Source organism: Caulobacter sp. SRI_008, from assembly GCF_057586355.1.
Map to the genome: position 1 here is coordinate 1 of NZ_JBYCZS010000030.1, position 53,107 is coordinate 53,107.

The 53,107-nt window shown below is 68.9% G+C and carries 57 protein-coding genes and 2 pseudogenes (1 of these 59 cut by a window edge); 18 read left to right on the plus strand and 41 right to left on the minus strand.

Features of this window, described 5'->3' with window-relative positions; translation table 11 throughout:
* Window positions 1-187: 187 nt before the first annotated feature.
* The 4 genes from mnmC2 to AC2YHT_RS22040 form a co-directional block, all read right to left on the minus strand.
* Complete coding sequence (mnmC2, locus tag AC2YHT_RS22025) at window positions 188-1,966, minus strand: tRNA (5-methylaminomethyl-2-thiouridine)(34)-methyltransferase MnmC2 (RefSeq protein WP_487292011.1); 1,779 nt, start codon at window positions 1,964-1,966, stop codon at window positions 188-190.
* 76 nt (window positions 1,967-2,042) lie between these two features.
* Window positions 2,043-2,348 carry a hypothetical protein gene (locus tag AC2YHT_RS22030; protein ID WP_487292012.1) on the minus strand — a complete coding sequence of 102 codons (306 nt, stop codon included), beginning with the start codon at window positions 2,346-2,348 and terminating at the stop codon, window positions 2,043-2,045.
* 143 nt (window positions 2,349-2,491) lie between these two features.
* Window positions 2,492-3,361 carry a flagellar motor stator protein MotA gene (gene motA, locus AC2YHT_RS22035; protein ID WP_487292013.1) on the minus strand — a complete coding sequence of 290 codons (870 nt, stop codon included), beginning with the start codon at window positions 3,359-3,361 and terminating at the stop codon, window positions 2,492-2,494.
* 236 nt (window positions 3,362-3,597) lie between these two features.
* The gene (locus AC2YHT_RS22040) at window positions 3,598-5,400 is read right to left on the minus strand and encodes a methyl-accepting chemotaxis protein (protein WP_487292014.1); all 1,803 of its coding nucleotides are present in this window, start codon (window positions 5,398-5,400) and stop codon (window positions 3,598-3,600) included.
* A gap of 133 nt (window positions 5,401-5,533) precedes the next feature.
* Here AC2YHT_RS22040 and AC2YHT_RS22045 point away from each other — a divergent pair, with 133 nt between their 5' ends.
* Genes AC2YHT_RS22045 through vapC form a run of 3 tightly spaced genes read left to right on the plus strand, consistent with a single transcriptional unit; the run spans window position 5,534 to window position 7,539 of the window.
* Window positions 5,534-6,850: an MFS transporter gene (locus tag AC2YHT_RS22045; RefSeq protein ID WP_487292015.1), complete on the plus strand. Its 1,317-nt coding sequence runs from the start codon at window positions 5,534-5,536 to the stop codon at window positions 6,848-6,850.
* Between the two features lie 54 nt (window positions 6,851-6,904).
* Window positions 6,905-7,126: a type II toxin-antitoxin system VapB family antitoxin gene (vapB, locus tag AC2YHT_RS22050; protein WP_110121377.1), complete on the plus strand. Its 222-nt coding sequence runs from the start codon at window positions 6,905-6,907 to the stop codon at window positions 7,124-7,126.
* Window positions 7,126-7,539, plus strand: coding sequence for a type II toxin-antitoxin system tRNA(fMet)-specific endonuclease VapC (vapC, locus tag AC2YHT_RS22055; protein ID WP_487292016.1), 414 nt, complete (start codon window positions 7,126-7,128; stop codon window positions 7,537-7,539). Before vapB ends, vapC begins: the two co-directional genes overlap by 1 nt.
* A gap of 14 nt (window positions 7,540-7,553) precedes the next feature.
* On the opposite strand, the gene AC2YHT_RS22060 is transcribed toward vapC, so the two are convergent.
* Entirely contained in the window at window positions 7,554-8,036 is a 483-nt protein-coding gene (locus AC2YHT_RS22060; RefSeq protein WP_487292017.1) for an ASCH/PUA domain-containing protein, read from the minus strand.
* Window positions 8,037-8,256: 220 nt separating this feature from the next.
* Here AC2YHT_RS22060 and AC2YHT_RS22065 point away from each other — a divergent pair, with 220 nt between their 5' ends.
* The gene (locus AC2YHT_RS22065; RefSeq protein ID WP_487292018.1) at window positions 8,257-9,174 is read left to right on the plus strand and encodes a hypothetical protein; all 918 of its coding nucleotides are present in this window, start codon (window positions 8,257-8,259) and stop codon (window positions 9,172-9,174) included.
* A 77-nt stretch (window positions 9,175-9,251) separates the two neighbouring features.
* Here the strand turns inward: AC2YHT_RS22065 and rpoH are convergent, their stop codons facing one another.
* The 5 genes from rpoH to AC2YHT_RS22090 form a co-directional block, all read right to left on the minus strand.
* Window positions 9,252-10,139 (minus strand): RNA polymerase sigma factor RpoH, encoded by an 888-nt coding sequence (gene rpoH / locus AC2YHT_RS22070; RefSeq protein ID WP_487292019.1) that lies wholly within the window; start codon window positions 10,137-10,139, stop codon window positions 9,252-9,254.
* Window positions 10,140-10,593: 454 nt separating this feature from the next.
* Window positions 10,594-10,959: a hypothetical protein gene (locus tag AC2YHT_RS22075; protein WP_487292020.1), complete on the minus strand. Its 366-nt coding sequence runs from the start codon at window positions 10,957-10,959 to the stop codon at window positions 10,594-10,596.
* Window positions 10,956-11,477 carry a hypothetical protein gene (locus tag AC2YHT_RS22080; RefSeq protein WP_487292021.1) on the minus strand — a complete coding sequence of 174 codons (522 nt, stop codon included), beginning with the start codon at window positions 11,475-11,477 and terminating at the stop codon, window positions 10,956-10,958. The genes AC2YHT_RS22075 and AC2YHT_RS22080 overlap by 4 nt, the downstream gene beginning before the upstream one ends.
* Window positions 11,477-11,848, minus strand: coding sequence for a hypothetical protein (locus AC2YHT_RS22085; protein ID WP_487292022.1), 372 nt, complete (start codon window positions 11,846-11,848; stop codon window positions 11,477-11,479). The genes AC2YHT_RS22080 and AC2YHT_RS22085 overlap by 1 nt, the downstream gene beginning before the upstream one ends.
* Window positions 11,849-12,480: 632 nt before the next feature.
* Window positions 12,481-14,616, minus strand: a complete 2,136-nt coding sequence (locus tag AC2YHT_RS22090; RefSeq protein ID WP_487292023.1) for a histidine kinase dimerization/phosphoacceptor domain -containing protein — start codon at window positions 14,614-14,616, stop codon at window positions 12,481-12,483.
* A 209-nt stretch (window positions 14,617-14,825) separates the two neighbouring features.
* Here AC2YHT_RS22090 and AC2YHT_RS22095 point away from each other — a divergent pair, with 209 nt between their 5' ends.
* Window positions 14,826-15,182 carry a phage holin family protein gene (locus tag AC2YHT_RS22095; protein WP_487292024.1) on the plus strand — a complete coding sequence of 119 codons (357 nt, stop codon included), beginning with the start codon at window positions 14,826-14,828 and terminating at the stop codon, window positions 15,180-15,182.
* Between the two features lie 12 nt (window positions 15,183-15,194).
* Here the strand turns inward: AC2YHT_RS22095 and AC2YHT_RS22100 are convergent, their stop codons facing one another.
* Entirely contained in the window at window positions 15,195-15,983 is a 789-nt protein-coding gene (locus tag AC2YHT_RS22100) for a M23 family metallopeptidase (protein WP_487292025.1), read from the minus strand.
* 323 nt (window positions 15,984-16,306) lie between these two features.
* On the opposite strand from AC2YHT_RS22100, the gene AC2YHT_RS22105 reads away from it, so the two are divergent.
* The gene (locus AC2YHT_RS22105) at window positions 16,307-16,651 is read left to right on the plus strand and encodes a UrcA family protein (protein WP_487292026.1); all 345 of its coding nucleotides are present in this window, start codon (window positions 16,307-16,309) and stop codon (window positions 16,649-16,651) included.
* A gap of 167 nt (window positions 16,652-16,818) precedes the next feature.
* Here AC2YHT_RS22105 and AC2YHT_RS22110 read toward each other — a convergent pair whose 3' ends face one another.
* From AC2YHT_RS22110 to AC2YHT_RS22160, 11 genes and pseudogenes are all read right to left on the minus strand, one after another.
* Window positions 16,819-18,237, minus strand: coding sequence for an NAD(P)(+) transhydrogenase (Re/Si-specific) subunit beta (locus tag AC2YHT_RS22110; protein WP_487292027.1), 1,419 nt, complete (start codon window positions 18,235-18,237; stop codon window positions 16,819-16,821).
* A 31-nt stretch (window positions 18,238-18,268) separates the two neighbouring features.
* Window positions 18,269-18,592, minus strand: coding sequence for a proton-translocating transhydrogenase family protein (locus AC2YHT_RS22115; RefSeq protein WP_487292028.1), 324 nt, complete (start codon window positions 18,590-18,592; stop codon window positions 18,269-18,271).
* Window positions 18,593-18,615: 23 nt separating this feature from the next.
* A complete protein-coding gene (locus tag AC2YHT_RS22120) occupies window positions 18,616-19,758 on the minus strand; it encodes a Re/Si-specific NAD(P)(+) transhydrogenase subunit alpha (protein ID WP_487292029.1) in 1,143 nt (380 codons plus the stop codon).
* 210 nt (window positions 19,759-19,968) lie between these two features.
* Window positions 19,969-20,208, minus strand: coding sequence for an aa3-type cytochrome c oxidase subunit IV (locus AC2YHT_RS22125; protein WP_487292030.1), 240 nt, complete (start codon window positions 20,206-20,208; stop codon window positions 19,969-19,971).
* Between the two features lie 101 nt (window positions 20,209-20,309).
* Window positions 20,310-21,230 carry an alpha/beta fold hydrolase gene (locus AC2YHT_RS22130; RefSeq protein WP_487292031.1) on the minus strand — a complete coding sequence of 307 codons (921 nt, stop codon included), beginning with the start codon at window positions 21,228-21,230 and terminating at the stop codon, window positions 20,310-20,312.
* 3 nt (window positions 21,231-21,233) lie between these two features.
* Window positions 21,234-21,707, minus strand: coding sequence for a PaaI family thioesterase (locus tag AC2YHT_RS22135; RefSeq protein ID WP_110121365.1), 474 nt, complete (start codon window positions 21,705-21,707; stop codon window positions 21,234-21,236).
* 176 nt (window positions 21,708-21,883) lie between these two features.
* On the minus strand, window positions 21,884-22,735 hold the full coding sequence (locus tag AC2YHT_RS22140) for a pirin family protein (RefSeq protein ID WP_487292032.1): 852 nt from the start codon (window positions 22,733-22,735) through the stop codon (window positions 21,884-21,886).
* Between the two features lie 158 nt (window positions 22,736-22,893).
* A complete protein-coding gene (locus AC2YHT_RS22145) occupies window positions 22,894-24,255 on the minus strand; it encodes an ABC1 kinase family protein (protein WP_487292033.1) in 1,362 nt (453 codons plus the stop codon).
* 165 nt (window positions 24,256-24,420) lie between these two features.
* Window positions 24,421-26,211: a M3 family oligoendopeptidase gene (locus AC2YHT_RS22150; protein WP_487292034.1), complete on the minus strand. Its 1,791-nt coding sequence runs from the start codon at window positions 26,209-26,211 to the stop codon at window positions 24,421-24,423.
* Window positions 26,212-26,254: 43 nt separating this feature from the next.
* Window positions 26,255-26,433: pseudogene (locus AC2YHT_RS22155) on the minus strand (hypothetical protein); the annotation flags it as partial.
* Window positions 26,430-26,795, minus strand: coding sequence for an MmcQ/YjbR family DNA-binding protein (locus tag AC2YHT_RS22160; protein ID WP_487292035.1), 366 nt, complete (start codon window positions 26,793-26,795; stop codon window positions 26,430-26,432). The pseudogene AC2YHT_RS22155 and the gene AC2YHT_RS22160, both read right to left, overlap by 4 nt.
* Before the next feature lie 204 nt (window positions 26,796-26,999).
* Between AC2YHT_RS22160 and AC2YHT_RS22165 the strand changes: the two genes are divergently transcribed.
* Window positions 27,000-28,460, plus strand: coding sequence for a sigma-54-dependent transcriptional regulator (locus AC2YHT_RS22165; RefSeq protein ID WP_487292036.1), 1,461 nt, complete (start codon window positions 27,000-27,002; stop codon window positions 28,458-28,460).
* Between the two features lie 28 nt (window positions 28,461-28,488).
* On the opposite strand, the gene AC2YHT_RS22170 is transcribed toward AC2YHT_RS22165, so the two are convergent.
* From AC2YHT_RS22170 to AC2YHT_RS22200, 7 genes are all read right to left on the minus strand, one after another.
* The gene (locus AC2YHT_RS22170) at window positions 28,489-28,767 is read right to left on the minus strand and encodes a hypothetical protein (RefSeq protein WP_487292037.1); all 279 of its coding nucleotides are present in this window, start codon (window positions 28,765-28,767) and stop codon (window positions 28,489-28,491) included.
* 7 nt (window positions 28,768-28,774) lie between these two features.
* Entirely contained in the window at window positions 28,775-29,116 is a 342-nt protein-coding gene (locus tag AC2YHT_RS22175; RefSeq protein WP_487292038.1) for a hypothetical protein, read from the minus strand.
* Window positions 29,117-29,166: 50 nt separating this feature from the next.
* Window positions 29,167-29,436: a nucleoid-associated protein GapR gene (gene gapR / locus AC2YHT_RS22180; protein WP_058348015.1), complete on the minus strand. Its 270-nt coding sequence runs from the start codon at window positions 29,434-29,436 to the stop codon at window positions 29,167-29,169.
* Between the two features lie 75 nt (window positions 29,437-29,511).
* Entirely contained in the window at window positions 29,512-30,129 is a 618-nt protein-coding gene (locus AC2YHT_RS22185) for an HAD family hydrolase (RefSeq protein WP_487292039.1), read from the minus strand.
* A complete protein-coding gene (ykgO, locus tag AC2YHT_RS22190) occupies window positions 30,129-30,254 on the minus strand; it encodes a type B 50S ribosomal protein L36 (protein ID WP_110119424.1) in 126 nt (41 codons plus the stop codon). The genes AC2YHT_RS22185 and ykgO overlap by 1 nt, the downstream gene beginning before the upstream one ends.
* Window positions 30,255-30,405: 151 nt before the next feature.
* Complete coding sequence (locus AC2YHT_RS22195; protein ID WP_487292040.1) at window positions 30,406-30,807, minus strand: DUF805 domain-containing protein; 402 nt, start codon at window positions 30,805-30,807, stop codon at window positions 30,406-30,408.
* A 24-nt stretch (window positions 30,808-30,831) separates the two neighbouring features.
* On the minus strand, window positions 30,832-31,248 hold the full coding sequence (locus tag AC2YHT_RS22200) for a hypothetical protein (protein WP_487292041.1): 417 nt from the start codon (window positions 31,246-31,248) through the stop codon (window positions 30,832-30,834).
* 112 nt (window positions 31,249-31,360) lie between these two features.
* On the opposite strand from AC2YHT_RS22200, the gene AC2YHT_RS22205 reads away from it, so the two are divergent.
* Window positions 31,361-32,659: a lytic murein transglycosylase gene (locus tag AC2YHT_RS22205; protein ID WP_487292042.1), complete on the plus strand. Its 1,299-nt coding sequence runs from the start codon at window positions 31,361-31,363 to the stop codon at window positions 32,657-32,659.
* A 169-nt stretch (window positions 32,660-32,828) separates the two neighbouring features.
* On the opposite strand, the gene AC2YHT_RS22210 is transcribed toward AC2YHT_RS22205, so the two are convergent.
* Complete coding sequence (locus tag AC2YHT_RS22210) at window positions 32,829-33,284, minus strand: chemotaxis protein CheW (RefSeq protein ID WP_199228406.1); 456 nt, start codon at window positions 33,282-33,284, stop codon at window positions 32,829-32,831.
* 164 nt (window positions 33,285-33,448) lie between these two features.
* The gene (locus AC2YHT_RS22215; protein ID WP_110119418.1) at window positions 33,449-34,171 is read right to left on the minus strand and encodes a GGDEF domain-containing protein; all 723 of its coding nucleotides are present in this window, start codon (window positions 34,169-34,171) and stop codon (window positions 33,449-33,451) included.
* A gap of 261 nt (window positions 34,172-34,432) precedes the next feature.
* Here AC2YHT_RS22215 and purE point away from each other — a divergent pair, with 261 nt between their 5' ends.
* The 3 genes from purE (at window position 34,433) to AC2YHT_RS22230 (ending at window position 36,897) form a co-directional block, all read left to right on the plus strand.
* Entirely contained in the window at window positions 34,433-34,924 is a 492-nt protein-coding gene (gene purE / locus AC2YHT_RS22220; protein ID WP_487292043.1) for a 5-(carboxyamino)imidazole ribonucleotide mutase, read from the plus strand.
* 4 nt (window positions 34,925-34,928) lie between these two features.
* Window positions 34,929-36,023, plus strand: coding sequence for a 5-(carboxyamino)imidazole ribonucleotide synthase (locus tag AC2YHT_RS22225; RefSeq protein ID WP_487292044.1), 1,095 nt, complete (start codon window positions 34,929-34,931; stop codon window positions 36,021-36,023).
* Between the two features lie 175 nt (window positions 36,024-36,198).
* Window positions 36,199-36,897, plus strand: coding sequence for an aspartate/glutamate racemase family protein (locus tag AC2YHT_RS22230; protein WP_487292045.1), 699 nt, complete (start codon window positions 36,199-36,201; stop codon window positions 36,895-36,897).
* A 166-nt stretch (window positions 36,898-37,063) separates the two neighbouring features.
* On the opposite strand, the gene AC2YHT_RS22235 is transcribed toward AC2YHT_RS22230, so the two are convergent.
* Window positions 37,064-37,723 carry a COQ9 family protein gene (locus AC2YHT_RS22235; protein ID WP_487292046.1) on the minus strand — a complete coding sequence of 220 codons (660 nt, stop codon included), beginning with the start codon at window positions 37,721-37,723 and terminating at the stop codon, window positions 37,064-37,066.
* Between the two features lie 182 nt (window positions 37,724-37,905).
* Between AC2YHT_RS22235 and rpsU the strand changes: the two genes are divergently transcribed.
* From rpsU to AC2YHT_RS22250, 3 genes and pseudogenes are all read left to right on the plus strand, one after another.
* A complete protein-coding gene (rpsU, locus tag AC2YHT_RS22240; protein ID WP_487292076.1) occupies window positions 37,906-38,139 on the plus strand; it encodes a 30S ribosomal protein S21 in 234 nt (77 codons plus the stop codon).
* Between the two features lie 174 nt (window positions 38,140-38,313).
* Window positions 38,314-39,111, plus strand: coding sequence for a DUF72 domain-containing protein (locus AC2YHT_RS22245; protein ID WP_487292047.1), 798 nt, complete (start codon window positions 38,314-38,316; stop codon window positions 39,109-39,111).
* Window positions 39,112-39,117: 6 nt separating this feature from the next.
* Window positions 39,118-39,258: pseudogene (locus AC2YHT_RS22250) on the plus strand (hypothetical protein); the annotation flags it as partial.
* Window positions 39,259-39,331: 73 nt separating this feature from the next.
* On the opposite strand, the gene AC2YHT_RS22255 reads toward AC2YHT_RS22250, so the two are convergent.
* The gene (locus AC2YHT_RS22255; protein WP_487292048.1) at window positions 39,332-40,069 is read right to left on the minus strand and encodes a tetratricopeptide repeat protein; all 738 of its coding nucleotides are present in this window, start codon (window positions 40,067-40,069) and stop codon (window positions 39,332-39,334) included.
* Between the two features lie 295 nt (window positions 40,070-40,364).
* Between AC2YHT_RS22255 and AC2YHT_RS22260 the strand changes: the two genes are divergently transcribed.
* Window positions 40,365-43,262, plus strand: a complete 2,898-nt coding sequence (locus AC2YHT_RS22260; protein ID WP_487292049.1) for a TonB-dependent receptor — start codon at window positions 40,365-40,367, stop codon at window positions 43,260-43,262.
* Between the two features lie 326 nt (window positions 43,263-43,588).
* On the opposite strand, the gene pth is transcribed toward AC2YHT_RS22260, so the two are convergent.
* The 7 genes from pth to lgt form a co-directional block, all read right to left on the minus strand.
* A complete protein-coding gene (gene pth, locus AC2YHT_RS22265; RefSeq protein ID WP_487292050.1) occupies window positions 43,589-44,200 on the minus strand; it encodes an aminoacyl-tRNA hydrolase in 612 nt (203 codons plus the stop codon).
* 90 nt (window positions 44,201-44,290) lie between these two features.
* Window positions 44,291-44,890: a 50S ribosomal protein L25/general stress protein Ctc gene (locus tag AC2YHT_RS22270; RefSeq protein ID WP_487292051.1), complete on the minus strand. Its 600-nt coding sequence runs from the start codon at window positions 44,888-44,890 to the stop codon at window positions 44,291-44,293.
* Between the two features lie 162 nt (window positions 44,891-45,052).
* Window positions 45,053-46,189 (minus strand): hypothetical protein, encoded by a 1,137-nt coding sequence (locus AC2YHT_RS22275; protein WP_487292052.1) that lies wholly within the window; start codon window positions 46,187-46,189, stop codon window positions 45,053-45,055.
* Between the two features lie 330 nt (window positions 46,190-46,519).
* Window positions 46,520-47,458 carry a ribose-phosphate pyrophosphokinase gene (locus tag AC2YHT_RS22280; protein ID WP_487292053.1) on the minus strand — a complete coding sequence of 313 codons (939 nt, stop codon included), beginning with the start codon at window positions 47,456-47,458 and terminating at the stop codon, window positions 46,520-46,522.
* A gap of 293 nt (window positions 47,459-47,751) precedes the next feature.
* Entirely contained in the window at window positions 47,752-48,537 is a 786-nt protein-coding gene (pgeF, locus tag AC2YHT_RS22285) for a peptidoglycan editing factor PgeF (protein WP_487292054.1), read from the minus strand.
* Complete coding sequence (locus tag AC2YHT_RS22290; protein WP_487292077.1) at window positions 48,534-49,709, minus strand: class I SAM-dependent methyltransferase; 1,176 nt, start codon at window positions 49,707-49,709, stop codon at window positions 48,534-48,536. The genes pgeF and AC2YHT_RS22290 overlap by 4 nt, the downstream gene beginning before the upstream one ends.
* Window positions 49,709-50,593, minus strand: coding sequence for a prolipoprotein diacylglyceryl transferase (gene lgt, locus AC2YHT_RS22295; RefSeq protein ID WP_487292055.1), 885 nt, complete (start codon window positions 50,591-50,593; stop codon window positions 49,709-49,711). Before lgt ends, AC2YHT_RS22290 begins: the two co-directional genes overlap by 1 nt.
* Before the next feature lie 116 nt (window positions 50,594-50,709).
* Between lgt and AC2YHT_RS22300 the strand changes: the two genes are divergently transcribed.
* The 3 genes from AC2YHT_RS22300 to proC all read left to right on the plus strand — a co-directional run bounded on the left by AC2YHT_RS22300 (window position 50,710) and on the right by proC (window position 52,669).
* Window positions 50,710-51,015 (plus strand): accessory factor UbiK family protein, encoded by a 306-nt coding sequence (locus tag AC2YHT_RS22300; protein ID WP_487292056.1) that lies wholly within the window; start codon window positions 50,710-50,712, stop codon window positions 51,013-51,015.
* Window positions 51,016-51,146: 131 nt separating this feature from the next.
* Window positions 51,147-51,650: a type III secretion system chaperone family protein gene (locus AC2YHT_RS22305; protein ID WP_110120074.1), complete on the plus strand. Its 504-nt coding sequence runs from the start codon at window positions 51,147-51,149 to the stop codon at window positions 51,648-51,650.
* A gap of 236 nt (window positions 51,651-51,886) precedes the next feature.
* Window positions 51,887-52,669 (plus strand): pyrroline-5-carboxylate reductase, encoded by a 783-nt coding sequence (gene proC / locus AC2YHT_RS22310; protein WP_487292057.1) that lies wholly within the window; start codon window positions 51,887-51,889, stop codon window positions 52,667-52,669.
* A gap of 227 nt (window positions 52,670-52,896) precedes the next feature.
* On the opposite strand, the gene AC2YHT_RS22315 is transcribed toward proC, so the two are convergent.
* Window positions 52,897-53,107: the 3' portion of an alpha/beta hydrolase gene (locus AC2YHT_RS22315; protein WP_487292058.1), read on the minus strand. The gene runs 782 nt beyond the window's last position; 211 of the gene's 993 nt are visible here — the last part of the coding sequence; the start codon falls outside the window, past its right edge; its stop codon occupies window positions 52,897-52,899.

Consider the following 53,107-nt stretch of genomic DNA (forward strand, 5'->3'; position numbering starts at 1 on the left):
ACTCCGGGGCCTTTTGCTTTTGATCCTTCTCCCCTTGCGGGAGAAGGTGGCGGCGAAGCCGACGGATGAGGGGTCTCTCAGAACTTCAAGGCCCCACCCGGTCGACCCGCCGTTCGCGGCGGATAGGGCTTTCGACCCCTCACCCGACCCGCTTCGCGGGCCACCCTCTCCCGCAAGGGGAGAGGGATCAGCGATTGGGCTCCACCAACCCCGCCAGCGCCCGCGGCAGCGGCGACGGCGCGCCCAGCATCAGCGCCACCACATGCTCGGCCAGCAGCGGGGCGGTGGTGAAGCCTCGTCCGCCCAGGCCGCCCAGTACGAAGAGGCCCTTCGGCGCGCCGGGAACCGCGCCCGCCAGGGGCAGATGGTCGGCCGTCGTGGCGCGCACGGCGGCGCGGCCGTCGAGCGGGTTATCCGCGAGGCGGGCGGCGAGGTCCGGCCGCCCCTTGGCCAGGGCCGCGCGGTTGCGGGCGTGATCGGCCTCGCGTAGCTCGGTCGCCGTCTCGCCCCGGTCATGGGTGGCGCCGAACAGCACGCCGCCCTCGCGGGTGGGAACGGCGTAGCCGCCGAAGGCGGCGGGGGTGATCGCCGTGTCGATGTGGCCGGTCCAGCTGGTCTGGCCGCGCACCGGGCGGATGGACGCCTCGGGCCACAGCCGGACCAGGTCGGCGCCGCCGGCCAGCACGACGGCGTCCGTGGTCGCCAGGACCGCGCCGGCCTCGTCGAGCAGCCGCCAGCCGTCGTCGCTGGGCTCGATCCGCGCGACCTCGGCGGCGATCGCCTCGCCTCGCCAGGCGGCGAGGACGGCGGCGGGTTCGACCACGCGGGCCAGGGCCATGGAAAGCGCGCCGCTCGCCGGCTCGCCCAGAGAGGCGCTCGCCGTCCCGGCGTCCAAGACGGTCATTTCGCCGGCGGCGAACAGCTCCTGGCCGGTGATGGCGGCGAAGCGGTCGGGATCCTTGGGGCCGGTCGTCAGCCGCAGCACGCCGCGCGCCAGCACCGCGTCGGGGATGGCTTCGTAAAGAGCGGCGGCGCGGGCCAGGGCCTGGGCGGGGAAGGCCGCGCGCGGGCCGCCGCCGGCGTCCAGCGCCGGGGTGACCAGGGCGGCCGGGTTGCCCGAGGCCGGGTCGCGGCCGGCGTCGATCACCGTCACGGTCAGGCCTTCGACCCGGGCGGCGCGGGCCAGGCTGGCCGCCGCGACGCCGCCGCCGACGATCGTCAGGCTCTTGGGTCGACGCGGCGCGGGGCGCTCGCCGGGGAAGGTCGCTTCCAGCCGTTCCTTCTTGCGGCCGAAGCCGGGGCGCTTTTCCCAGGCGAAGCCGGCGGCGGCCAGGCCACGGCGTACGGCCCCGGCGACGGTGAAGGTCGCGGCCCGTGCGCCGGGCGCTGTGCGGGCGGCGATGGCGGCGAGAATCTCCTCGCTCCACATGGCCGGATTGAGGGCCGGCGAGAAGCCGTCGAGGAACCAGGCGTCGGCCGCGCCGCTCCAGGCCTCCAGCGCCTCCGCCACGTCCATGACGGCCAGGTCCAGCACCGCGTCGAAACCGGGCAGGTCGATGCGGTGGAAGCCGCGCGCGGCGCTGGGCCAGTGGTCGAGCAGCACCTGGGCGGCCTCGCCCAGTTCCGGCCAGACGGCCAGGGCGCGGGCGGCCTCGTCGCGGGTGATCGGATGGGCCTCGATCGAGAAGATGTTGAGACGCCCGCCCGGCGGCTTCTCCCGCCGCCACAGATCCAGCAGGGCGGCGATGTTCAGTCCCGTGCCGAAGCCCAGCTCGCCGACCACGAAGCGGTCGCGCCCCGCCCAGGCGCCCGGCAGGCCGCAGCCTTCCAGGAACACCGCCCGCGTCTCGGCTAGGCCGTCGGCGCTGGAGAAGTAGACGTCGCCATAGAGCCGCGACTGCGGCAGGCCGTCCTCGCGCCAGATCAGCGGGGAGTCCAAGGCGGTGTCTGAAGAGTCGGAAGTCATGGCGCCATCATAGAAGAAGGGCCGCCCTCGCGGACGGCCCTTCGGATAGTCGAAGCTCGAAAAGGCCTGAAAAGGCTCAGTGGCCTTCGGTCTTCTTCTCTTCGGCAGGAGCTGCGGCGGCGGCCGGGGCCGTACCTTCGGCGGCCGAGACGGCGTCCGGTTCGGCGGCGGCGTCGGCGGCGGCCTTGTTGGCGTCGGCGGCGGCCTGGTCCTCGGCCGAGCCGGCGTCGGCGGCGGTCACTTCGCTGGCGCCGGCGGCGGCGGCCGCGGCGGCCTTCTCGTCGGCGGCGGGAGCCTCGTCCTTCTTGCCGCAGGCGGCCAGCGACAGGGCGGTCATGGCCGCGCCGGCGATGAGGATCTTGCGGAGGACTTGGGTGGTCATCGGGGCATCCCTTGCGACGTCTAAATGGAAACGCCCGGCGTGGGAGCCGGGCGCCATGGTGGCAAGGAACCGCTTTTCACGCCCCGTTGCAAGCAAAGATCACGGGCGCGTGATCTGGCCGTACGCGGACGGTCGGAGCGGGCTCAGCCCTCTGCCGGGATCTGCGACAGGGCCTCTTCCAGCTCGACGAAGCTGGGCTGGCAGACGCTGGGCACGTTGCCGCGGCCGATCTCGACGCTGATCTGGGCGGCGTTGCCGTGCAGGTGGGCGACGAGCACCGCCTGGATGATCTTGTAGAAGGCGCCGTCCTCGTTGACGACGGCCTGCAGGCGGGCGGCCATCGGGCCGACCAGGCCGTAGGCCATGAACACGCCGAGGAAGGTGCCGACCAGGGCGCCGCCGATCATGCCGCCGAGCACGGCGGGCGGTTCGGTGATCGAGCCCATGGTCTTGATGACGCCCAGCACGGCGGCGACGATGCCCAGGGCGGGCAGGGCGTCGGCCATGGATTGCAGGGCGTGGGCCGGCTCGAGCGCCTCGTGGTGGTGCTTCTCGAGCTGCTTTTCCATCGCGTCCTCGACCTGGTGGGGATCCTCCAGGTTCATGGTCATCATCCGCAGGGTGTCGCAGATGAAGTCGACGGCGAAGTGGTCTTTCGAGATCTTCGGGTAGCGCGAGAAGATCGAACTGTCGTGCGGCTTTTCGATGTGGCTTTCCAGGGCGATGACGCCCTTGGACTTCATCGTCTTGGTCAGCAGGAACAGCAGGGCCAGCAGGTCGCGATAGTCACCGGCCTTCCACTTGGGACCGGCGAAGATCTTGCCGAAGCCGCCGGCGGTGGCCTTGATGACGGTCATCGAGTTGGAGATCAGGAACGCGGCGACGCCCGCGCCCAGGATGGCCATCAGTTCGTGAGGGGCCGCCTCGATGATGACGTCCATCTTGCCGCCACCCATCAGGTAGCTGCCGAACACGAGGCCGAAGAGCAGCACGATGCCGATGATCTGGAACATGACGTCAGGAGGCCCCGAAGAATTCAGCCCGCATCATGGCTGTTAATGATTAATCCAAGGTATCGGCGGTTTGCAGGTCCGTGCGGCGGCTGAGCGCAGGCCGACGAATTGGGCGGCGGTCGCCGCCGGGGCGAAAACCTCGTCCTTCGACAAGCTCAGGATGAGGTTTTTCCACCGCCTTGACCCGCAAATGGTCCTCACCCTGAGCCTGTCGAAGGGCGGGGACCACGCAGGGCCTATGCCGCTCTCGAAGGCTTGCGAGCCGCAGCGGTGCCACCAACCCGGAAGCGGCCGATCAGGTGGGAAAGAGTGGCGGCCTCGGTCTTGAGGCTGTGGCTGGCGGCGGTGGACTGCTCGACCATGGCGGCGTTCTGCTGGACGGTCTGGTCCATCAGGTTGATGGCGCCGTTGACCTCCGACAGGCCGGCCGACTGCTCGGCGGCCGAGGCGGCGATCTCGCCCACCAGCCCGTCGATCTCGCCCACCTTGTCGGCGATGGCCTGAAGGGCCTGGCCGGTCTCGCCGACCATCGACACGCCCTGCTCGACTTCGCGGGCGGCGGTGGCGATCAGCACCTTGATCTCACGGGCCGCTTCGGCCGAGCGCTGGGCCAGGGCCCGCACCTCCATGGCGACGACGGCGAAGCCCTTGCCGCTGTCGCCCGCGCGGGCGGCCTCGACCCCGGCGTTGAGCGCCAGAAGGTTGGTCTGGAAGGCGATCTCGTCGATCACCCCGACGATGCGGCCGATCTCGCGCGAGGAGGCCTCGATGCGGGTCATGGCCCCGACGGCGTCGCCGACCACGACGCGCGAGCGCTGGGCGTCGCTGCGGGCCGCGCCCACCACGATGGCCGCGCTCTTGGCGCCCGCCGAGCTGCGGCGGACGGTGGCGGTGATCTCGTCGAGAGCGGCGGCGGTCTCCTCCAGGCTGGCGGCCTGGCGCTCGCTGCGGCGGGAGAGGTCGTCGGCGGCGCAGGCGATCTCGTCGCTGCCGGCCTCGATGCCGCCGGCCGAGCGGACGATCACCTTCAGAGCGTCCTCCATCTGGGCGATGGCGGCGTTGAAGTCGGCGCGCAGGCGCTCGTATTCGGCGGGGAAGGCGATGTCGACGCGGCGGGTCAGGTCGCCCTGGGCCAGGGCGCGCAGGCCGCCGGCCAGGCTGTCTACCACGGCCTCCAATTGTACGCGGGCGGCTTCGCGTTCGGCCTCGGCGGACTGGCGCGCGGCTTCGGCCGCCTGGCGCTCGATCTCGACCTGACGCTCGACGGCGATCTTCTCGATGGCGGCGTCCTTGAAGCGCAGCACGGCCTTGGCCATGGCGCCGATCTCGTCGCGGCGGTCGACGTCGGGCACTTCGACGCCGTTGTCGCCGCCGGCCAGGCGGGTCATGACGCCGGTCAGGGCGGTCACCGGCCGGCCCAGCACGCGGGTCAGCAGCCAGGCCAGGCCCAGCGAGGCGAGGAGGCCGAGGATCCCGCCCACCACGATGCCGAGGAAGGCGCGCCCGAAGGCCCGCTCGCGGCTGGCCGAACGCACGACCTCGTCGCGATGCTCCTGGGCCTCGACCTCGGCCAGCACCTTGCGCAGGTCGGCCAGGCGGTCGCTGGCCTCCGTCCGCGTCGCGGCCTGGGCGCGGCCCTCGGGCGTGGCGGCCATGGCGATCAGGGCCTGGGCCTCGGCCTTGTACTGCTTGCGGGCGTCCGAGAGTTTGGCGGCGGCGGTCGCGTAGTCGCCGGCCGCGTCGGCGTTGCGCAGGGCGTCGAGGTCGGCCTCCAGGGCCCTTTCGGCCACGTCGAAGCGCTTGATGTGCTCGCTGGCGCCCGAGGCGACATAGCCGAGGATGGCGTTCTGCTGCTCCAGGGCCGCGGCCTGCATGCGGGCGCTGGCCATGGTCAAGGCCATGGAGTCGTCGGTCATCTCGGTCGCCTTGCGCAGCGACCACAGGTCCAGGGCGACCACGGCGCTGGCCGCGCCGCAGATGGTGATCATGGCCGCGAAGGCCAGCAGCAGTTTGTGGGGGACGGAGATGTGACGCAGCATGGCCCCACTACGCGCCCGCGCCATGAGCGGACCCTTAATTCGGGGCGTCCCAGGGTTGCGGCAAAGCGTCCCGGTATCGCTGGGGATTTCCTTGGGCTTCCCCTCGGGACGAACGCACTCTAACGTTTGTTCGATGTCTGCCGCCGCTCAAGATCAACAGGTCAACCGGCGGGCCTTCGCCATCCTTTTCGGGGTGTCGGCGGCCACGGCGCTGGGCAATACGGGCATGCTGTCCGTCCTTCCCGCCATCGGCCGGCAGATCGGCATCCCAGACGCCATGGTGGCGGCGATCTTCTCGCTGTCGGCCCTGCTGTGGGCGCTGTCCTCGCCGTTCTGGGCCAAGCGGTCGGATGTGCGGGGGCGCAAGCCCCTGATCCTGCTGGGGCTGGGCGGCTTCTGCGTGTCGATGACCCTGTGCGCCTTCGTGGTCAGCGCCGGGCTGCACCACCTCTTCCCGCCGATGCTGGTGTTCGTGCTGTTCCTGCTGGCGCGGGCGCTGTTTGGCCTGTTCGGCTCGGCCGCCAATCCGGCAACCCAGGCCTATCTGGCCGAGCGCACCAGGCGCGAGGAGCGCACTCAGGCCATGGCCACTCTGGCCGGGGCGTTCGGCCTGGGTACGGTGGTCGGACCGCTGCTGGCGCCGCTGTTCGTGCTGCCGGTGGTGGGCCTGGCCGGGCCGATGTTCGCCTTCGCCGGGCTGGCGGCGGTGATGATGTGGATCGTGCACCGGGGCCTGGAGGAGGCCAAGCGTCCGGCCAGCGGGGGCGAGGTCCAGCCCCGCGCTCGCCTGGCCTTTCCGTCGCTGCGGCGGGGCGACAGCCTGTGGCGCGACCCTCGCCTGATGCCCTTTCTGATCTTCGGCTTCCTGGTGGCCACCTGCCAGACGGCCCAGACCCAGACCCTGGGCTTTCTGATCATCGACAAGCTGGGCGTCGCGCCGGTCAAGGCCCAGGGCTTCATCACCCTGGCCATGGCGGCCGGGGCGGTGGCGGGGCTGCTGGCGCAGTGGGGCCTGATCCGGATGTTCGCCATGGGCCCGCGCGAACTGATGCGCTGGGGCGTGGGGGTGGCGGCCCTGGGTAATGTGGTCGTGGCCTTCGCGCCGGACTATGCGGCGGTGGCCATCGGCTATGCGGTGTCGTCGCTGGGCTATGGCTTCGCGCGGCCGGGCTTCACGGCGGGGGCGTCGCTGTCGGTCGAGGCCAAGGACCAGGCCGGGGCGGCCGGCGCCATCGCCGCCATCAACGGCCTCAACGTGGTGGTCGCGCCGCTGTTCGTGCTGCTCTACGAGGCCGTGCGCTGGGCCCCGTTTGTGCTCAACGCCCTGATCCTGGCGGCCATGCTGGCCTACGCCCTGCGCCAGGCCGTGCTGCGCAAGGTCAGCGACGAGGAAACGCCGGGCGAGGCGACCCTGGCCGGCCTGGAACGCGGCGATGAGGGCGGGGTGTAGGCGGTCGCGGAATTTTGGGATATACTATCTGTATATCCAAAGTGGGGATCTTTCATGGTCAAGACCACCTTGTTCCAATCGAACCGCTCTCAGGCCGTTCGACTTTCCAAGGAAGTGGCTTTTCCCGAAGGCGTTCGCTCGGTGACCGTGCTGCGTGAAGGAAACCGGCGGGTCATCGTACCGTCCGACGCACTTTGGGATGATTTCTTCGACGAGCCCGGTATCGATCTCGGCGAGCGCGATCAGCCCGTGGCCCAGGATCGCGAAAGCTTCTGATGCTGCGCTATATGCTGGACACCAACCTGTGCATCCGTGTGCTCAGGGATCGCCCGCCCAGCTTGCGCGAACGATTCAACAGCAATGCCGATGCGCTTTGCATCTCGACGATCGTGCTGACCGAACTCCTGCACGGTGCGGCCAAGTCGGCCCGGCCCGAGCATCATCGTGACTTGGTGGAGCGTTTCGCCGCCAAACTAGAGGTGCTGTCCTTCGACGCCTATGCGGCCGATCACGCTGCGGATATTCGAGCCCGCCTTGAACGAGCCGGGCGTCCGATCGGCGGATACGACCTGCTTATAGCCGGCCACGCTCGTTCGCGTGGCCTTGCCGTCATCACCGGCAACCTTGTCGAGTTCGGTAGGGTCGAAGGATTGCGCTGTGAGGATTGGACCGCCAGCGACATCGGCTGACGGTCCTCAGACCCTCACCCCTTGCGGATGATCCGCGCGGCGGCGGCGTGGAAGGCCGCGTCGGTTTCGGCCAGGTTGGCCACCGCGCCATGGCGGTCGGCGGCGACGCTCATGCCGGTGGTGGTGTAGGACTGCGACACCCGGCGGGCTTCCTCGCCGCGCAGGGCGGCGTTGGCGGCGGCGGTCTCGTGCCACTCGGCCAGCTCGCCGGCGGTCAGCGGGTGGTCCTCGGCGGCGCTCGGGTGGTGCACCACGTCGCCGAAGCCGATGGCCACGAAGCCGTGAATGACGCCGTAGTCTTCTTCCGACAGCAGGAAGGTGATCTGACGCTCTTCGATCTGGCCGGTATAGACGTCCTGATCGGGATCGAACTCGCGCAGCACCAGCACGTCGCCGACCTTGAATTCGCGGTCGTTGCGGCGGATCTCGAAGCGCTTCTTGCCCGAGCGGACGGCGGCGAAATACTGCGGCCAGGTCTTCAGTTCGTGACGGGTCATGGAAAGTCTTTGAATTGGCGCCCGAAAGCGCCGGAAAAATCGAAGGCGACGCTCTTAGAGCGCGTCGGCGGCGAGGAAAAGGCGGTTTGTGACCGGGCCGTGACGCGCAGGCGAGGAAACCAGCGGCATCATAGCAGCAAGTCGCGCCAACCCCAGGCGGCGATTGACGATGCGCGGGCGTCGCGGTCAAGTTCGCGCTCAACTTTGGGGGGAGATGGGCGTGCGGCGGATCGGGGCGGTGCTGGCGGTCGTCGGGCTGGTGGCGTCAATGACGGCCTCGATGGCCCAGGCTGCGTCACCGCCCGGGGTGGCGCGCTACGTCGCGCCCGTCGAGGAGCGCTTCTGCCTGCAGGCGGCCGACGCCGGACTGCCGGGCGACGGCGTGGCCGTGCTGGTCTGGCGGACGCCGTCGAGCGGCCCTGGGAAGGCGTTCGTGTCCTTCGACTCCCGCCTGAAGCCGGGCGGCGAGGTGCTGAGTTTCTCGCCTGAATTCCTGACCCTGGCGGCGGACGGCTCCGCGACGGTGCGGTTCGTGGACAACTGGGGCGCGCCGGCGAGGGCGCGTGTCCGCCGGTCCGGAGACGAGGTCGAGATCGACTTGGCGCGACGGGGCGAGGCGCTGGCGCCGTCGCCGGCCAAGGCCGTCAACTACGGCCGCTTCACGCTCAGCAAGGCCGCCTGCCGCGCCGCGGATCTGGACGAGCTGTCCTGGGCGGTCGCGGGCGACGCCTACGATCTGTGGCGCTACACGCCCAGACGGAACGGTCGCGGCGCGGTGGCCGAGTTCATCGCCGGCCCCGGCAGCATTCCCTTCCGCGCGACCTGCGAGCGCGCGACGCTGCGGCTGGAGTTCTTCACCGACGAGGGCGATCCGCGCACCTGGGACACGGATCTGCGGGACCTGCTGCTGATCCTCAGGGACCCGGCAACGGAGCACGAGCAGAACCTGGTCCTGAAGGGCGAGCCGAAGGCGCGCAGCATCGTCGGGCGCCTGGCGCTGACGCCAGCCCTGGCCCGCGCCGTGGCGACGGCGCCGATGATCTCGCTCTACGGCGAGAACGGTCCGTCGAACGAGTATCCGGGCGGCCGCTCCGAAGGCTTCCGGCGGCTGGTGCGGGAGTGCGCGCCCAAGGCCTGATCCGGGTCCGGTCCACGCATGAAAAAGGCCGCCGCGGGGGAGCGCGGCGGCCTTCTTGCTAGGCGAAGGGGGGAGCCTTACGCCTCGACCATGTTCTTGGCGAGGGCCGCCTCGCGCATGGACTTCTGCAGCTTCTCGAAGGCCCGGACCTCGATCTGGCGGACCCGCTCGCGGCTGACGCCGTACTGGGCGGCCAGGTCTTCCAGGGTGGTCGGGTCGTCCTTCAGGCGGCGCTCGGTCAGGATGTGACGCTCGCGGTCGGTCAGTTCGACCATGGCCTCTTCCAGGAGGCTCATCCGCATGGACTTTTCCTGGTTCTCGGCGACCACGGTCTCTTGCGAAACCTGGTCGTCGTCGGCCAGCCAGTCCTGCCACTCGCTTTCGCCGTCGGCGCGCAGGGGCGCGTTCAGCGAGGCGTCGGGACCGCCCAGACGGCGGTTCATCGAGATGACCTCGCTGTCCAGCACGCCCAACTTGGTGGCGATGTAGCTGACCTGGTCGGGGCGCAGGTCGCCGTCCTGGAAGGCGGCGATCTGGCTCTTGGCCTTGCGCAGGTTGAAGAACAGCTTCTTCTGCGCGGCGGTCGTGCCCATCTTCACCAGCGACCACGAGCGCAGGATGTACTCCTGGATCGAGGCGCGGATCCACCACATGGCGTAGGTGGCCAGGCGGAAGCCCTTCTCGGGCTCGAACTTCTTGACCGCCTGCATCAGGCCGACATTGCCTTCGGAGATCACTTCCCCGATCGGCAGGCCGTAGCCGCGATAGCCCATGGCGATCTTGGCCACGAGGCGCAGGTGGCTGGTGACCATCTTGTGCGCGGCGTCGCTGTCCTGATGCTCTTTCCAGCGCTGGGCGAGCATGAACTCCTCGTCCTTCGCCAGCATCGGGAACTTGCGGATTTCGGTGAGGTAGCGCGACAGGCCGCCGTCCGGCGACATCACCGACAAGGAATTCACTGCCATGAGTTCAACATCCCCTGGGCCCGGAGCCAACGTGGCTCCTAAAGCCCACTTTCGAATGGGTGAGATAGGTACGGGTTGCGGCGAAGGTAAGGTCGATAACGCAAATGTAATGTCCGACACCGTGGCTCAGGTATTGGACATTTCGATGGCGGAATGAACGTTCATTCTCAAAAAAAATGAACGATCATTCTCAAAATTGCAAGGGGGTATGGAAAGGGGCGCCTGCTCCATAATAGCCCGTCATTCCCGCCCGAGAGTCCTCTGGGACGGCTAGCGGTCCGGCGAGAAACCCGCCAACGGTGTTGAGCCGTTGGCCTCCATCGCCCTGCGCCCACTGGAGGACGGTCTCGAATTCGCTGCGAAGCTCGGCGAAAATCTGACCCCCGTTTGGGTCGGGCGTGAGGATGATCTCTTTGATCAGCGCCCGCAACGCCTGGGCCGCTTCGTTGCGCTCTTAGGGCTGGCTGAGCGCCTCACTCAGCCGTTCGACCTTGCGCCGGTAAAGCTCGGCCATGTTGGGGTGAAGGTCGGGCACATCGACCATCTGCTCGGCGAGCTTGGCCTCCAGCGCGTCCACCTCGGCCCCCAGCCCCTTCAGCCGCTCCATGAGGGGGCGGGTGCGGAAGAGGTCTCGGTTCGCCTCGTTGAGGGTGTGGCTGGTCAGCGGCACCTCCATGATATCCCCGAGGGCGTCGGCCGCCATGTCCCTGTTTAGGAACACGCGCTTTCCGCCCTCCAGGCACAGGATGATGCCGTCCCGAGAGTAATCGTGGAAGCTTCCGAGGACCGCCAACCCGTCGTAGGTGGCGGTTGAACTCATTCGGACTTGATGGTCCCGAGGCCGGCGGCTTGGGTAACGTCCGTCAGCATTGAGGCCGCAACCTTGGCCTTCTTCTTGGCCGTCGCGGCCGCACGACCGTATTGGGTCCTGACGTAGACGACCCCGCCCTGGGCCTTCGCCTGACGCTTGGTCGGGGCGGGCCGCTTGTAGCGAGGAACCTCCTTGGGGGTCATCACTTCGATATCGGGACCTAGCCCCGAAACAGCCAATTGGGCGTCCCGCACGACGTCGGCGAATGCCCTTGGCCCCAACTGGCCTGGCTGAATGCTGACGCCCAGGGCCTTTTGGGCCTCGCTCATGCGCTGGGCCTCTGCCGCAAGCTCCTCACGAAGGCGCGCAGTTTCCGCATCGAGCTTTGCTTTGACTTCTGCGACCTGGCTCATCGTGTTCGCGTGCCGGCGCGATTGAACGGTCAAGGCCGCGCTGGCAGCGCCGACGAGCATGGTGGTGCCGAAGACGATCCAGCGAACGGTGTCTGCACTGACTTCCATGGACATCACCTCGTGAACTCAGAATACCAGATCATGCCGGCGACCGACAGCGAGCACACCAGCGACGTGGTGACGCCCGCAAACGTCAATGTGGCCGTCTGACTGCCGCTAAACAACGGGAACAGGACGTTGGTGCCGATTTGGGCCAGGCAGAGCGTCTTGCAGCAATCCCAGGCGAAGATGCGGCGCTTGTCGATCAGCTTTTGCTCGTCCTCGGCCGAGCGCGGCTTGTTTGCGTCCCGGCCGAGGACCAGGCTCGCGAGCGCATGGAGTGCCCCCGACTTGAACCGATAGCTCTTCAAAAGCGCACTGATTGCCTCTCTCGACTCGGCCACAGCCTCATCCACTGATCGATTGGAGCCGGTCTTGTTGGTCATCGTCTCTCGCGTCTTGTCCTAGCTTCCGCCACCAGCTCAGCGCCGCGTGGGCCTGCGAACAGGAGCACCAGGCGGATCGTGCTAGCGGTGATGAGCGCTAGGACTGTTACACCAAAAAATTGTAAGATCGCCAGTGCAGCTTCTACTAGGTGGCTCACACGACGAACCTGTACCCCCAAGCCTCATAAACAGACGGCGACAGCATATCGGTCAGCGAAGTACGTTTTACAGATACGGCGGCGCGGTTAGAGCGCACTGCCTGGAGGCTTGCTGAGGGCCTGCGCAAAGAAGCCGGGCTACCTCAATTCACCTTCGTTGAAGATGGCTGGGATTATGTCCAATTCATCGCGGAAGACTAGTTAGCGAAGCTCCCTTCAATCGCGCTGCTGGTCTCGGCGACGCTCAGTTTGGCCCCCATCCGTGATGGCTCCCCTAAATCAGCACCGAGAGCTTTTGTCGGTTCTGGTGAACGCACGCCCTTGTGGCGGGAAGCCCTCTGTCAGCCGCAAGGGTGGATGGGGCGGACTGCTCAGCAGTGCGCTTGCGCTTCACCTGCGAGCGGCGCCAGGGTTTCCCGCTACAAGGGCGGGAATGACGGGAAGAAAGGGGGGCTGCTGGGTGGCGTAAGGCTATTACCCCGCCGGCGCGTCCAGTTCGGCGCGCACGCCGGGATTGTTGTCGTGATAGGCCAGGGTTCCGGCCAGCTGGCGGACCATGGCGTCCATCATCTTGCTGCCGAAGCCGACGCGAGGGCCCTGCTTGCCGCCGCCCTGGTCGGCGACAGAGAGGCGCACGCGGCCGCCGTGTTCGACCAGGCCGATATCGATCCGGCCCGGCCGGCCGCCATAGGCGTACTTCACCGCGTTGATCACCAGCTCGGTGACCACTAGGCCGATGGTCACGGCCTTGTCGGTCGAGACCGTGGCCGGGGCGGCGTCGACGCGCAGCATCCGCGCCCACTCCTGGCCCAGGGATTCCACCAGCTCCTCGGCCAGCTCAACGAGGTAGCGGTCGAGCGACACCGTCTCCAGCTGGTCGCCGCGATAGAGCCGGCGGTGGACCAGGCCCACGGCGGTGAGCCGGCGGCTGGCCTCTTCCAGCGGCGCGCGGGCGGCCGGATCCTCGATGGTCTTCATCTGGATGGTCAGGAAACCGGCGGCCAGGGCCAGGCTGTTCTGGACCCTATGATTCACCTCGCGCAGCAGAAAGTCCTTCTGCCGCAGCAGGTCGTCCTTGTCGTCCAGCGTGGCGCGCAACTGGCTGTTCAGCTCGGCCGTGCGGCGGGCGCGGCGCAGGTCCAAGAGGTCCTGGCGCAGGCGCAGGGCGGCCTCGGTCTGCGAGGTGCTCCACGGGCGCGAGCGGCCGCGGACCGTCTCGCTCCAGGCGTCGAACGAGGCGCGCGGCGTAAGCGCCCCGTCGCCGCCGGCCGCCTTGGCGGTGCGGTAGGGATCGCCGGCCCAGTGCACGACCTCGACCTCCTCGGCGCGGGTCCACAGCACGGCCAGCAGCGGCGAGCGCTCGACCACCACGCCCATCAGCCCCGAGGCCCAGCTCTTGAAGGCGCTGGCGCCGGGGAAGGCGGCGGCGCTGCGGTCGGTGGCGATCACCCCGCCGGCGTCGACGTCCAGCAGCCAGTCGCGCAGCATGGCGAGAGCAGTGTGCGGCGGTGTCTTGCCGGCCGTCTCGATGCGGTCGTCGCGGAACAGGGCCACGCCGTCGGCCTCGCCCAGGGCGACCAGGTCGGGAACGTGCTCTTCCAGCGCCAGGTCGCCGATGTCGGACTGCGACAGGACCGAGGCCAGGTCGTCGCCCAGGGCGCGCAGGCGCAGCTTCTCGCGCCAGGTCTCGGCCTCTTCCTTGGCCTTGATCTGGCGGGCCAGCCCGCCGGCCAGGGCGCGGCAGGCGGCGCGGATCTCGTAGGGCAGCAGGCGCGGGCTGTTGTGATGGCAGGCTACCAGGCCCCACAGGCGGCCGTCCTTGACGATCGACACCGAGGCCGAGGCGACGACGCCCATGTTGCGCAGGTACTGCAGGTGCACCGGCGAGACGCTGCGCAGGGCCAGGTCGCTCATGTCGAGCTGACCTTCCGGCGCCGGCTCCAGCGGGGCGGGCGTGTAGGCCGAGTCAGGGATCACCCGCACCAGATTGCGCACATAGAGGGCGCGCGCCTGCCGGGGGATGTCCGAGCCGGGGAAGCGGTGGTTGAGGAAGCTCTTCAGATGCTGGGCGCGGTCCTCGCCGACCACCTCGCCAGCGTCGTCCTCGACCCCGAAGCGATAGATCATCACCCGGTCGAAGCCGGTCAGGCGGCGGAACTCCAGGGCGGCGCGATCATAGAGCGTCTTCAGTCCCGGGCAGCGCTCGAAGGCGGCGGCCGCGGCTTCCAGGTGGGTCAGGATCTGCGAGCCGGCCATCGGCCGCTCCAGGCCGGGTTCGATCTCCAGCAGGACGAGCTCGCCCTGCACCGTGGCGCTGAGGTCGAGATTGCGGCCGTTCCGGTGCAGTACGCCGATGAAGCCGCCGGCCGGGCGGGAATTGGAGATGGCGGCCACCTGGCCGGCAAGGTCGTCGCCGATCACGGCGCCGACCGCCTGGTCCAGACACGTCTCGACGCCCAGCAGGCCGGCCACGTCGCCGGCCGCGGCGCGCACGGTCAGGCCCTCGCGGTCCAGCGCCAGCAGCACGCCGTGCGGCTGGATGGCGCCGGGGATGTGGATCGGCTCGCGATCGCAGGCCTGGATCTGCTCGGGCGTCGGCGCGGCCGTCATGCGTCAAGCCTGTCCAGCATTGGGGCGTGCGACGAGAATGCTGCGGTCACGGCGGCGGCTCCAGACGGCCTAGGCCGGTGCTTGACAGTACGTCGCATTGAACAGGCTGACCGTCGTCTTGTCGACATTTGGCCCACGACAACGCGAACGGGGCTTGTCTGCATCTTTCGAGAGCGTCACGGTCGCGCTTGTTTTTCGGAGGCCTCGGCATGACCGGTTTTCTTCTGCGCGCGCTATTCGCGGGGCTGGGGCTCTGGCTGGCGTCGCGGATCGTGCCGGGGATCAGCGCCTCGGGCTGGCAGACGATCGCCATCGCCGCGGTGCTGCTGGGGGTCGTCAACGCGGTGGTGCGGCCGATCGTGGTGCTGCTGACCCTGCCGATCACCCTGGTGACGCTGGGTCTGTTCCTGCTGGTGGTCAACGCCGCCATGCTGGGCCTGGTGGCGATGCTGCTGCGAGGGCTGGTCGTTCACGGCTTCTGGGCCGGCGTCTTCGGCGCGATCGTGATCGGCGTGGTCAGCTGGCTGGGCCATCTGCTGCTGGGCGAAGGCGCCGAGCGGGAATAGAAAGCCCGCGCCCTAGCCGTCGGCGACCTGGATCCGAACGCGCACGCGGCCGTCCTCGCCGCGCGAGGCGACGCCGACGCCGCCATTGGCCGCGGCCCGGCGGGCGGCGACCTTTTCCTTCATGCCCTCGGGCCAGCGCGACACCTGGGCCAGGCGCACCTTGCGCGGCACGCGGGCGGCGGCCTTCAGCGGCAAATCGTCGGCCTGGGCGAAGGTCTTGTCCATGAACAGGGCCGGGTTCAGCGGCCGGCCCTTGCGGCTGATCTCGAAATGCAGGTGCGAGCCGGTCGAGCGGCCGCTGTCGCCTACCAGGGCGATCGGCGTGCCGCGGCGCACGAAGACGCCCTTCTTCATGCCGAGGTTTCGGCCCAGGTGCGCATAGAGCGTCGTGAAGCCGTCCTTGTGCCTGACCTCGACGAAGCGGCCGTAGCCGGCGTCGACGCCGGTGCGCAGGACGACGCCGTCGGCGGCGACCTTCACCGCCGCGCCCGACGGGGCGGCGATGTCGACGCCTTCATGCAGGCGGCCGCCTTCTTCCCAGGGCAGCTGGCGCAGGCCGAAGGGCGAGGCGATGTCGCGGCCGGGCAGGGGCGCGTCGAAGGCGTAGGCGGGCGGCGGCGGGGCCGGCGGCGCGGGCTCGGCGGCGGTCTGGATCACGGGCGCGGTGATGGGGGCGGGCGCCAGCAGGTCGGCTAGGGCGCGGGCGGCCGGCACGGAAGCGGCGGCCACGACGACGGCGAAGCCCAGCGTCAACGGCAGGGCGAGATTGCGGGCGGGCGGGGCCTGGGTGTCTGGCGCCAAGAACGGAACCTCGTGGATCGGTCATGTGCGAGGATCGCGGGCCGGGCGGTTCTAGGGGCTTGGCCTTTCGCGATCGTGAACGCGGCTCTTTGCCCGCCTGATCGGGCGGAAAGGCGGCAGCTGAGCCGTGGTGTTCATCAGAGCTTGGCTGGAGGCTGTCGCGAATTTGTCAAATATTACACGAATTTTAGAATATTAAATCCAGTCAATACTATGAATACGGAGTCATGAACGACACTTAACGGGACTCTTCAAGTATCGTTCAGTACACCTTTGTCCATGGAGGCGCGGCGGACGCGCCCGGGAACAGAGGGAAAATTCCAATGCGCAAGTTCATGATCAGCCTCACCTCGATCGCGACCCTGACCCTGGCGGCCGTGCCGCTGATCGGCCTGACCCAGGCGGCCCACGCCGCGCCGGTCACCGTTCGCGTCGGCGACCTGAACCTGGCCGACCCGGCCGACGCCGCCGAGTTCGAGAGCCGCGCCGCCGACGCCACCAAGCGCTTCTGCCGCGCCCGCGCCAACCACGAGCGTCTCGACCTGATGTCGCAGCGCGCCTGCAAGATCGACGTTCGCGACGAGATCAACGACAAGCTCTCGGACAAGCAGCGCCAGGCCCTGGCCTCGGCCGCCCGCGCGACCCCGGTGACGGTGGCCGCTCGCTGAGCCCCGCATGCAAAGCCATCCGCCGCGGAGGCCCCGGTAGAACCGGGGCCTTTGCTGGAGGACCCCCTCCGGTCCTGCGGACCACCTCCCCCAGAGGGGGAGGATCAAACGAAAAAGCCCCGGTCCTGCGACCGGGGCTTTCGCGTTTCTGGCGGGAGAAGAAGGCTTCAGAGCCCCTTCACGATGCCTTCGACCATCTTCTTGGCGTCGGCGAACAGCATCATCGTGTTGTCCTTGAAGAACAGCTCGTTCTCGACCCCGGCGTAGCCCGACGACATGCCGCGCTTCACGAAGAGGACGGTGCGTGCCTTCTCGACGTCCAGGATCGGCATGCCGAAGATGGCGCTGGTCGGGTCGGTCTTGGCGGCCGGGTTGGTCACGTCGTTGGCGCCGATCACGAAGGCCACGTCGGCCGTCGAGAACTCCGAGTTGATGTCCTCCAGCTCGAATACCTCGTCGTAGGGGACGTTGGCCTCGGCCAGCAGCACGTTCATGTGGCCCGGCATGCGGCCGGCGACGGGGTGGATGGCGTACTTCACCTCCACGCCCTCTTCCTTCAGCTTGTCGGCCATTTCGCGCAGGGCGTGCTGGGCCTGGGAGACGGCCATGCCGTAGCCCGGGACGATGATCACCTTGCTGGCGTTCTTCATGATGAAGGCCGCGTCGTCGGCCGAGCCCTGCTTGACCGGACGGGTCTCGACCTTGCCGCCGGGGCCGGCGGCCGCGGCGTCGGCGCCGAAGCCGCCCAGGATCACCGAGACGAACGAGCGGTTCATGCCCTTGCACATGATGTAGGACAGGATCGCGCCCGAAGAACCGACCAGGGCGCCGGTGATGATCAGGGTGGTGTTTTCCAGCGTGAAGCCCAGCGCCGCCGCGGCCCAGCCCGAATAGCTGTTCAGCATCGACACCACGACCGGCATGTCGGCCCCGCCGATCGGGATGATCAGGGTGACGCCGATCAGCAGGCTGAGCGCGAAGATGCCCCAGAAGGCCCACTTGGCCTGGCCGCCGCTGATCACCAGCACCACGACCAGGGCGACGATGGCGGCCGCGATCGCGATGTTCAGCAGGTGGCGGGCCGGCAGCAGGATCGGCGCGCCGCCCATGTTGCCGTTCAGCTTGGCGAAGGCGATGACCGAGCCGGTGAAGGTGATGGCGCCGATGGCCAGGCCCAGCGACAGCTCGATCAGGCTGTTGAGGTGGATCGCTCCGTCCTCGCCGACGATGCCGTAGGCGGCCGGGGTGTAGATGGCGGCCACGGCCACCAGGCAGGCGGCCATGCCGACCAGCGAGTGGAAGGCGGCGACCAGCTGCGGCATCGAGGTCATGGCGACCTTGCGGGCGATGATCGCGCCCACCGCGCCGCCGACGGCGACGCCGCCGAGGATCAGGCCCAGGGTCACGATGTCGAGCGCGCCTTGCGTCCACAGGGTGGCCAGGGTGGTCGCCACGGCGATGGCCATGCCGATCATGCCGTTGCGGTTGCCGGTCTGGCTGGTCACCGGGCTGGACAGCCCGCGCAGCGCCAGGATGAACAGCACGCCCGAGACGATGTAGAGGATGGCGGCGAGATTGGCGTTCATGATGTCATTTCCCCCAAGTGGCTCTCGCCGCTCACTTCTTTTCTTTCTTCTTGTACATGGCCAGCATCCGCTGGGTGACCAGGAAGCCGCCGAAGATGTTGACCGCCGCGAAGGCCGCGGCGAGCGCGCCAGCCCCCTTGGAGATCCACACCGAACCGGTAGCGGCCTCGCCCGCGCCGCCGTGGGCGGCGGCGGCGAGCAGGGCGCCGACGATGATCACCGACGAGATGGCGTTGGTCACGGCCATCAGCGGGGTGTGCAGGGCGGGCGTCACGCTCCAGACGACGTAGTAGCCGACGAAGATGGCGAGCACGAAGATCGCCAGGCGGAACACGGTGGGGTCGACAGCTTCCATGGGAGCCTCCCTTTCTATGCCGGTTAGGCGGTCTTCAGGTTCGGGTGGACGATCTCGCCGCCGCGGGTGACCACGGCCGCCTTGAGGATCTCGTCCTCGAAGTCGGGCGCGAAGGCGCCTTCCTTGGTCAGGAACAGGGCCGACAGGGCGAACAGGTTGCGCGAATAGAGCGCCGAGGCGTCGGCGGCGATGCGGCCGGGCAGGTTGGCGTGGCCGAGGATCTTGGCGCCGTTGGCGGTGACCACGGTCTCGTCCAGCTTGGCGCCTTCGACGTTGCCGCCCTGCTCGATGGCTAGGTCGACCAGGATCGAGCCGGCCTTCATCGACGCCACCTGGGCGGCGCTGACCAGCTTCGGCGCCGGACGGCCCGGGATCAGGGCGGTGGTGATGACGATGTCCTGCTTGGCGATGTGGCTGGAGACCAGCTCGGCCTGCTTGGCCTGGTACTCGGCCGACATCTCCTTGGCGTAGCCGCCGGCGGTCTGGGCGTTCTTGAACTCCTCGTCCTCGACGGCGAGGAACTTGGCGCCGAGCGACTCGACCTGCTCCTTGGTGGCGGGGCGGACGTCGGTGGCGGTGACCACGGCGCCCAGGCGGCGGGCGGTGGCGATGGCCTGCAGGCCGGCGACGCCGACACCCATGATGAACACCTTGGCCGCGGCGACGGTGCCGGCGGCGGTCATCATCATCGGCAGGGCCTTGCCGTAGGCCTCGGCCCCTTCGATCACGGCGCGATAGCCGGCGAGGTTGGCCTGGCTGGACAGCATGTCCATCACCTGGGCCCGCGTGATGCGCGGGATGAACTCCATGGCGATGGCGCTGGCGCCCGCTTTTGCAAGCGCGTTCAGCGTGTCCTTGTCCTGGTAGGGATTGAGGGCGGCCGCGACGATCACGCCGTTCTTCAGGGCCGCGATCTCGGCGGCCTCGGGCGCGCGGACCTTGAACAGGACGTCGGCGTCCTTGATCGCGTCCTTGGCGGTCTTGGCCAGCTTGGCGCCGGCCGCTTCGTAGTCGGCGTCGAGATAGGAGGCGGCCGTTCCGGCTCCGGCCTCGACCACCACCGAGAAGCCGGCGGCGGTCAGTTTCTTGACGGTCTCGGGCGTCGCGGCGACCCGCGTCTCATTGGCGCGGGTCTCTTTCGTGACGGCGATGACGGCCATCGGCATACCTCCCCCGTGAGCGTTGTTCGCTCCCCGAGCCCGCGAGGTCTCGCAGGCACGGGATCCTAAAGTTGGAGCGGCGTTCAGCGTTGATGCCGCTGACACTTTCGCCTAACGCCGCTCCAGCAACTTGAGCCGCTCTTTAGGGGAGGTTCTTGCCTCTTGTCGAGAAATACCCGCGTGTCGGGCGCAAAAAATTGCCGATGTCCACCGGTGTCAGTGAGCCGGGGCGGCTTTCTCGCGAAGGGCCAGGATTCCGACAACGGCCAGCACGACAGCCGTTCCGGCCGCGCCGATGAAGCCCGCGGGGGTGCAGAAGAGCAGGGTAAAGAAGGTCAGGGCGACAGCGATCGCCAGCGAGCCCCACTTGGTCATCTTGCCGAACGCCGCATAGGTCGCGGCCTGTTCGTGGATGTCCATTTCACCGCGGTGGTAGTCGGACGCTTGGTTGCCCATCGAGGAGCCTCTCCCTGAATTTTTTCCACAGCCGAAGTATATCAAGCCCGCCCGGGGCTCAAGCTGGGGCGGCGCCATGACGCAGAACGACGTTCCAATAATTATTCCCAGGCCGCCAGCAGACCGCGCAGTCCGGCCACGAAGGCCAGCGGCTGGTCGAGCATGACGTGGTGGTCGGCGTCGGGCACGGGCAGGCGCAGCACCGCGTCCGGCATCTGGGCGATCATGTAGTCCAGGGTCTCGGCGTGCATCAGGCCCGAGCGCTCACCCCACATCAACGCCGCCGGGCAGGCGATTTCGGTCAGCAGCTGGCCAAGGTCCGGCATCGAAAACCGCTGCCAGATCGCCGGATCGAACTTCCAGGTCCAGCCGCCGTCGACTTCCTTCAGCGAGCGGCGGGCGATGTAGTCGGCGATGTAGAGGTTCTCGCAGGGCTGGGGCGGAGCCAGGCGGAAGCGGGCCAGGGCCTCCTCCAGGGTCGAATAGACCTTGGTCCCGAAGCCCGAGCGCGGCGGCGGGCCCTTCCAGCGCTTTTCCGGCGGCTGGATGCTGGTGTCGACCAGGATCGCCCCGCGCAGCCGTTCGGGATGGCGGGCGGCGCAATAGAGGGTGGGAAAGCCGCCGAACGAGTGACCGACGAAGATCGGCTTCACCCCGCCGGCCTCCAGCTGGGCGGCCTCGACCGCGGCGAAGGCCTCGGCCGCGAAGGTCTCGGCGCTGTAGGCCTCGCGCCAGCCGCTGCTTCCCATGCCGGCCCAGGAGATGGCGGCGATCCGCCAGTCCTTGGCGAACGAAGGCGCGATGAAGCTCCACCAGTCGGCGTGGGCGCCATTGCCGTGCAAGAACAGCAGGCCGGGCTTGCCGACCTCGCCCCAGGTCAGGAGCTCGATGGGCGTTCCCAGGACGTCGATTGTCGAGCGCTCGGGCTGGTGGGCGATCGCCGCGTCGAACCAGGCGGGAGCGGGCGGCGGCGCGCCGTGGAACGGGGCCAGCAGCGAGGCGGGGGCGTGGTCGTCGGCCATGGCTCAGCCCTCCTCGCGGAAGGCGACTTCGCCGGGGCGGGGCTTGCGGGGGGAGAGCGCCTTGAAGATCCCCGTGCCGGTCATCAGGGTGCGCTCGCCGGTCCAGATGCGGCCGCGCACGGTGAAGACCAGGTCCTCTTCGGCCAGCAGCTCGCCCCGACCCTCGACGAATTCGCCCAGCTGCGCGCCGGACAGAAAGTCGGTCATCAGCCGGACTGTGACCCACGAATAGGACTTCTGCAGCGAGATGATCCGGCCCCAGGCCATGTCGGCGAAGCTCATCAGCATGCCGCCGTGGCAGTTGCCCAGGCCGTTGGTGTGGTGCTCCTCGACCCGGAAGCCCAGCGTGGCCTCGCCCGGACCGTCGGCGCGCTCGTACAGCGGCCCGATCTGTCGGCCAAAGCCGCGCGTCCAGTTCAGCTGGGCGTAGCCGGGCGGGATGGCGGCGCTCTGGGCCTCGGTCAGGTCGTCGGACATGGGGGAAGTCTAACGGCCGTTTGAACCGGTGAGCAAGTTTCCTTTGAGGACGGCTGAACGGTCCCCCTCCGGCCCTCCGGGCCACCTCCCCCAGAGGGGGAGGATCTAGCGACGTCGCGCCAGGAAGATGCTCCCCCTCTGGGGGAGCTGTCGCGGAGCGACTGAGGGGGTCTTCCCTACGCCCGAACCTCGCCGAACTTCCCGGCCTGATAATCCTGGATCGCCTGGATGATTTCCTCGCGCGTCGTCATCACGAACGGCCCGTGCGAGACGACCGGCTCGCGGATCGGGTCGGCGTGGCCGAGCAGCAGCACCGCGCCGTCGGCCGAGCCCAGGTCCAGGCCCTCGCCGTCGGTCAGTTCGACGAGGTTCGCCGCGCCCGCCGTCCGATCGCCGACGGTGATCGACCCGCGCACCACATAGAGGAACACCGCCCGCCCGGCCGGGATCGGCAGGGACAGGGCCGCGCCCGCGTCCAGCCGCACGACGCTCATGGCCACGCCGGTCAGGGACTCGATCGGGCCCGTCACGCCGTCGATCTCACCCGAGATCAGCTCGATGGTCGCGCCGTCCTTGCGGACCTTCGGGATATCCGGCGCCTGCAGGCCGACATAGTGCGGCTTGGTCATCTTCAGGCGGCTGGGCAGGTTGACCCACAGCTGCAGGATCTCCAGCGGCCCGCCGCTCTTCTTGAAGCTCTCCGGCGACAGTTCGGCGTGCACCAGGCCGCTGCCGGCCGTCATCCACTGCACGCCACCGGCGTCGATGACGCTCTCGTGGCCGCCGCTGTCCAGGTGCGACAGCTGGCCTTCGAGGATGAAGGTCACGGTCTCGAAGCCGCGATGCGGATGCGGCCCGAACGGCAGGCCGCGATTGCCGGGCCGGTAGGTCTGCGGGCCGTGATGGTTGAGGAACAGGAACGGGTCCAACTGCTCGATGGCCGGGCCGGGCAGGGGGCGACGGGTCGAAAGGTCGCCGATGTCGTCGCGATAGGCCGCGTGCAGGCGGGCGATGGTGCGGGTTGTCATGACGTCTCTCTACGCCTTCACTGATTCATCTTCATTGCCTTCCTCGCCCTCGTGGCGAGGATCCATGCCGGCGACCGCTCAGAACTGAGCCGATCAACGTAAGGTCTGAGCGGCTGAACGATGGGCCCTGGGCACAAGGCCCAGGGAGGCGAGTTGGGTTATGTGGAGGGAGCGATCCCAGCCGCCCCCAGCACCTTGCTCTGCCGCTCCGCCAGCCCCTCTTCCGAGAACCCCTCCAGCGAGGCCTCGAACAGGGCGCGCCAGTTGTGGCGGGCGCCCAGGTGCAGGAAGGCCGCGCCCAGGCCGATGGCGGCGCGGTCCATGAACACGAACTCGCGGGGGATGACGACGCCGCCGACCGACTTCAGCGCCTGGCGCACCTTGAAGGCCTCGCGGCGGCCGTACTCGCCGGGCGGCACGTCGTCGGCCACCGTGCGCACCCGGTCGTCCAGCAGCGGGCCGTAGATGAACCTGGCCCAGACGTTCAGCACATCGACCAGCTCGTCGGTCAGGTTGGCGAAGCCCCAGCTGCGATAGGCCTCCATCTGGCCGGCGCGGTCGTCCTCGGAGAGGGCGCGGTAGAGCCGCACCACCCCGGCCACGAACCGTGGCGGGAACACCCGGATGCAGCCGAAGTCGAGCAGGTTGAGGTGCGCGGCCCCATCCTCGCCGCCGCCGAAGGTGTAGTTGCCCAGGTGCGGATCGCCATGGATGACGCCGATGTGGGTCATCGGGCCCCACCAGGCCTCGAACAGCAGGGCGGCGATGCGGTCGCGGGTTTCCTGCGGCGCGGTCTTGAAGGCCATCAGCCCCTGGCCGTCGAGCCAGGTCATGCTGAGCAGGCGTCTGGTCGACAGCTCGGGGACGGGCAGGGGCGTGCGGATGTCGTCGCGGCCGGCGAAGAAGCCGCCATAGACGGCCATCATCCTGGCCTCGCGCGCGTAGTCGAGCTCCTCGCGCAGGCGGTCGCCGATCTCCTCGATCATCTCGGTCGGGTCGATCGAGCCGTCCATCCGCTTGAGCAGGGCGATCAGGGCGCGCAGCTGGCCAAGGTCGCTTTCGACGGCGCTCTGCATGTCGGGGTATTGCAGCTTCACCGCCAGGGCGCGGCCGTCCGGCGCCGTGGCGCGGTGCACCTGGCCCAGCGAGGCGGCCGCGGCGGCCTCGTGCTCGAAGCTCGTGAACCTGCTCGCCCAGTCAGGCCCAAGCTCGGCGGCCATCCGCCGACGGACGAACGGCCAGCCCATGGCCGGGGCGTTGGTCTGCAGCTCGGCCAGTTCCTTGGCGAACTCCGGCGGCAGCAGGTCCGGCACCGTGGCGAACATCTGGGCCGCCTTCATCAGCGGACCCTTCAGCCCACCCAGCGCCGCCTTCAGCGCCTTGGCGTTGCGGGCGCTGGCGTCGTCGCCGGCGAACAGGCTGTTGGCGCCGTAGCTGACGGCCGCGCCGGAGAGCCCTGCGCCGACCTTGGCGAAGCGGGCCAGGCGGCCGGAGAGGCGGTCGCGTTCCGGGTCAGACATGAACTCTCCTTCTCCCCTTGCGGGAGAAGGTGTCGCGAAGCGACGGATGAGGGGTCGATAGGCCTGTCGGCTCGCACGCAGCGGCGCCGGCGGCGCGACCCCTCATCCGACCGCCTGCGGCGGCCACCTTCTCCCGCAAGGGGAGAAGGAAGCGGCTTTGCTTGCTCACACCAACGCCTCGAACTCGTCCACCAGCCGCTCCAGCTGCTTGCAGCCCGCCGCCCAGAACGCCTTGTCGCGCGGATTGAGGCCGAACGGCTTCAGCGCCTCGACATAGGTGCGGGTGCCGCCAGCGGCCAGCAGGTCTTCGTACAGGGGCGCGAAGGTCGCCGGATCCTCGCGGCGCTTTTCCATCAGGCCGCGCACCAGCAAGTCGCCGAACGCATAGGCGTAGACGTAGAACGGCGCGTGCACGAAGTGGCTGACATAGGCCCAGTAGTGCTCGTAGCCCTCGTTCAGCACGACGGCCGGGCCCAGGCTCTCGGCCATGGTCTCCAGCCACAGGCCGCCGATCTGGTCGGGCGACAGCTCGCCCTCCTGGCGGGCGGCCTGGAACCTGCGCTCGAAGCGGTGGAAGGCGATCTGGCGGACCACGGTGTTGAGGCCGTCCTCGATCTTGCCGGCCAGCAAGCCCTTGCGGTCGGCGGGCGTGGCCTCGGCCAGCAGGCGGTCGAACACCAGGCCCTCGCCGAAGATCGAGGCGGTCTCGGCCAGGGTCAGGGGCGTGTCGGCCAGCAGGGTGCCCAGCGGCGCGCACAGGGTCTGGTGCACGGCGTGGCCCAGCTCGTGCGCCAGGGTCAGCACGTCGCGCCGCTCGCCCATGTAGTTCATGAAGACGTAGGGGTGGCGGTCGGCCGTCACCGGATGCGAATAGGCGCCCGACTGCTTGCCGGCCCGGGGTCGCGCGTCGATCCACGGCTGGGTGAAGAAGGTCTGCGCCGTGTCGGCGAACTTCGGGGCCAGGGCCTGGAAGCTTTCCAGCACCACGTCCCTGGCTTCGTTCCAGGGGTAGGTGCGCGGCTGGGCGGCGTCGAGCGGGGCGTTGCGGTCCCAGTAGTCGAGCGACTTGCGGCCCATGGCCTTGGCCTTGAGCGCATAATAGCGGTGCGACAGGCGCGGATAGGCCTCGACGACGGCGGCTTCCAGGGCGTCGACCGCATCGGCGTCGACCTCGTTGGCAAGGTGGCGCGAGTGGGCCGGGTCGTCATAGCGCCGCCAGCGGTCCTCGACCTGCTTTTCGAAGGCCAGGGTGTTCATCACCAGGGCCTGGGTGGAGGCGCGCTCGTGCAGGGCGTGGGCCAGGCCGTCGGCGGCGGCCTTGCGGCGGCGCACGTCGGGGTCCGACAGCCGGTTCAGCGCCTCGGGCAGGGTCAGTTGTTCCTTGCCGACCTTGGCGCTGAGTTTGGCCAGGGTCTCGTCATAGAGCCGCACCCAGTTGGCCACGGCAGGACCGCGATCGACGATGTAGCGCTCCAGCTCGGCCGACAGCTCGTGCGGGCGCGACAGGCGCAGGCGGCGCAGCCACGGCGTCCAGCGGCGGGCCGGCTCGTGGACGTCCAGCGCCGCGTTCAGTTCGGCGTCCTCCAGCTGGTTCAGCTCCAGCGAGAAGAACAGGCTGTCGGCGGCGATCTGCGAGGAGCGGGCGCGAAGATCGGCCTCGAACTTGGCCCAGGCCGGGTCGTCGCGGGCGGTGGAGGCGGCCAGGCCCGCATAGGCGCCCACGCTCCACAGGCCGTTGACGGCCTCCTCATAGAGCCGGATCCCGCGATCCAGCAGCTTGCCCAGCCGCGCCGGCTCGCTCCGCGCTTCGAGGAACATGCCCTCCAACGAGGCCAGTTCGTCGTTGGCGGCCTTGGCGGCGGCCAGGTCGGTCTCGATCCTCGGATCCTCGCGGCCGGCATAGAGGTCGGCGAGGTTCCACTCGGGAAGGGCGTCGGGCTTGAAGGGCGCGTTCATGGCAGGAAGGGATATGGCGTCTGGCGGGGATGAAGCAATCGGGAAGGGCGGAAATCCCCTCTCCCCTTGCGGGAGAGGGTGGCCCGCGAAGCGGGTCGGGTGAGGGGTTGAAGGACGAGGCAGCTGCGGAAACGTGTCAGCCAGCGAGGCGGTTCAGGTCTGAGAGACCCCTCATCCGTCGGCTACCGCCGACACCTTCTCCCGCAAGGGGAGAAGGATCAGGAATGCGCCTTCACCAACCCCTTCGGCGCCACGAGCGTCCAGGCCGTGCGCAGCAGGCCCGCCAGCTCGTCCGCGTCGATCGCCGCCAGCCGCACCAGCACCGCCGGATAGCCAAGATAGTGGGAGTCGTCGAAGAACCGCTCGGGGGCGGCCTCGATCAGCATCTGCTTGGTCTCGATCAGGCAGCGCACGGCGATGACGCCGGGCACCAGCACGCGCCTGGCCTTGGGCGCGGGCCGGGCCAGATAGCCCCAGGCCAGGCCCTTGCCGGCCACCTCGTAGGCGACCTGCTCGCCGTTGGAGGCTTCCACGACCTCGGGCAGGGCCGTGGCCAGGGCGCGAAGGGTTTCGGCGTCGACCATGAGCTTGATGAAGCGCTTTTCTCCCGCCCCGCGCAACGGGCGAGGACCGGGTTTGGTCAAATAGCGTAAACCGTTGTTAAGGCTCGCTGTTAAGGTCTGCGACACCTCTCCGAAAGCCGGTGTTTACCCCCGTGCTGTACCACTCTGAACCAACAAGAGCCTCGCTCCATGTCGGGCGCGGCCGGTTCTGGTGGATGGCCTTCAATGACCAAGACGGTGCTCGTCGTCGACGACGATCCGACCCAACGTCGACTGATCCAGGCGGTGCTGGAGCGCGAAGGATTCGCCGTCTCCCACGCCGAAAGCGGCGACGCGGCCATGGCCCATCTGGCGGCCGGGGCGCCCGCCGACGTGATCCTGCTCGACCTCGTCATGCCCGGCCTGCCGGGCCAGGAGGCGCTGAAGGAGATGCGCGCGCGGGGCTACGCCCAGCCGGTGATCGTGCTGACCGCCAGCGGCGGCGTCGACACCGTGGTGAAAGCCATGCAGGCCGGCGCCACCGACTTCTTCATCAAGCCGGCTTCGCCTGAGCGGATCACCGTGTCGATCCGCAACGCCCTTTCGATGGGCGACCTCAAGGGCGAGGTCGACCGCCTCAACAAGCGCGTCTCGGGCCGCACCACCTTCGCCGACCTGATCGGCGCCTCGCCGGCCATGACCATGGTCAAGCGCATCGGCGAGCGGGCCGCCAAGAGCTCGATCCCGGTGCTGATCACCGGCGAGAGCGGCGTCGGCAAGGAGCTGATCGCCCGCGCCGTGCACGGCTCGTCGGATCGCGCCGGCAAGCCGTTCGTGGCCGTCAACTGCGGCGCCATCCCGGAAAACCTCGTCGAGTCGATCCTGTTCGGCCACGAGAAGGGCTCCTTCACCGGCGCCTCCGACAAGCACTCGGGCAAGTTCAAGGAAGCCGACGGCGGCACCCTGTTCCTCGACGAGGTCGGCGAACTGCCGCTCGACGTCCAGGTCAAGCTGCTGCGCGCGCTGCAAGAGGGCGAGATCGACCCGATCGGCTCCAAGCGCTCGGTCAAGGTCGACGTCCGCATCGTCTCGGCCACCAATCGCGACCTGTCGGCCGCGGTGAAGCAGGGGCTGTTCCGCGAGGACCTCTATTACCGCCTGAACGTCTTCCCGGTGGAGGCGCCCAGCTTGCGCGAGCGTCGCGAGGACATCCCGGCCCTGGTCGAGGCCTTCGTGCGCCGCTTCAATGTCGAGGAAGGCAAGCGCGTGGTCGGGGCCTCGCCCGAGACCCTGCAGATCCTCTGCGCCTTCGACTGGCCCGGCAACGTGCGCCAGCTGGAGAACGCGGTCTATCGCGCCATCGTCCTGGCCGACGCGCCCTACCTCCAGCCCTACGACTTCCCGGCCATTTCGGGCGTCATGGCCCCGCCGCTGGAGGCCTCGCCCACCGAGGCCCTGCCGGAGATGATCCAGGCCGCCGCCGTCTTCATCGACGGCCCGATCGGCGAGGCGCCGGTGCGCATCCTCGACGGCCATGGCCACCTGCGAACCCTGGAGGAGATCGAGCGCGACCTCATCCAGCACGCCATCGAGGTCTATGCCGGCCACATGAGCGAGGTGGCCCGCCGCCTCGGCATCGGCCGCTCGACGCTCTACCGCAAGGTCCGAGAGCAGGGCATCGACGTGGACGTGAAGGAAGCCTCGTAAGGGGTTTCCGTAGCGGCCTCGAAGGGCGTCAGGCGCCGTCGGCGTCCGGCTTCGAGCTTTTCAGCAGCCGCGCGATCGCTTGCTCGGGCGTATCGCCCACGGCGATCCAGGCGGGCGGGGCGTTCCAGAATTCCATCGCCTCGACGTCGTCGCCGAACGGACCGTTGTCGAGCATCCAGCCGGCGCGGTTGATGCGGCCGACCGGCGTGTCGGCCTGGGAGACGGCCAGCCAGCGGCCCTGGCTGTAGGTTCCCTGATAGCGGTCCTCGAAGACCGCGATCGGGTAGTGGTGGATCGGCGTTTCCATCCCGTGCTCAGTCCTCGGCCTCTTCCGCCGCTTCGGGCTCGGGCTGGCGGCCGCGACGGGAAAAGCCCTTGCCGCGCTGCATCGGCTTGCGCTCGCCCTTGGCCTTGGCGGTGATTTCCTTGAGCTTGATGGTCTGGTTGACCGACAGGGCCTGGCCGGCGCCGCCCTTTTCGGGATCGCCGAACGCCCGGCCGTAGGTCTCGATGCGCTGGGCGACCGAGCCAAGAAACTCGCCCTCCCAGTCGGAGAGCTCGATCCCGCCCTTGTCGGCCATCCGCTTGGCCTTCTTCAGCGCGTTCAGCGCGGCCTTCTTGGCCTGGGTGCGAGGATCGGGCGGCTTGGCGCGCATGAGGCCAGCCTAGCAAAAAGGCCCTCTCCGGGGAGAGGGCCTTTTCAAAATCAGATCTCGCCGATGGCCGAGAGGTAGAGGTCGAGGATGGCGTCCTCTTCCTGGCGCTTGGCCCGGTCGGTCTTGCGCAGGCGGACCACCTTCTTGAGCACCTTGACGTCGAAGCCGTTGCCCTTGGCTTCGAGGTAGACTTCCTTGATCTGTTCCATGATCTCGGCCTTCTCGACCTCGAGGCGCTCGACGCGCTCGATGATCGACTTCAGCTGGCCCTGGGCGGTGGAGTTCAGAACGTCGGCGTGCGGGATGGCGTCGTCGGCCATGGAGATCTCTCGCGAAAAGGGCTGGAAACTGGAGGCGCGGAAACTAGTTCGGGACGCGCCCGAGGGAAAGCCGATTCAGAGCAGGCCGTGGGCTTGAATCGCCGGACGCAGGGCGGCCGGGTCGGTGAAGTGGTGGACGTGGAAGCCCATCGCCCGCGCCGCCTCGATATTGGCCGCGCTGTCGTCCACGAAAAGAAGATCCGTGGGCGACAGGCCGGTGCGCTCCAGGGCGATCTCGTAGATCCGGCGCTCGGGCTTGATGGCGCGTTCCTCGGCCGAGACGACGGCGTCGCGGAAGTGGCGGAAGACCGGGCTCATGGCCTGCACGCCGGGCCAGGATTCGCTCGACATGTTGGTCAGGGCGAACTGCGGCACGCCGGCGGCGGCCAGGTCTTCGATCAGGGACTCGGTCTCGGGGATCGCGCCGGAGAACATCTCGTCCCAGCGGTCCCACCAGGCGGCCAGATGCTCGGCGTGCTCGGGGAACCGAGCGGCGCGCAGGGCGATGTTCTCGCCAAAGGTCAGGCCCCGGTCGGTTTCGCTGTGCCAGTCCAGGGTCCCGACATGCGAAAGGAACCGGTCGAGATCGGCCGGTTCCTTGAAGATCTTCGCGTAGAGCGTGCGCGGGTTCCAGCGCACGATGACATTGCCGACGTCCCAGAGCATGGCCCTGGGAGACGCAGGCAGGGTCATCAGCCCTGCTTGGCCTTGAAGCGCGGGTCGGTCTTGTTGATGATGTAGATGATGCCCTTGCGGCGCACCAACTTGCAGTCGCGGTGGCGACCCTTCAGCGACTTCAGCGAGCTGCGAACCTTCATGACCGTCTCTGTTTTCAGCGGAGAGGTTCGGGCGCGCCAAGAGACTCGCCGGAACATCCGGATGTTTCGGAGGGCGTGCGTATAGGCAAGACCTGGGCGAGAGTCAATCGACCTGGGGCCTTTCCCGCGCGGCGTTTGCGCGCTGTGGCTCTCAGGCCTCCGTCTTGGGTCCCGCCAGGGCCGGCTTGAACGACAGGCCCTTGGGCGGGGGCGGGCCGAAGCGGTTGTCGGCGGCCTTGCCGGGCAGGGCGCCCAGCGCGATCAACAGGCCCGCCAGCAGCACGGCCACGCCCAGGGCGCTCTGATAGGGCTGGGGCGACAGGATGAAGCCGCCGCCGAAGATCAGGGCCGTCTCGGCGATGAAGAAGCCGCCGGCCCACCAGCCGCTGCGTCCCAGGTCGTGCAGGCGCGGCACGGCGGCGATCAGCAGCACCACCTGGGCGGCCGGCATCGGCCGCTTGAACACCACGCCCGAGATCAGGGCCGCGGCGATGGCGACGCCGACGATGATCCAATAGGTGGCGCGGTTGATCCGGCCCTTCAGCAAATGCACGGCGATGATCTCCTGGATGGGCGGTCAGCGGCGCAGCGGCGCGACGCTCAAGATGCGCTCGGCATAGAGCCGGCTTTCGGTGTCGTGCAAGTAGGCCTTGGGCTTGCGCTCGACGGCGCGGCGGCCCTCGAAGGCCACCACCACCCTCACGCCGGCCTGCGGGTCGCCACCCAGGGCCTTGATCCGTCGTTCGAGCTCGGCGCAGGCGTCGGGCGCGCACTCCAGCCATTCCGGCTCGGCGGTCGAGGGAGGATTGCAGGGCGCTCCCTTGGCCGGGCAGGCGGTCAGGGTGCTGTTTTCCCAGTTGCTGAAATAGACGCCGGTGATGCGCTGCGATGGGCCGTAGGCGCGGCCCTCGACAACCAGCCGATCACCCGCGAGCGCGGAGCCCGCGGCGAGCAGGACGGCGCACGAAAGCAGGGTGGGGACGACGATCCTCATGGGGTCAGCCTGGCACGGCGGGAGTCAGCTTGACCATGCCTGAAAGGGAACTCACCGCCTCCTGGCGTCCTTGTGATTGAAGCTTTCGCACGAACCCCGGTAGCCTGCCCGCATGGATAAACGCGTATTCCTCGTTCTGCTGCTGGCCGGCTGCGCCGACACGACCGTCAACGCGCCGCTGGCGCCGTCGACCCCGGTCGCCCCGCCGCCGGCGGTCTCGACGCCCGCCGCCCCGACCCAGCCGAGCGCCGTCACGGCGGTCGAGACCGGCGGCCAGGTCGCCGCCTTCAACGCCTGGCTGGCCGACTTCAAGCCTCGCGCGGTCGCCGCCGGCGTGCCGCAGGCGGTGGTCGATCGCGAGCTGGACGGCCTGACGCCGAACCCGCGTGTCATCTCGCTGGACGGCCGCCAGCCGGAGTTCTCCAAGCCGGTCGGCGACTATATCAAGGGCGTGATCAGCGACGATCGCGTGGCCGTGGGCCGCGCCAAGCGCGACAGCCTGCCTTTCCTGCCGACCGTCGAGAGCCGCTACGGCGTGCCGCGCGACATCCTGCTGGCCGTCTGGGCGATGGAATCGGCGTTCGGCAAGATCCAGGGCGACTTCGACGTCGTCCGCTCGATGGCCAGCCTGGCCGCCGACGGCCGTCGCCGCGCCTGGGCCGAGGGCGAGTTGATCGCGGTGCTGAAGATCATCGCCTCGGGCGAGGACCGCCGCGACCAGCTGAAGGGCTCGTGGGCGGGCGCGATGGGCCAGACCCAGTTCCTGCCGTCCAGCTATCTCTCCACCGCCGTCGACTTCGACGGCGACGGCCGCCGCGACATCTGGGGCAGCGACGCCGACAGCCTGGCCTCGGCCGCCAATCTGCTGGCCAAGGGCGGCTGGAAGCCGGGCGTGGGTTGGGCCAAGGAAGTGATCCTGCCGGCCGGCTTCGACTACAGCCTGGCCGAGGGCCCGCGCGAGGTTCCGTCGTGGTGGGAGGCCAAGGGCGTCAAAAGGGCCGACGGCCTGCCCTGGACGGCCGCTGACGCCGCATCGCCCGCCGGGCTGATCCTGCCCGCCGGCGCGGCCGGTCCGGCCTTCCTGGCCCTGCCCAACCACTTCGCGATCCGCAAGTACAACAACTCCACCTCCTACGCCCTGGGCATCGGCCTGCTGGCCGACCGCTTCGGCGGCGGCGGGCCGCTGGTCGCGCCCTGGCCGGTGGAGCAGCCGCTGTCGCTGGCCGACCGCATGGCCGCCCAGATCGCCCTGGCGCGCCTGGGCTTCGATCCCGGTCCGGCCGACGGTGTCATTGGCGCCGGCACCCGCAAGGCCCTGCGCGCCTGGCAGCAGAGCCGCCAGCTGCCCGCCGACGGCTACCTGTCGTCGGACATGGTGGTGAAGCTCAAGGCCCAGGCGGCGATCACCTGATCCCTCTCCCCTTGCGGGAGAGGGTGGCCCCACGGAGTGGGGTCGGGTGAGGGGTTGCACGTACAGAAACGCCGCGAAAGCCGATCAGCTTTCGCGGCGTTTTTGATTTCTGAGAGACCCCTCATCCGTCGCCTACGGCGACACCTTCTCCCGCAAGGGGAGAAGGAGATCAGGCCGCCTGGCTGACCTGCGGCGGGAAGACGTCGTCCATGCGCAGATAGGTGATCAGGCGGGTGTCGACCGACAGGATGGCCTGCACGAAGCGCAGTTCGTCGGCGCCCATGTCGGGGGCCGGCTGCAGGTGGTCGCGGGTGATGGTGAAGGTTTCCGACACGGCGTCCACCAGGATGCCGGCCAGGCGGTCGTGGCACTCGACCACGACGATGACGTGGCGGGTTTCCGGGACGGTGACGCCCAGGCCCAGGCGGTTGCGCAGGTCGATGACCGGCATGATCGCGCCGCGCAGGTTGATGACGCCCTTCAGGAAGCCCGGCGCATGCGGGATCGGGGTCGCCGGGGTCCAGCCGCGGATCTCGCGGACGGTCTTGACGTCGATGCAGAACTCCTGCTCGCCGATGCAGAAGGAGATCAGCTCCAGGGCCGGTTCGGCTTGGTCGGTCATCAGGAAATCCCCGGGAATTGGAAGGCTTGCGCGGACGTCTCCGCTCGCCTGCCACAAGAGCCCGGGCGCCGTTTAACAACGGTTAATGCTGAAGTTTTCCGGTAGTTTTCGGGGCGAGGCGGATTGTCGCGCCCCGGCCGTGTCCATTGGCGCCCAAGGAACGGGCGTCAGCTCGCCGCGCGCAGGCGCTTCTTGAGGAACATGGCCGCGTCGGCTTCGGCCAGGGCCGTCTCCGGCTCGGCGTTGGTCTCGATCTCGCGCACGCCGAACGAGACGTGCAGCGGAGCGCTCCACTCGCCGAACTGGACGGGCGTGTTGCGGATCGCGCCGGCCAGGCTTTCGCCCTTCATCTCGGCGGTGGCCTTGTCGGCCTGGACCAGCAGCACGGCGAATTCGTCGCCGCCCATGCGGCCGACGATGTCGCTTTCGCGGACATTGGCCAGCAGGCGCTCGGCCACGGCCTTCAGCGCCGAGTCGCCGGCGGCGTGGCCGAAGCGGTCGTTGACGGCCTTGAAGTTGTCGAGGTCGAAGAACACCAGGCTGGCCGGCGAGCCGTAGCGCTGGGCGAAGGACGAGACGCGGCGCACCTCGCGCAGGAAGGCGCGGCGGTTCAGCACCGGGGCCAGCACGTCCATGTCGGCCAGGGTCTCGGCCTCGGTCAGGCGATACTTCAGGCGCGAGACTTCCGAGCGAAGATCGTCGATCTCGGTCATCAGGGTCTGCAGGGCGGCCTGCACCTGGGGCGTCAGGTCGGCGGGCTCCAGACCGAGAAAGCCGGCCTTGTCGACGGCCACGCTGCCGCGCGGCGCCGAAGACACGCCTGCGGCGTCGGCGAGCGCCCGGCGGCGGATCGCGGAGAAGGTTTCGGTGCGGGCGCCTGAGATCTTCATCGGAGGTGCAGCGAATCACTTTCGGTCAAGCTGAATGGAAATCTGCGTTTTCTCGTTAACCATGACAATGGCGGGCCGGGGCCGGCGCCAATACGCCGCAGGCGAGAGGCGGGGCGATCCGGGCGCGCCAAAGTCCGCGCAACCTGCGGAAGCGACATGAAAAACGTCCGAGAACGGGCTTTGGCCTGGGGATGCGACCCGCTATAAGGCGCGCGATTCAAGGGGCCGCCCTGGCGCCTTCGTCGTTCTAGGAAGACGCCGATGACCACGTCCGCGCCGCCTGTCGCCATCGTCATGGGCAGCCGCTCAGACTGGCCGACGATGAAGAAGGCGGCCGACGCCCTCGACGAACTGGGCGTCGCCTACGAGGCCAAGGTCGTTTCGGCCCACCGCACGCCCCAGCGCCTCGTCGAATTCGCCACCGGCGCCAAGGCGGCCGGCTTCCAGGTGATCATCGCCGGGGCCGGCGGCGCGGCGCACCTGCCGGGCATGGTGGCGTCGATGACGCCGCTGCCGGTGCTGGGCGTGCCGGTGCAGTCCAAGGCCCTCAGCGGCCTCGATTCCCTGCTGTCGATCGTGCAGATGCCCGGCGGCATTCCCGTGGCGACCCTGGCCATCGGCGAGGCGGGCGCCAAGAACGCCGGCCTGCTGGCGGCCCAGATCCTGTCGCTGGCCGATCCCGCGCTCGCCGCCCGCCTGGACGCCCAGCGCGCGGCCCAGACCGACAGCGTCGCCGAAAGCGTCGAGGACTAAGATCATGACCGCCTCTCCGGCTCTTCCCCTGCCCCCCGGCTCCACCCTCGGAATCCTCGGCGGCGGGCAACTGGGCCGGATGCTGGCCCAGGCCGCCTCTCGGCTCGGCTTCGACGTCGTGATCCTCGATCCCGAGGAGAACAGCCCGGCCGGCCGCGTCGCCGCCCGCCAGATCGTCGGCGCCTATGACGACCGCTGGGCGCTCAAGCGCCTGGCCGAGGCCTGCCAGGTCCTAACCTACGAGTTCGAGAACGTGCCGGCCGACACCGTCGCCGAGCTGACGGCCCTGGGCTGCGAGGTCGCGCCCGGCGCCGCCGCCCTGGCCGCCGCGCAGGATCGCGTGGTCGAAAAGACCTTCCTGGCCGAGATCGGCGTGCCGACCGTGGCTTTCGCCGCCGTCGACGACGAGGAAAGCCTGCTGGCCGCCGTGGCCAGGATCGGCGCGCCGAGTCTCTTGAAGACCCGTCGCGAGGGCTATGACGGCAAGGGTCAGGCCTGGATCCAGCGTCCGGGCGACGCCGTCGCCGCCTTCGAGAAGATCGGCCGCCAGCCGGCCATCCTCGAGGCCCCGGCCGATTTCGGCCGCGAGCTGTCGGTGATCGCCGCCCGCGGCCGCAACGGCGAGATCGTCTGCTATCCGCTGTCGGACAATCACCACGAGAGCGGCGTCCTGCGCCGCACGATCGCCCCGGCCAAGGTCACCCCGGCCGAGCGCGACCAGGCCGAGGCCATCGCCGCCAAGATCCTCACCGCCCTCGACTATGTGGGCGTGATCGGGGTCGAGCTGTTCGAACTGGCCGGCGGCAAGCTGCTGGTCAACGAGTTCGCCCCGCGGGTGCACAACACCGGCCACTGGACCCAGGACGGCTGCGAGGTCGATCAGTTCGAGCAGCACATCCGCGCTGTCGCCGGCTGGCCCTTGGGCCCGACCGCGCCGCTGGCCCGGGTGGAGATGACCAACCTGCTCGGTCCCGAGGTCGACGCCTGGAAGAAGCTGGCCGCCGAGCCCGAGACCCGCATCCACCTCTACGGCAAGGGCGAGGCCCGGCCGGGGCGCAAGATGGGCCATGTGAACCGCCTGCGGCCTCTGGAGGGGTGACGGGGGCGTCCTTATCCCCTCGGGACGCGCCTTGGCGCGGCCCGCCCTAGGGCATGCTTCGACAGGCTCAGGATGAGGACGAATGCGAAGACGGCTGAACCGAAAACCTCATCCTGAGCTTGTCGAAGGACGAGGTTTTCGCTGCATTGGATCCGCCCAGCCCTAGCGAGATCCCATGACCCAAACCATCGGCCTGATCGGCGGCATGAGCTGGGAAAGCTCGGCGCACTATTATCGACTGATCAACGAGGCGGTGCGGGCGCGGCGCGGGCCGACGGCGTCCGCCCAGTGCCTGCTGTGGTCGTTCGACTTCTCCGAGATCGAGGCCCTGCAGCACGCCGGCCGCTGGAGCGAACTGGCCGAGCGGCTGGTCGAGGCCGGCAAGGCGCTGGAGCGGGGCGGGGCCGACTTTCTAGTCCTCTGCACCAACACCATGCACCGCCTGGCCGGCGAGCTTCAGGCCGCCGTCGACCTGCCGCTGCTGCACATCGCCGACCCGACCGGCGCGGCCACCCAGGCGGCGGGGCTGCGCAAGGTCGGCCTGCTGGGCACGGCCTTCACCATGGAGCACGCCTTCTATCGCGGACGGCTCGAGGAGCGGTTCGGGCTTGAGGTGCTGGTCCCGGAGGCGCAGGACCGCGCCCTGGTCCACCGGGTGATCTACGAGGAGCTGGTGGCCGGCGTGGTGCGCGAGGAGGCCCGCCAGGCTTATCGCCAGGTCATCGCCCGGCTGGTCGCAGCCGGCGCCGAGGGGATCATCCTGGGCTGCACCGAGATCATGCTGCTGGTCGGGGAGGGCGACAGCCCGGTCCCGGTGTTCGACACCACGACCCTGCACGCCCTGGCGGCCGTGGAGCGGGCGCTGGGCGGCTAGATCCTTCTCCCCTTGCGGGAGAAGGTGTCGGCGAAGCCGACGGATGAGGGGTCTCTCAGACTGATCCCGCCTCCGCCCGGACGATCGGCTTGTCGCGGCGGACAGGGCTATCGACCCCTCACCCGACCCGCTTCGCGGGCCACCCTCTCCCGCAAGGGGAGAGGGGTTAGCTCCGCGCGTAGCGCATCTTGGCCAGGGCGGTCAGGAACTCCGCCGCCAGGTTCGGCGCCTTCACGCCGGCCTTCCACTTCTCGAAGGCCATGACGCCGTCGATGCGGGCGTCCAGGTGCCTGAGCGCCGAGTCGCGGCCCGAGGCCAGGTCGACCGCCAGGGTCGAGACCAGGATCCCCGACAGGATGGCGCGCTTGGAATAGTGGTTCTCGTCGGTGGCCGTGTCGCCGGCCCAGCGCCACAGCTGGTCGGCGCTTTCCCACAATAAGGTGAGCGCCAGCGGCAGATTGGTCGGGAAGGCCAGGAAGGCGGCCCAGCGGCGGACGGCTTCGCTGTCCCGGGCGGCCGCGTCGATGCGGGCGATGACGCCCTCGCGAATCTTCTGGCGAATCTTCAGCGCCGCCGGATCGAGCTTTCCCAGCGTCGCCATGGCCTGGGCGTCGTGCCGGCGGGCCAGCAGGGCGGCAAGATCCCGAGGGCCCTGGGGCAGCAGAAGATCGGTCTCGCCGGGCGACAAACCGGCCGCCGCGGCGGCTGCGCGGGCCAGGGCCGCGTTCCAGCCAAGGCGCGGCGACAGGCGCAGGGCCTCGTCCAGCACCTTCTGTTCGGCCTTGTCGGCCCAGTCCTGCGTGGCTTTGGTCGCGGCGTCGCTCATGAATCCGAGTCTACACCGGTGTTTAGCGCTCGTCGCGCATGGACACGCGCCCTCGCCTCTGCTATCTGCCGCCCCTCGTCGCCCGGAAGCACCCCTTCCAGGGCGTAAGGTTTTTATTCGCCCGCCCGGCCCCTCAAGAGGGACTTGGGAAATTGGTCGGGCCGTCGAATGGAGAGTCACCCCTGGTCCAGATTTTCGTCCGCGACAACAACGTCGATCAGGCCCTCAAGGCCCTGAAGAAGAAGATGCAACGCGAAGGCTCGTTCCGCGAGATGAAGCGTCACGTGCATTATGAAAAGCCCTCGGAAAAGCGCGCCCGTCAAAAGGCCGAAGCTGTCCGTCGCGCTCGCAAGCTGGCCCGCAAGCGCGCTCAGCGCGAAGGCCTGCTGCCGATGCCGAAGAAGGCTACGCGTTAAGAGCGCCGTCGAGGCGCGGATCTTCGCGCCTCCGCGTTCCACGCACCCGAAAACAGACGAAACCCGCGCCGGGCGACCGGCGCGGGTTTTGTTTTGTCTGGGGTCCTGTTTGCCCTCTCGACGAGGGCCGGAAGCTCGCCTAGGTTTCGCGTCCGGAACAAGAGGGGAACGCGCATGAGTGGCGACATCCGCATCGGCATCGGCGGCTGGACCTTCGAGCCCTGGCGCGGCCACTTCTATCCCTCCGACCTGAAGCAGAAGGACGAACTGGCCTATGCCAGCCGCCAGCTGACGGCGATCGAGATCAACGGCACCTACTATTCCAGCTTCAAGCCCGACAGCTGGCGCAAGTGGCGCGACGAGACGCCCGACGACTTCGTGTTCGCGGTGAAGGCCTCGCGCTTCACCACCAACCGCAAGGTGCTGGCCGAAGGCGGTGAGTCGGTCGGCAAGTTCCTCGACCAGGGTCTGACCGAGCTGGGCGACAAGCTGGGGCCGATCCTCTGGCAGTTCATGCCGACCAAGAAGTTCGACGAGGCCGATTTCGGGGCGTTCCTCGCTCTGCTGCCCAAGGAGAAGGACGGCGTGCGCCTGCGCCACGCCGTGGAGGTGCGCAACGACACCTTCATGACCCCGGCCTTCCCGGCGCTCCTGAGGGCGCACGGCGTGGCCGGCGTCTACGCCAAGCACTTCGACTATCCGGAGTTCGCCGACGAGACGGCCGACTTCGTCTATGCCCGCCTGCAGACGGGATCGGACGAGGTGGCCACGGCCTATCCCGAGCCGGAGCTGGATGACTGGGCCGATCGCCTGAAGACCTGGTCGCGGGGCGAGCGTCCCGGCGACCTGCCGCGCATCGACAAGGACGCGGCGTCGGCCGCCGACAAGCGCGACGTCTTCGCCTTCATAATCCATGAGGGCAAGGTGAACGCGCCCCACGGGGCCAAGGCGCTGATCGAGAAAGTCCGCTGATCCTGGCTCCTCCCCCGTGAAACGGGGGAGGGGGACCGCGAAGCGGTGGAGGGGGCGTGACTGGGCTCGGCGCTCTGTCCCTCGCCCCCTCCGTCACGCTGCGTATCCGCAGCGCGCCACCTCCCCCGTTTCACGGGGGAGGAGTGAAGCCAGCGGAAGCTGAAAACCGTCCCCCTCCGACCCGCTTCGCGGGTCACCCTCTCCCGCAAGGGGAGAGGGGTCAGCCCGCCGCCGCCGCCGCCATCTCGCGCCAGCCCTTGGCCTCTTTCCGGAACCTCGGATGCGTCTTGGACAGGCGCTTGTCGAGTTCGGCCAGGGCTTCGCGGGCCTCGGCCTTGCGGCCGCTCTGGCCCAGGAACACGGCGTAGCGCGCCATGCCCTCGAAGCCCGGCAGGTGGGCGGCGGCCCAGCGCAGGGAGACGTCGGCTTCCTCGGTGCGGCCCAGGGCGGCCTGGGCGCGGCCCAGGGCCAGGGCGGTCTGCGGGGTGCGGCTCTTGACGCCCTGCTCGCCCAGGGCCTCCAGCAGCGGCAGGGCCTCGGCGGCGCGGCCAAGCTCGATCAGGCTGTTGGCGCGGGCCAGCATCAGGGCCGGATCGTCGGCATAGTGGCCGTGCAGGGCCTGGGCGTAGATCCGCTCGGCTTCCTCGTGCTTGCCCAGGCTCGTGGCGGCGGCGGCCAGGCGCGAAAGGTTGGTGACGGTCGGCGCGTCCTCGGCGTCGCGGCTGGCCTCGCGGTATTCGCGCTGCGGGTCCAGCGCCTGGCGGGCGGCGGCCTTCATCTGCTGGGCCCTGGTCCCGCCCATGAACTCCGGCGCGACGATGGCCAGCAGATAGACGATCCCGCCCAGCGGCTGGAACATCAGGATGATCAGCAGCCAGTACATGGCCTGGCCCGAGCGCACGACGTGAACACAGAGGGCGATCGAGAAGATCAGCGACAGGCCAAAAAGCGGGATCATCGAAAGGCTCCAGGACGTCCCGGCTATGTGTGGCGCGAGGGCCGCCGCGTCAATCCGCGGGATGGGCCGTCCAGGACGCGCGGGGGTGCGCTGCCGCTTGATGGGCAATCTGGGGACTAACCGGCAGGCGGGGACTTGTGCTTCAGTCTTGTCACAGTATTCTCCCTATATTGCGAGACGTTATCCCAAAATATGGGATTTGCTCTCCGCTGACATAAGCAGACCGGGAAAACCGGCGCTTTGGGTTGGAAACATAAGGCGGGCCGCCGAGCGGCGCCGCCGTCAGGAGGGACCTATGTCGTCATCATCCTTGCGTAACCTGCGTGCGGGCGTGTCCATCGCCGTCCTGGCGGTCGCGGCCCTGGGAGCGGTGAACGCTCAGGCCCAGACGGCCGCCCCGCCCGCCGGCGAGACCACCGAGAACGCCGTCGAGGAGGTGATCGTCACCGGCTTCCGCGAAAGCCTGCGCAGCGCGCTCTCCGTCAAGCGCCAGTCCTCGGGCGTGGTCGACGCCATCAAGGCCGAGGACATCGCCGACTTCCCCGACGCCAACCTCGCCGAGTCGATCCAGCGGGTGCCCGGCGTGTCGATCACGCGCGTGGCGGGCGAGGGCCGCACGATCACCGTGCGCGGCCTGCCGCCCAGCTTCACCCGCGTGCGCATCAACGGCATGGAGGCCCAGTCGACCAGCGGCGCCACCACCAGCGACCGGGGCGCGAACCTGGGCCGCGGCTTCGACTTCAACACCTTCGCCTCGGAGCTGTTCAGCGGCATCACGGTGCGCAAGTCGGCCCAGGCCGAGGTGATCGAGGGCTCGCTGGGCGCCACGGTCGACCTCGACATCGCCAAGCCGCTCGACCAGAAGGGCCGCACCCTCGTGCTGGGCGGATCGCTCGGCTACAACGACCTGTCCGAGAAGATGGACAAGAAGTTCACCGCCGTGGCCGGCGACCGCTGGGACACCGCCTGGGGCGAGTTCGGCGCCCAGGCCTCGCTGGCCTTCAGCAAGCGCAAGTTCCTCGAGGACCAGTGGGGCTCGGGCGGCTGGAACCCGGCGACGATCGACGGCGGCTTCTGCACGCCCGTGGGCCGCACGGCGCAGAACCCGGCCACCGACCCGGCCACCGGCGCCGACGCCCTGAACTGCGCCACCGGCGTGGCGCGCCCGGCGGCCAACGACACCCTCTACGACCTGGGCAACCAGACCACCGTCTTCTTCCCGCGCCTGCCGCGCTACGGCCGCTTCCACCACGACCAGGAGCGCACCGGCGCCACCCTGGCCCTGCAATGGAAGCCCAACGACCGCACCTCGTTCGGCTTCAACGCCCTCTATTCGAAGTACGACGTGGTGCGTGAGGAGAACTGGCTGGAAGGCTTCTCCTTCGCCCGCGCCATCAGCCAGAACGGCAAGCCGCAGACGGCCATCCGCGAGCTGATCCTGCGCAACGCCGGGACCAGCAGCACCGCCGGGATCAATTTCGGCAAGACGGTCTACGACGTGGCCTATGGCCGCTTCGACGGCGTCGACGTGCGCTCCGACACCCAGCACGACGAGTTCCAGAACGTCTTCCAGCAGTACACCTTCACCGGCAAGCACGAGCTGACCGACAGCATCACGCTCACTGGCCTGATCGGCTACTCGAAGTCGGACTACGACCAGCCGATCACCACGACGATCATGTTCCAGCGTCCGAACACGAGCATGACCGTCGACTTCCGCGAGGATCGCGACCAGCCGACCATCACCCACGGCTTCAACGTCGCCGACGCCAGCCTCTACACCTTCGGCACGGGCAACGCCGAGGTGCGGCTGTCGCAGATCTTCACCACCAACATCTACAAGACCGCCGAGGCGAACCTCGCCTGGCGGGTCGACGACGACCTGACCATCAAGTTCGGCGGCCACTTCCACGAGTTCTCGTTCGACACCTCGGCCTTCCAGCGCTCGAACAACTTCCTGGTGCCCAACCTGACCACGGCCCAGTTGCAGGCCGTGACCAAGGTGGTCGAGGGCTTCGGCGGCCACGGCATCAAGAGCGGCGTGTTCCCCAGCAGCTGGGCGACCATCGACTACGACAAGTTCGTCGCCGACCAGAACCTCTACAGCAAGACCGGCATGTACGCCCTGATCCCCAACACGGGCGGCATCCGACGCGTGGAGGAGAAGGTCTCCTCCGGCTATCTGCAGGCCGACCTGAAGACCGAGATCGGCGGCCTGCCGGTGCGCGGCGACATCGGCTTCCGCATCGCCAAGACCGAGCTGTGGGCGCGCGGCTACCAGATCGGCTCGACCCGGGTGACCGCCGAGAACGACTATCTCGACGTGCTGCCGGCCCTGAACGTGGCCTTCGACCTGCGCGACGACCTGGTGCTGCGCTTCTCGGCCGCCAAGGTCGTGTCGCGGCCCGACCTGACCTTCCTGTCGCCCGGCGGCAGCCTGAACCTGACCGGCACGCCGTCGATCACCTCGGGCAACCCGGACCTGGATCCGATCCGCGCGACCACCTTCGACCTGGGCGGCGAGTGGTACTTCTCGCAAGGCTCGGTGCTGAGCGTGGGCTTCTTCTACAAAGACATCGCCACCTACGTGCAGAACCAGTCGCAGCAGATGAGCTTCCGCCAGACGGGCCTGCCGCTGAGCCTGCTGGGAACCTCGCAGCTCGATCCGGACAACACCCTGTTCACGGTCACCCGCCCGGTGAACACGCCCGGCGGGCCGCTGAAGGGCTTCGAGATCAACTACCAGCAGGCCTTCACCTTCCTGCCGGGCCTGCTGCGCCATACCGGCGCGCTGGTGAACTACACCTATGTCGACTCGACCATCGACTACTTCCTGGCCGACGGCAGCGTCACCACCAACGACCTCGTCGGCCTGTCGAAGAACGCCTACAACGCCACGATCTACTACGAGGACGACAAGTTCAGCGCCCGCCTGTCGGCGTCGTACCGCGACAAGTCGATCGTCGCCCTGCCGGCCAACAACCCCTACCAGGACGTCGAGGGCTACGACGCCAACCTGACCTTCGACATGGCCGCGTCCTACCAGATCAACGACAAGTTCAAGCTGTCGCTGGAAGGGCTGAACATCTTCGATCGCTTCAATCGGCAGTTCATCGACTCCGACCGCGACAGCACCTTCGTCTACACCCACACCGGCCGGCAGTTTAACCTGGGGCTGCAGTACCGGTTCTAGAACAAGAGCCCCTCTCTCATAGAGAGAGGGAGGGGCCCGCCGCCGTAGGCGGTGGGAGGGTGAGAGGTTTCACCCTCTCACCATCGGAGTAGGGCTTCAAACAAAGCCAAAATCTCGTCATCCCGGAAAGCCCGCAGGGCTTATCCGGGACCCAGGGGCCACTGCACTGCGTCGGCCCCTGGGTCCCGGCTCTCCGCTTCGCTGCGGCCGGGATGACGGCATAGGTTGGACGCGGAACGCGCCGAGGTTTTCCGGCAAGCAGTGAAACCTCTCATCCTCCCACGCCTTCGGCGTGGGCCCCGCCCTCTCTCAAAGAGAGAGGGATTTTACGGCCGCGGCTTCTTCGGGTCGGCCTTGGGCGACGGGGCCAGGCGCAGCACCTCGGCCTGGTAGCGCTCGTCGTCGCCGGCGGCGGCGAAGGGCAGAGCGTCGCAGAGGGCGTCGAGCAGCGGGTCCAGCCACTGGTGCTCGACCTTGTGGAAGTCGCCCAGCACGTAGTGCATGACCATGTCCTTGTCGCCCGGATGGCCCACCCCGATGCGGCCGCGGCGGAAGGCGTCGCCGATCTGGCTGGTGATCGAGCGGATGCCGTTGTTGCCGGCAGCCCCGCCGCCGGCCTTCATCCGGAAGCGGCCCGGGGCCATGTCGATCTCGTCGTGGAAAGCGATGACGTCGGCCGGCTTCAGCTTGAAGAACTTCATGGCCTCGCCCACGGCGCGGCCGCTCTCGTTGTAATAGGTCTTGGGCTTGAGCAGCAGCAGCTTGACCGGCCCGTTCGGGGTGTCGACCTGGCCCTCGCAGGCCAGCCCCTGGAAGCGCGCGCGCCAGGGCGCCGTGCCCCACTTCCGGGCCAGGGCGTCGACGGCCATGAAGCCGACGTTGTGGCGGTTCTTCTCGTACTTGGGCTCGGGATTGCCGAGGCCGGCGAGGATCAGCATCGCTGGGAGCTCACGTATAGATACGAAAACGGGCGGACCCGAAGGCCCGCCCGTCATCTAGATCAGTTCGGTCGGAAGACCGAGCCGGGATCAGCCTTCGACGGTGGTGTCGCCGGCGCCCGACTGGGCCGAGGCCGAGGCCTTCAGGGTGGCGATCACGAAGTCGCGGTCCACGGCCGGCTTCACGCCTTCCGGCAGCTTCACTTCCGAGATGCGGATGGTGTCGCCGATGTCGTGGTCGGCCAGGTCGATGATCAGCTCTTCCGGGATCTGGTCGGCCGGGCAGGCCAGCTCGACGGTGTGACGGATGACTTCCAGCGAGCCGCCCTTCTTCAGGCCGACCGAGGTTTCGTGGTTCTTGAAGTGCACCGGCACTTCGATCTTGATCAGCTGGTGCTCGCTGACGCGGTACAGGTCGAAGTGGACCGGCTCGTCGGTGACCGGGTGGAATTGCACGGCCTTGGCGATGACCGATTGCTTGTCTTCGCCGTGCTGCAGCGTGACCAGGTGGCCGAGCAGCTTGCCGGTGTAGAGCGCCTTGCGGAATTCGTTGACCTTCACCGCGACGTTCACGGGATCCTTGTCGCCGCCGTACAGCACGCCCGGGACCAGGCCGGCGCGGCGGGTTTCACGAGCGCCGCCGGTGCCGGCGCGGTCGCGGATTTCAACGTTCAGGATGATCTCGGCCATGTCAGTTCTCTCTTGAGGGCCCATGCCCTCGAAATGCGAAATCGCCGCACAGGACCAGATTGCCCCGCTCGGTCGACGTTTTCAGGAGGGCGCCCAATACACGAAGAGGGCCGCCGGTGCAATCCGGCGGCCCTCTGGTTCAGGCGAGAATGGTCTGAAGGATCAGGCCTTCTTCTTCTTGGCGGCCGCGGGCTTGGCGGCGGGCTTCTTCTTGGCGGTCGGCTTTTCCGGCGGCGGGGGCGGCAGCGGCTCGACCGGCATCGGCGCGCCCGAGGCCTTGATCACGCAGGCGCCGGTGTCGATCATGATGTGCTGGCCAAGGCAGAAGATGTCCTCGTAGTGCGGCTTGGACACGGCCAGGCACTGATAGAGGTTCAGCTTGGCCATGTTCAGGCACGAGCCGGCGCTGGGCTCGGCCATGATGGCCTCGATGGTCGGCAGGTTCTCGTCGCCGGCGGCGCCCAAGGCCGCGAGTGCGGCCACGGCCAGGCTGCGGATGACCAGCGGGCGATAGGGCGGCGGAGCCGAGCGCGGGCCGGCCGGGACGGTCGAGGCCAGGGCCGCGTCGATGCTGGGGGCTGGGCTGGCGGCTGGGCTGGCGGCCGGGGCGGCGGCGGGCGGGGCGCTGACGGTGGCCAGCGAGGCCTGCTGCAGCTGGGCCACGTCGGCGGTGTCGGCCAGGGCCGGGGTGGCCGAGGCCGACTTGGCGTAGGCCAGGCGGCCGTCGCGGTCGGTCACGGCGGCCTTCGACCAGGTCGCGCGCTGCACGTCGTAGGCGGCCTGCTTCACCTTCTTGCCGGCCTCGTAGACCTTGAGGCCGTCGGCGCCGAGGGTGTCGATGATGCGGGCGGCGGCGGTGTCGCTGCCCTTGAAGCCGACGGCGTAGGCCGGGTCGGCGATCAGCTGGTTGATCACCTGCTGGCGCTGGGCCGGATCGGCGGCGAAGGCGCGCACCGAGGCCACGAAGGTCGGGTCCTGCAGGGCCAGCACCGCGCCGTACGACATGGCGCCGCTGAGGAAGTGCTTCTGCTCGTAGCCGACGCCGACCTTCAGCGAGGCCTGGATCTGGTCGCCGTTCTGGAAGTCGGGCGTGATGGAGCCGGCGCGCTGCATGTAGCCGCGGAAAGCGCTGGCGCGCTCGACCACCTTGTTCGACAGGGTGATCGGCGGCGGGGCCGGCGGGGCCTGGACGACGGGCGGCGGCGGGGGAGGCGGCGGGGTGCTGCAGCTGGCCAGGACGGTGGCCGCGGCGATCGCGACCGCCGTCAGAGCGGCGCGCGGACGCAGGTTGGAAAGCATGCTGACGACATCCCCGTGTAGATGGAGCCGGCTTAACATCGCCGGCGGGCGACATTGTGACAGTCAGTCCGTTAACCAGACTTTGACAAGCGGGGCTGTGTCGCGATTTCCGCGAGAGCGCGGATTCCGTTGGATATTTTCCCGACGGAAAATGTGGCGCCGATGTGGCGGAGAGGCTTGGGGGTTAACGGCTCGGGCCGCCTCACCCCCGTAAAATCCCCGCGAAAGCGGGGACCCAGGCGTTTTATCGTCGAGCGCCTTGGGTTTCAGAAAAAGCCTGGGCCCCCGCTTTCGCGGGGGTTTTACGGTTTGAGAGAACCGGAAAGCCGATCAGTCGAACAGCTTCGACACCGACTCTTCGTTGGCGATCCGGCGGATGGCCTCGCCGATCAGCGGGGCGCACGAGACGTAGCGGATCTTCGGGCAGGCCTTGGTGGTGTCCGAGGCCTCGATCGAGTCGGTGACCACCAGCTCGGTCAGGACCGAATTGGCCACGCGGTCGGCGGCCGCGCCCGACAGCACGCCGTGGGTCACATAGGCGCTGACCGAGGTCGCGCCGTTGGCGATCAGGGCGGCGGCGGCGTTGCACAGGGTGCCGGCCGAGTCGGCGATGTCGTCGAACAGGATGCAGCGGCGGCCGGCGACGTCGCCGATGATGTTCATCACTTCCGACTGGCCCGGACCCGAGCGGCGCTTGTCGACGATGGCGAGGTCGGCGTCGTCCAGGCGCTTGGCCAGGGCGCGGGCGCGGACCACGCCGCCGACGTCCGGCGAGACGACCATCAGGTCGTCGCCCAGCGGGTAGTTCTTGATGATGTCGTCGGCCAGCAGGCGCGAGGGCAGCAGGTTGTCGGTCGGGATGTCGAAGAAGCCCTGGATCTGGCCGGCGTGCAGATCCATCGTCAGCACGCGGTCGGCGCCCGAGCGGGTGATCAGGTTGGCGACCAGCTTGGCCGAGATCGGCGTGCGGCCGCCGGTCTTGCGGTCCTGACGGGCGTAGCCGAAGTAGGGCAGCACCGCGGTGATCCGCTTGCCCGAAGCCCGCTTCAGGGCGTCGATGCAGATCAGCAGTTCCATCAGATTGTCGTTGGCCGGGTAGCTGGTCGACTGGATCACGAAGACGTCCTCGCCGCGGACGTTCTCGTCGATCGTGACGAACACCTCGAGGTCGGCGAACCGGCGCACCTGGGCGCGGGTCAGCGGCATGTCGAGGTACTCCGCGATGGCCTGGGCCAGCGGACGGTTGGAGTTGCCGGACAGCAGCTTCATTTTGGATTCTCGGTGGGGGGACGCCGTTGCCGGGCCTTCTAGCAGCGATCCGCCCCGGGGCAACCCGCTTAAGCCCGCTGGTTGTGCTTCATGACCATTTCGTGTCGTTCAGGCCGCACACCCCCGTCCTTCTCCCCTTGCGGGAGAAGGTGTCGTCCGAAGGACGACGGATGAGGGGTCTCTCAAATCCTTGATGTCGCACCCGGTCGCTCCGCCACAGCCGCGGACAGGGCTTTCGACCCCTCACCCGACCTCCCTCCGGGAGGCCACCCTCTCCCGCAAGGGGAGAGGGATCAGGCTTCCAGCATGATCGCCGAAAGCAGGCGGCCGTAATCCTTCTGGCCGTTCAGCACCGCGCGGCGGTTGGAGAAGAAGTGGTCGCCTTCGGCGCAGGTGTCGCGGCCGATCCATTCGCGCTGCTCGATGCCGGCGGTCTCGATGCGGTCGAGCACGAAGGACGGCAGGTCGAACATCCGCTTGTCGTCGGCCTTGCCCGGCTTGAAGAAGCGTTTGGAACCGGGGCAATCGGCCTCGAAGCGGTGCAGGAACTCCAGGCCCACTTCGTAGGAGTCCGGGCCGATGCAGGGGCCGACGGCGGCGACCATGCGTTCGGGGCGGGCGCCCAGCTCGACCATGGAGTCGACGGCGGCCTGCACCACCCCGTCCAGCGCCCCGCGCCAGCCGGCGTGGGCGGCGGCCACGATGCGGGCCTCGGGATCGACGATCAGCACCGGGGCGCAGTCGGCGTGCAGGGCGCCGCAGACCACGCCCGGCGTCTTGCTGACCACGGCGTCGCCCTGTGGCCGCGCGTCGCCCCACGAGCCGTCGGCGACGATGGCGATGGTCGAGTGGATCTGGAAGCAGGTGTTGAGGTCTTCGCGGTCGACGCCGAACCAGCCGGCTGCGCGGGCGCGGTTCTCGATCACGTCGGCCGGCTCGTCCTGGCTGCCGCGGCCGACGTTGAGGCTGTCGTAGAGACCCTGCGAGACGCCGCCGTTGCGGGTGAAGAAGGCGTGGCGCAGGCCGGGCACGGTCGCCAGCAGCGACGACTGGACGGTGGGAATGTGAGCTTGCGTCATGCCTCGTCCTCGAAGAGCGGGGCGGCCAGCCCCGGCGCGCTCAGGCACGCGACCTTGAAGAGATCGCCCATCTGCGCCGCTCCGGTCAGGCGATCAAGCTGTCTTGCGATCATGTCGGCGCGATCGGGCCGCGCGGCCGCCAGCGCCTGGGCGCGGGCCTCGATGCCGAGCGCGCGCAGGAACGCGCCCTGGGTGATCACCGGCGGGGCCTTGGCCCCGGCCTGGCGGGCGGCGTCCAGCACCGACGGGAAGTCGGCCCAGACGGTCAGGTCTGCCTGGCCGGGATTGTCCAGCGGGCCTTCCTTCCTGTGGGCGCGCAGGGCCTGCAGGGTGTCGCCCGGCTCGGGCGTGGCGCGGCCGTAGTCGATCAGCAACGCCGCGCCGCCGTCGCGGGCCAGGCGGTGGCCGATCTCCGAGCCCAGGGCGGCCTGGGCGGGCGAGGATTCGAGGATGGCGCCTGGCGGAAGATCCTCCCCCCCTGGGGGAGGTGTCGACGAAGTCGACGGAGGGGGAAGAAGCCTAGGCTCGGCGGTGGTTGAAAACGCCCCCCCTCCGGCCCTTCGGGCCACCTCCCCCAAGGGGGGAGGATTTAGTTTGCGCAGCCCGAACGCCAGTTCCCCGTCCTCGCCCAGGCCCACGACCCGTTCGGCCCAGCCCTCGGCGGTCTTCACGAACTGACGCGCCGGCAGGCAGTCCAAAAGCTCGTTGGCGACCAGCAGCAGCGGGGCGTCGGCCGGAACCTCTTCCAGCCGCCCGGCCCAGCGCACCGATGCGCCGGCCAGCTTGGCCTCCTGCGCCGCGCGCAGCACCGGCGAGACCTCGACCAGCCACAGGTCGGCGGCCTCCAGGAACGGCGGCAGCAGGCGGGCGGCGCGCAGGATGTCGCTCATCAGCGTCCCGTCGCCGGGACCCATCTCGACCAGGCGGAACGGCGCGGGGCGGCCCAGGCGGTCCCAGGTCTCCATCAGCCACAGGCCGACCAGCTCGCCGAACATCTGGCTGACGCCGGGGGCGGTGACGAAGTCGCCCTCAGGACCCAGGGCGGGCCGGTTGGCGTAGTAGCCGTCGCGGGGGTCGTGCAGGCAGCGGGTGAAGTATTCGGGAACGCTGATCGGCCCGTCCTGGGCGATCTGGGCCTTCAGGCGGTCGAGCAGCGCGGGTCGTTCGGGGATCAAGACGCGGCCGGCTCCCCACTGGTCGACTCTTGGGCGACCGAGGCGACAGGCTCCTTCAGCGCCCGCCAGACCAGCCAGGCGCCGATCAGCAGCATCGGGGTCGACAGCAGCATGCCCATGGTCAGGCCCAGCGGGAAGTTAGGCATGAAGGCGTCGGGCTGGCGCACGTTCTCGAGGCTGGCGCGGAACAGGCCGTAGCAGAGCATGAACAGGCCCACGAGCCCGCCCCGGCGTTGCAGGAAGGCGAAGCGGTGGGTGGCCAGGCGCAGGACCACGAAAAGGACCAGGCCTTCCAGCGCCGCCTCGTAGAGCTGGCTGGGATGGCGCGGCAGGTCGCCGGCCACGCAGGCGCCGCCTTCCAGGGCGCGGATGCGGGCGTTGCAGAACACCACGCCCCACGGAACGTCGGTGACCCGGCCCCATAGCTCGCCGTTCACGAAATTGGCCAGGCGGCCGAACAGCAGGCCCAGCGGCGCGACCGGCGCCACCAGATCGCCGAGCTTGAGCAGGTCGATCTTGTTGCGGCGGGCGAACAGGATCACCGCCGCGCAGACGCCCAGGAACCCGCCGTGGAAGCTCATGCCGCCGTTCCAGACCTGCAGTATCTCCAGCGGCTTGGTCCAGATCAGCGAGGGGCTGTAGAACAGCACGTAGCCCAGGCGACCGCCCAGGATGATGCCCAGCGTGATCCACAGCACCAGGTCGTCGATCTGCTCGGGCGTGGCGGTGGGCGTGCGGCCGCCCCACAGGCGAGAGGTCTTCACCAGGCGCACGGCGTACTGCCAGCCCAGCAGGATGCCGGCCACATAGGCCAGGGCGTACCAGCGGATCGCCAGCGGGCCGAGGTGGATCAGGACGGGGTCGAATTCCGGAAAGATCACGCCGCGCGGCTCCGATCGGGACAGTTGGTCGCAGGGATAACCGGTTAGCGGTTCGCTTTCATCCCCTGCTCACCATATAAAGGACGTCAGGCGATTTGCGCCCATCCGGAACGACGATGCACAGCCAGAACCCTTTCCTCGACGAGTTCGCCAAGTTCACCCAGGCCGCCATGGGCATCGCCCAGACCGCGGGCGACGAAGCCAAGACCGCCTTCCGCTCGCAGGCTGACCGCTGGGCGGCCGAACTGGATCTGGTGCGTCGCGACGACCTTGAGGTCCTGAAGGCCCAGGTCGCGGCCCTGCAAGCCGAAGTGGCCGCCCTGAAGGCCGAAAAGGCCGCCGCCGAACCCGCCAAGCCCGCCCCGAAAGCCACGAAGAAGGCCGCTCCGAAGGCGGACGGTACTTCCGGGAAGGGCGAATAAGCACGCTTTTTGCTCGCTTGGAGCGTGAACGCTGTTGTGGCGAAACGCGCGAAGCAGCTTAGACTCCATTCTCGTGGGCGACACCCGGCGGGTCCCACGCCCGTCATCGCCCCTGGGGGCCAAAGGTTCTGATGGACACCCAACCCGACGACGACGTCCTGCTGGCGCTGGATCCCCTCGAGGTGGTCGAGCACGTGCTGGCGGCGGAAAACCTGACCTTCGACCGGACGGAAGACGGCGATCTCGCCTTCGCCCTGACCGGCGACTGGAAGGATTACGAGCTGTGGTTCGCCTGGCGGCCCGAGGCTGATTGCCTGCAGCTCTGCCTGTCGCTGGACCTGCGCGCCTCCAAGACCAAACGCCCGGCCGCCTACGAGCTGCTGTCGATGATCAACCAGCGCGTCTGGCTGGGCCACTTCGAGGTCTGGACCGATGACGGCGAGGTGGTCTTCCGCCACGCCCTGGCCCTGCCCTCGGGCGAGCGCCCGACCATGGCCCAGGCCGCCTCGATGATCGACGCGGCGGTCGAAGCCGCCGACCGCTTCTATCCGGCCTTCGACTTCCTGCTGCACGGCGCCAAGACCCCCGACCAGGCCATGGCCGCCTGCATGTTCGAGACTGTCGGTCAGGCGTAAGCTTCCTTCTCCCCTTGCGGGAGAAGGTGGCGCGAAGCGCCGGATGAGGGGTCTCTCAGACTTCTGACGCCGCGACCGGCCGAACGGCTGTCGCGGCGTTTCTGTTTGCGCGCCCCCTCACCCGACCTCCTTCGGAGGCCACCCTCTCCCGCAAGGGGAGAGGGGATTTCAGTGGTGACGCCGCCGCCCAGCCGCGCTAAGCGCCCAGCGCACACTGTGACGCGGGAGCTTCGCCCATGACCCCCATCCTTCTGCTCGGCGCGGGCCGCATGGGCGGCGCCCTGATCGAGGGCTGGCGCAAGACCGGGGCCTTCGCGACGACCGACCTGATCGTCCGCGACCCGGCGGCGACCGCCGAGGGCTTCCCCGGCGCGCTCGTCAACCCGCCGCTGGAGGCGCTCGCCGCCGCCAAGGTCGTGCTGCTGGCGGTCAAGCCGCAGATCTGGCGCGAGGCGGTCAAGGACGTGGTCCCGCACCTGGCCCCCGACGCCATCATCGTCTCGATCGCCGCCGGGGTGCGCGCGGCCGATATTTCCAAGGTCTTCGGCGGCCGGCGCGTGGCGCGGGTGATGCCGACCACGGCCGTGGCCATCGGCCAGGGCGCGGCCAGCCTCTACGCCGACACGCCCGAAGCCCTGGACGCCGCCAAGGCGCTGTTCGCCCCCGTCGCGGCGACGGTCGAGCTGGCCGACGAGCAGCTGATGCACGCGGCCACCGCCGTCTCGGGTTCGGCCCCGGCCTATCTCTACGCCTTCATCGAGGCCCTGGAAGCGGCCGGCGCCGGCCAGGGCCTGACGCTGGAAGACAGCGCCCGCCTCGCCCGCGCCACCATCGCCGGCGCGGCGGCCCTGCTGGCCCAGGGCGGCGAGGAGCCGGCCGAACTGCGCCGCCAAGTCACCTCGCCCGGCGGCACCACGGCCGCGGCGCTGTCGGTGCTGATGGGCGAGGGCGGTTTCGGGGATCTGCTGCCGCGTGCGCTGGAAGCGGCGGTGAAGCGCTCGGAAGAGCTGGGGGGCTGAGAAAGATCCGCCCCTGAAGAGGGAAACAGCCGGGAGGGAGAAGGAAAGGCTCGAACCTCTCCCCGTAAAATCCCCGCGAAAGCGGGGACCCAGGCGTTTTATCGTCGAGCGCCGTGGGTTTCAGAAAAAACCTGGGTCCCCGCTTTCGCGGGGATTTTGCGGATTGGGGTTGGCTGACGGGGATAGAGCGCCGTCTATCCCCGTGCGCTTTGCGGCAGTTCCCCCTTTCAGGGCGCCGTCACATCCACCAGCGCCGCGGCCGGCTTGCCCCGTTCCGCCGCCACGAACGCCACGGCCCGCACGATGTGGTCGGCGAATTCGCCGCCGAGCAGGCGGGTGTGGCTGGCGCCGGCCACGTGGTCGACATAGCCGTGCTGGGAGGCCTGGGCCGGGGCGGCCTGCATGTCCTTCCATTGCACGCGGTCGCCGACCCGCGCC

Excerpts from the sequence above, each read along its gene's own strand:
- mnmC2 (WP_487292011.1), bottom strand. The coding sequence starts at position 1,966 with ATGACTTCCGACTCTTCAGACACCGCCTTGGACTCCCCGCTGATCTGG.
- AC2YHT_RS22030 (WP_487292012.1), bottom strand. The coding sequence starts at position 2,348 with ATGACCACCCAAGTCCTCCGCAAGATCCTCATCGCCGGCGCGGCCATG.
- motA (WP_487292013.1), bottom strand. The coding sequence starts at position 3,361 with ATGTTCCAGATCATCGGCATCGTGCTGCTCTTCGGCCTCGTGTTCGGC.
- AC2YHT_RS22040 (WP_487292014.1), bottom strand. The coding sequence starts at position 5,400 with ATGCTGCGTCACATCTCCGTCCCCCACAAACTGCTGCTGGCCTTCGCG.
- AC2YHT_RS22045 (WP_487292015.1), top strand. The coding sequence starts at position 5,534 with ATGTCTGCCGCCGCTCAAGATCAACAGGTCAACCGGCGGGCCTTCGCC.
- vapB (WP_110121377.1), top strand. The coding sequence starts at position 6,905 with ATGGTCAAGACCACCTTGTTCCAATCGAACCGCTCTCAGGCCGTTCGA.
- vapC (WP_487292016.1), top strand. The coding sequence starts at position 7,126 with ATGCTGCGCTATATGCTGGACACCAACCTGTGCATCCGTGTGCTCAGG.
- AC2YHT_RS22060 (WP_487292017.1), bottom strand. The coding sequence starts at position 8,036 with ATGACCCGTCACGAACTGAAGACCTGGCCGCAGTATTTCGCCGCCGTC.
- rpoH (WP_487292019.1), bottom strand. The coding sequence starts at position 10,139 with ATGGCAGTGAATTCCTTGTCGGTGATGTCGCCGGACGGCGGCCTGTCG.
- AC2YHT_RS22075 (WP_487292020.1), bottom strand. The coding sequence starts at position 10,959 with ATGAGTTCAACCGCCACCTACGACGGGTTGGCGGTCCTCGGAAGCTTC.
- AC2YHT_RS22080 (WP_487292021.1), bottom strand. The coding sequence starts at position 11,477 with ATGTCCATGGAAGTCAGTGCAGACACCGTTCGCTGGATCGTCTTCGGC.
- AC2YHT_RS22085 (WP_487292022.1), bottom strand. The coding sequence starts at position 11,848 with ATGACCAACAAGACCGGCTCCAATCGATCAGTGGATGAGGCTGTGGCC.
- AC2YHT_RS22090 (WP_487292023.1), bottom strand. The coding sequence starts at position 14,616 with ATGACGGCCGCGCCGACGCCCGAGCAGATCCAGGCCTGCGATCGCGAG.
- AC2YHT_RS22095 (WP_487292024.1), top strand. The coding sequence starts at position 14,826 with ATGACCGGTTTTCTTCTGCGCGCGCTATTCGCGGGGCTGGGGCTCTGG.
- AC2YHT_RS22105 (WP_487292026.1), top strand. The coding sequence starts at position 16,307 with ATGCGCAAGTTCATGATCAGCCTCACCTCGATCGCGACCCTGACCCTG.
- AC2YHT_RS22110 (WP_487292027.1), bottom strand. The coding sequence starts at position 18,237 with ATGAACGCCAATCTCGCCGCCATCCTCTACATCGTCTCGGGCGTGCTG.
- AC2YHT_RS22115 (WP_487292028.1), bottom strand. The coding sequence starts at position 18,592 with ATGGAAGCTGTCGACCCCACCGTGTTCCGCCTGGCGATCTTCGTGCTC.
- AC2YHT_RS22120 (WP_487292029.1), bottom strand. The coding sequence starts at position 19,758 with ATGCCGATGGCCGTCATCGCCGTCACGAAAGAGACCCGCGCCAATGAG.
- AC2YHT_RS22125 (WP_487292030.1), bottom strand. The coding sequence starts at position 20,208 with ATGGGCAACCAAGCGTCCGACTACCACCGCGGTGAAATGGACATCCAC.
- AC2YHT_RS22130 (WP_487292031.1), bottom strand. The coding sequence starts at position 21,230 with ATGGCCGACGACCACGCCCCCGCCTCGCTGCTGGCCCCGTTCCACGGC.
- AC2YHT_RS22135 (WP_110121365.1), bottom strand. The coding sequence starts at position 21,707 with ATGTCCGACGACCTGACCGAGGCCCAGAGCGCCGCCATCCCGCCCGGC.
- AC2YHT_RS22140 (WP_487292032.1), bottom strand. The coding sequence starts at position 22,735 with ATGACAACCCGCACCATCGCCCGCCTGCACGCGGCCTATCGCGACGAC.
- AC2YHT_RS22145 (WP_487292033.1), bottom strand. The coding sequence starts at position 24,255 with ATGTCTGACCCGGAACGCGACCGCCTCTCCGGCCGCCTGGCCCGCTTC.
- AC2YHT_RS22150 (WP_487292034.1), bottom strand. The coding sequence starts at position 26,211 with ATGAACGCGCCCTTCAAGCCCGACGCCCTTCCCGAGTGGAACCTCGCC.
- AC2YHT_RS22160 (WP_487292035.1), bottom strand. The coding sequence starts at position 26,795 with ATGGTCGACGCCGAAACCCTTCGCGCCCTGGCCACGGCCCTGCCCGAG.
- AC2YHT_RS22165 (WP_487292036.1), top strand. The coding sequence starts at position 27,000 with ATGACCAAGACGGTGCTCGTCGTCGACGACGATCCGACCCAACGTCGA.
- AC2YHT_RS22170 (WP_487292037.1), bottom strand. The coding sequence starts at position 28,767 with ATGGAAACGCCGATCCACCACTACCCGATCGCGGTCTTCGAGGACCGC.
- AC2YHT_RS22175 (WP_487292038.1), bottom strand. The coding sequence starts at position 29,116 with ATGCGCGCCAAGCCGCCCGATCCTCGCACCCAGGCCAAGAAGGCCGCG.
- gapR (WP_058348015.1), bottom strand. The coding sequence starts at position 29,436 with ATGGCCGACGACGCCATCCCGCACGCCGACGTTCTGAACTCCACCGCC.
- AC2YHT_RS22185 (WP_487292039.1), bottom strand. The coding sequence starts at position 30,129 with ATGACCCTGCCTGCGTCTCCCAGGGCCATGCTCTGGGACGTCGGCAAT.
- ykgO (WP_110119424.1), bottom strand. The coding sequence starts at position 30,254 with ATGAAGGTTCGCAGCTCGCTGAAGTCGCTGAAGGGTCGCCACCGCGAC.
- AC2YHT_RS22200 (WP_487292041.1), bottom strand. The coding sequence starts at position 31,248 with ATGAGGATCGTCGTCCCCACCCTGCTTTCGTGCGCCGTCCTGCTCGCC.
- AC2YHT_RS22205 (WP_487292042.1), top strand. The coding sequence starts at position 31,361 with ATGGATAAACGCGTATTCCTCGTTCTGCTGCTGGCCGGCTGCGCCGAC.
- AC2YHT_RS22215 (WP_110119418.1), bottom strand. The coding sequence starts at position 34,171 with ATGAAGATCTCAGGCGCCCGCACCGAAACCTTCTCCGCGATCCGCCGC.
- purE (WP_487292043.1), top strand. The coding sequence starts at position 34,433 with ATGACCACGTCCGCGCCGCCTGTCGCCATCGTCATGGGCAGCCGCTCA.
- AC2YHT_RS22225 (WP_487292044.1), top strand. The coding sequence starts at position 34,929 with ATGACCGCCTCTCCGGCTCTTCCCCTGCCCCCCGGCTCCACCCTCGGA.
- AC2YHT_RS22230 (WP_487292045.1), top strand. The coding sequence starts at position 36,199 with ATGACCCAAACCATCGGCCTGATCGGCGGCATGAGCTGGGAAAGCTCG.
- AC2YHT_RS22235 (WP_487292046.1), bottom strand. The coding sequence starts at position 37,723 with ATGAGCGACGCCGCGACCAAAGCCACGCAGGACTGGGCCGACAAGGCC.
- AC2YHT_RS22245 (WP_487292047.1), top strand. The coding sequence starts at position 38,314 with ATGAGTGGCGACATCCGCATCGGCATCGGCGGCTGGACCTTCGAGCCC.
- AC2YHT_RS22255 (WP_487292048.1), bottom strand. The coding sequence starts at position 40,069 with ATGATCCCGCTTTTTGGCCTGTCGCTGATCTTCTCGATCGCCCTCTGT.
- AC2YHT_RS22260 (WP_487292049.1), top strand. The coding sequence starts at position 40,365 with ATGTCGTCATCATCCTTGCGTAACCTGCGTGCGGGCGTGTCCATCGCC.
- pth (WP_487292050.1), bottom strand. The coding sequence starts at position 44,200 with ATGCTGATCCTCGCCGGCCTCGGCAATCCCGAGCCCAAGTACGAGAAG.
- AC2YHT_RS22270 (WP_487292051.1), bottom strand. The coding sequence starts at position 44,890 with ATGGCCGAGATCATCCTGAACGTTGAAATCCGCGACCGCGCCGGCACC.
- AC2YHT_RS22275 (WP_487292052.1), bottom strand. The coding sequence starts at position 46,189 with ATGCTTTCCAACCTGCGTCCGCGCGCCGCTCTGACGGCGGTCGCGATC.
- AC2YHT_RS22280 (WP_487292053.1), bottom strand. The coding sequence starts at position 47,458 with ATGAAGCTGCTGTCCGGCAACTCCAACCGTCCGCTGGCCCAGGCCATC.
- pgeF (WP_487292054.1), bottom strand. The coding sequence starts at position 48,537 with ATGACGCAAGCTCACATTCCCACCGTCCAGTCGTCGCTGCTGGCGACC.
- AC2YHT_RS22300 (WP_487292056.1), top strand. The coding sequence starts at position 50,710 with ATGCACAGCCAGAACCCTTTCCTCGACGAGTTCGCCAAGTTCACCCAG.
- AC2YHT_RS22305 (WP_110120074.1), top strand. The coding sequence starts at position 51,147 with ATGGACACCCAACCCGACGACGACGTCCTGCTGGCGCTGGATCCCCTC.
- proC (WP_487292057.1), top strand. The coding sequence starts at position 51,887 with ATGACCCCCATCCTTCTGCTCGGCGCGGGCCGCATGGGCGGCGCCCTG.